The sequence below is a fragment of the Mesorhizobium sp. USDA 4775 genome, from assembly GCF_054062655.1.
Genome location: NZ_JBSSFM010000001.1, coordinates 2,161,044 through 2,217,450, shown reverse-complemented (window position 1 = coordinate 2,217,450; position 56,407 = coordinate 2,161,044). Strand labels below are relative to the sequence as shown.

At 61.7% G+C, this 56,407-nt stretch carries 51 protein-coding genes and 6 pseudogenes (2 of these 57 only partly in view); 41 read left to right on the top strand and 16 right to left on the bottom strand.

Annotated features, from left to right (window positions below; all coding sequences use genetic code 11):
• Together ACVILI_RS10680 and ACVILI_RS10675 are read left to right on the top strand one after the other, a co-directional pair.
• Positions 1-889, top strand: the 3' portion of a protein-coding gene (locus ACVILI_RS10680; protein WP_240565085.1) for a calcium-binding protein. It extends 599 nt beyond the left edge of the window; only the last 889 of its 1,488 coding nucleotides appear in the window; its start codon lies off the left edge, out of view; its stop codon occupies positions 887-889.
• A gap of 117 nt (positions 890-1,006) precedes the next feature.
• A complete protein-coding gene (locus ACVILI_RS10675) occupies positions 1,007-1,219 on the top strand; it encodes a DUF768 domain-containing protein (RefSeq protein WP_019860134.1) in 213 nt (70 codons plus the stop codon).
• Between the two features lie 130 nt (positions 1,220-1,349).
• On the opposite strand, the gene ACVILI_RS10670 is transcribed toward ACVILI_RS10675, so the two are convergent.
• Positions 1,350-2,075 carry an AAA family ATPase gene (locus ACVILI_RS10670; RefSeq protein WP_038644785.1) on the bottom strand — a complete coding sequence of 242 codons (726 nt, stop codon included), beginning with the start codon at positions 2,073-2,075 and terminating at the stop codon, positions 1,350-1,352.
• 316 nt (positions 2,076-2,391) lie between these two features.
• On the opposite strand from ACVILI_RS10670, the gene ACVILI_RS10665 reads away from it, so the two are divergent.
• The 5 genes and pseudogenes from ACVILI_RS10665 to ACVILI_RS10645 all read left to right on the top strand — a co-directional run bounded on the left by ACVILI_RS10665 (position 2,392) and on the right by ACVILI_RS10645 (position 10,028).
• Positions 2,392-5,148, top strand: coding sequence for a non-ribosomal peptide synthetase (locus tag ACVILI_RS10665; protein ID WP_038644783.1), 2,757 nt, complete (start codon positions 2,392-2,394; stop codon positions 5,146-5,148).
• Positions 5,145-6,128: an NAD(+) synthase gene (nadE, locus tag ACVILI_RS10660; protein ID WP_083246621.1), complete on the top strand. Its 984-nt coding sequence runs from the start codon at positions 5,145-5,147 to the stop codon at positions 6,126-6,128. Before ACVILI_RS10665 ends, nadE begins: the two co-directional genes overlap by 4 nt.
• Before the next feature lie 6 nt (positions 6,129-6,134).
• A complete protein-coding gene (gene asnB, locus ACVILI_RS10655; RefSeq protein WP_038644781.1) occupies positions 6,135-8,162 on the top strand; it encodes an asparagine synthase (glutamine-hydrolyzing) in 2,028 nt (675 codons plus the stop codon).
• Positions 8,152-9,706 (top strand): annotated as a pseudogene (locus ACVILI_RS10650) (class I adenylate-forming enzyme family protein). The gene asnB and the pseudogene ACVILI_RS10650 overlap by 11 nt, the downstream one beginning before the upstream one ends.
• 55 nt (positions 9,707-9,761) lie before the next feature.
• The gene (locus ACVILI_RS10645; RefSeq protein ID WP_019860142.1) at positions 9,762-10,028 is read left to right on the top strand and encodes an acyl carrier protein; all 267 of its coding nucleotides are present in this window, start codon (positions 9,762-9,764) and stop codon (positions 10,026-10,028) included.
• Positions 10,029-10,082: 54 nt separating this feature from the next.
• On the opposite strand, the gene ACVILI_RS10640 is transcribed toward ACVILI_RS10645, so the two are convergent.
• Both ACVILI_RS10640 and ACVILI_RS10635 read right to left on the bottom strand, forming a co-directional pair.
• Positions 10,083-10,775, bottom strand: a complete 693-nt coding sequence (locus ACVILI_RS10640) for a N5-glutamine methyltransferase family protein (RefSeq protein ID WP_019860143.1) — start codon at positions 10,773-10,775, stop codon at positions 10,083-10,085.
• Between the two features lie 95 nt (positions 10,776-10,870).
• A complete protein-coding gene (locus ACVILI_RS10635; protein WP_038644779.1) occupies positions 10,871-11,830 on the bottom strand; it encodes an aldo/keto reductase in 960 nt (319 codons plus the stop codon).
• 665 nt (positions 11,831-12,495) lie between these two features.
• Here ACVILI_RS10635 and ACVILI_RS10630 point away from each other — a divergent pair.
• The 3 genes from ACVILI_RS10630 to ACVILI_RS10620 all read left to right on the top strand — a co-directional run bounded on the left by ACVILI_RS10630 (position 12,496) and on the right by ACVILI_RS10620 (position 15,526).
• Positions 12,496-13,458, top strand: a complete 963-nt coding sequence (locus tag ACVILI_RS10630; RefSeq protein ID WP_038644777.1) for a GAF domain-containing protein — start codon at positions 12,496-12,498, stop codon at positions 13,456-13,458.
• A gap of 144 nt (positions 13,459-13,602) precedes the next feature.
• The gene (gene adh, locus ACVILI_RS10625) at positions 13,603-15,120 is read left to right on the top strand and encodes an aldehyde dehydrogenase (protein ID WP_019860147.1); all 1,518 of its coding nucleotides are present in this window, start codon (positions 13,603-13,605) and stop codon (positions 15,118-15,120) included.
• 67 nt (positions 15,121-15,187) lie between these two features.
• Positions 15,188-15,526, top strand: coding sequence for a DUF779 domain-containing protein (locus ACVILI_RS10620; RefSeq protein WP_010914203.1), 339 nt, complete (start codon positions 15,188-15,190; stop codon positions 15,524-15,526).
• 112 nt (positions 15,527-15,638) lie between these two features.
• Here ACVILI_RS10620 and ACVILI_RS10615 read toward each other — a convergent pair whose 3' ends face one another.
• A complete protein-coding gene (locus tag ACVILI_RS10615; RefSeq protein WP_171903263.1) occupies positions 15,639-15,785 on the bottom strand; it encodes a hypothetical protein in 147 nt (48 codons plus the stop codon).
• Here ACVILI_RS10615 and ACVILI_RS10610 point away from each other — a divergent pair, their 5' ends adjacent.
• A complete protein-coding gene (locus ACVILI_RS10610; RefSeq protein ID WP_010914202.1) occupies positions 15,786-16,217 on the top strand; it encodes a potassium channel family protein in 432 nt (143 codons plus the stop codon).
• 12 nt (positions 16,218-16,229) lie between these two features.
• On the opposite strand, the gene hemN is transcribed toward ACVILI_RS10610, so the two are convergent.
• Positions 16,230-17,579 carry an oxygen-independent coproporphyrinogen III oxidase gene (gene hemN / locus ACVILI_RS10605; RefSeq protein WP_038644774.1) on the bottom strand — a complete coding sequence of 450 codons (1,350 nt, stop codon included), beginning with the start codon at positions 17,577-17,579 and terminating at the stop codon, positions 16,230-16,232.
• A 156-nt stretch (positions 17,580-17,735) separates the two neighbouring features.
• On the opposite strand from hemN, the gene ACVILI_RS10600 reads away from it, so the two are divergent.
• On the top strand, positions 17,736-18,464 hold the full coding sequence (locus tag ACVILI_RS10600) for a Crp/Fnr family transcriptional regulator (RefSeq protein ID WP_027047203.1): 729 nt from the start codon (positions 17,736-17,738) through the stop codon (positions 18,462-18,464).
• 2 nt (positions 18,465-18,466) lie between these two features.
• On the opposite strand, the gene ACVILI_RS10595 is transcribed toward ACVILI_RS10600, so the two are convergent.
• Positions 18,467-18,877 (bottom strand): hemerythrin domain-containing protein, encoded by a 411-nt coding sequence (locus ACVILI_RS10595; RefSeq protein WP_038652171.1) that lies wholly within the window; start codon positions 18,875-18,877, stop codon positions 18,467-18,469.
• Between the two features lie 242 nt (positions 18,878-19,119).
• Here ACVILI_RS10595 and ccoN point away from each other — a divergent pair, with 242 nt between their 5' ends.
• From ccoN to ccoS, 8 genes and pseudogenes are all read left to right on the top strand, one after another.
• Entirely contained in the window at positions 19,120-20,730 is a 1,611-nt protein-coding gene (ccoN, locus tag ACVILI_RS10590) for a cytochrome-c oxidase, cbb3-type subunit I (protein WP_019860158.1), read from the top strand.
• A gap of 9 nt (positions 20,731-20,739) precedes the next feature.
• Complete coding sequence (gene ccoO / locus ACVILI_RS10585) at positions 20,740-21,471, top strand: cytochrome-c oxidase, cbb3-type subunit II (RefSeq protein ID WP_019860160.1); 732 nt, start codon at positions 20,740-20,742, stop codon at positions 21,469-21,471.
• Positions 21,472-21,482: 11 nt separating this feature from the next.
• The gene (locus ACVILI_RS10580; RefSeq protein WP_019860163.1) at positions 21,483-21,632 is read left to right on the top strand and encodes a CcoQ/FixQ family Cbb3-type cytochrome c oxidase assembly chaperone; all 150 of its coding nucleotides are present in this window, start codon (positions 21,483-21,485) and stop codon (positions 21,630-21,632) included.
• A 2-nt stretch (positions 21,633-21,634) separates the two neighbouring features.
• Positions 21,635-22,498 (top strand): cytochrome-c oxidase, cbb3-type subunit III, encoded by an 864-nt coding sequence (gene ccoP / locus ACVILI_RS10575; RefSeq protein ID WP_038644772.1) that lies wholly within the window; start codon positions 21,635-21,637, stop codon positions 22,496-22,498.
• A gap of 210 nt (positions 22,499-22,708) precedes the next feature.
• Positions 22,709-24,268, top strand: a complete 1,560-nt coding sequence (gene ccoG, locus ACVILI_RS10570; protein WP_019860165.1) for a cytochrome c oxidase accessory protein CcoG — start codon at positions 22,709-22,711, stop codon at positions 24,266-24,268.
• Entirely contained in the window at positions 24,265-24,762 is a 498-nt protein-coding gene (locus ACVILI_RS10565; protein ID WP_457102434.1) for a FixH family protein, read from the top strand. Before ccoG ends, ACVILI_RS10565 begins: the two co-directional genes overlap by 4 nt.
• A pseudogene (locus ACVILI_RS10560) lies at positions 24,759-27,051 on the top strand (cation-translocating P-type ATPase). The gene ACVILI_RS10565 and the pseudogene ACVILI_RS10560 overlap by 4 nt, the downstream one beginning before the upstream one ends.
• A pseudogene (gene ccoS / locus ACVILI_RS10555) lies at positions 27,048-27,188 on the top strand (cbb3-type cytochrome oxidase assembly protein CcoS); the annotation flags it as partial. The pseudogenes ACVILI_RS10560 and ccoS, both read left to right, overlap by 4 nt.
• Before the next feature lie 59 nt (positions 27,189-27,247).
• Here ccoS and ACVILI_RS10550 read toward each other — a convergent pair.
• The 5 genes from ACVILI_RS10550 to ACVILI_RS10530 all read right to left on the bottom strand — a co-directional run bounded on the left by ACVILI_RS10550 (position 27,248) and on the right by ACVILI_RS10530 (position 32,275).
• Positions 27,248-28,303 (bottom strand): ABC transporter ATP-binding protein, encoded by a 1,056-nt coding sequence (locus ACVILI_RS10550; protein WP_038644764.1) that lies wholly within the window; start codon positions 28,301-28,303, stop codon positions 27,248-27,250.
• 25 nt (positions 28,304-28,328) lie between these two features.
• Entirely contained in the window at positions 28,329-29,084 is a 756-nt protein-coding gene (locus ACVILI_RS10545; protein WP_027047205.1) for an RraA family protein, read from the bottom strand.
• A 109-nt stretch (positions 29,085-29,193) separates the two neighbouring features.
• Entirely contained in the window at positions 29,194-30,072 is an 879-nt protein-coding gene (locus ACVILI_RS10540; RefSeq protein ID WP_051726729.1) for a carbohydrate ABC transporter permease, read from the bottom strand.
• Positions 30,069-30,992 carry a carbohydrate ABC transporter permease gene (locus ACVILI_RS10535; protein WP_051726728.1) on the bottom strand — a complete coding sequence of 308 codons (924 nt, stop codon included), beginning with the start codon at positions 30,990-30,992 and terminating at the stop codon, positions 30,069-30,071. The genes ACVILI_RS10540 and ACVILI_RS10535 overlap by 4 nt, the downstream gene beginning before the upstream one ends.
• 2 nt (positions 30,993-30,994) lie before the next feature.
• Complete coding sequence (locus tag ACVILI_RS10530; protein ID WP_020628978.1) at positions 30,995-32,275, bottom strand: ABC transporter substrate-binding protein; 1,281 nt, start codon at positions 32,273-32,275, stop codon at positions 30,995-30,997.
• Between the two features lie 352 nt (positions 32,276-32,627).
• Here ACVILI_RS10530 and ACVILI_RS10525 point away from each other — a divergent pair, with 352 nt between their 5' ends.
• Positions 32,628-33,323, top strand: coding sequence for a FadR/GntR family transcriptional regulator (locus tag ACVILI_RS10525; RefSeq protein ID WP_210184877.1), 696 nt, complete (start codon positions 32,628-32,630; stop codon positions 33,321-33,323).
• Between the two features lie 85 nt (positions 33,324-33,408).
• Here ACVILI_RS10525 and ACVILI_RS10520 read toward each other — a convergent pair whose 3' ends face one another.
• Entirely contained in the window at positions 33,409-34,395 is a 987-nt protein-coding gene (locus tag ACVILI_RS10520; RefSeq protein ID WP_457102433.1) for an aldo/keto reductase, read from the bottom strand.
• Positions 34,396-34,683: 288 nt separating this feature from the next.
• On the opposite strand from ACVILI_RS10520, the gene ACVILI_RS10515 reads away from it, so the two are divergent.
• Complete coding sequence (locus ACVILI_RS10515; protein ID WP_038644762.1) at positions 34,684-35,841, top strand: mandelate racemase/muconate lactonizing enzyme family protein; 1,158 nt, start codon at positions 34,684-34,686, stop codon at positions 35,839-35,841.
• A gap of 62 nt (positions 35,842-35,903) precedes the next feature.
• Complete coding sequence (locus ACVILI_RS10510; RefSeq protein WP_038644760.1) at positions 35,904-36,797, top strand: NAD-dependent epimerase/dehydratase family protein; 894 nt, start codon at positions 35,904-35,906, stop codon at positions 36,795-36,797.
• On the opposite strand, the gene ACVILI_RS10505 is transcribed toward ACVILI_RS10510, so the two are convergent.
• Entirely contained in the window at positions 36,792-37,097 is a 306-nt protein-coding gene (locus tag ACVILI_RS10505) for a hypothetical protein (protein ID WP_148307345.1), read from the bottom strand. The two genes, ACVILI_RS10510 and ACVILI_RS10505, sit on opposite strands and share 6 nt — an antisense overlap.
• A 196-nt stretch (positions 37,098-37,293) precedes the next feature.
• Here ACVILI_RS10505 and ACVILI_RS10500 point away from each other — a divergent pair.
• From ACVILI_RS10500 to ACVILI_RS10465, 8 genes and pseudogenes are all read left to right on the top strand, one after another.
• Positions 37,294-38,262 (top strand): annotated as a pseudogene (locus ACVILI_RS10500) (enolase C-terminal domain-like protein); the annotation flags it as partial.
• 47 nt (positions 38,263-38,309) lie between these two features.
• Positions 38,310-38,603, top strand: a pseudogene (locus ACVILI_RS10495) (IS1634 family transposase); the annotation flags it as partial.
• A 57-nt stretch (positions 38,604-38,660) separates the two neighbouring features.
• A complete protein-coding gene (locus tag ACVILI_RS10490; RefSeq protein WP_457102432.1) occupies positions 38,661-39,047 on the top strand; it encodes an enolase C-terminal domain-like protein in 387 nt (128 codons plus the stop codon).
• A 5-nt stretch (positions 39,048-39,052) separates the two neighbouring features.
• Complete coding sequence (locus ACVILI_RS10485) at positions 39,053-39,829, top strand: SDR family oxidoreductase (protein ID WP_038644756.1); 777 nt, start codon at positions 39,053-39,055, stop codon at positions 39,827-39,829.
• 22 nt (positions 39,830-39,851) lie between these two features.
• Positions 39,852-40,835: a substrate-binding domain-containing protein gene (locus ACVILI_RS10480; RefSeq protein ID WP_019860184.1), complete on the top strand. Its 984-nt coding sequence runs from the start codon at positions 39,852-39,854 to the stop codon at positions 40,833-40,835.
• Between the two features lie 74 nt (positions 40,836-40,909).
• Complete coding sequence (locus tag ACVILI_RS10475) at positions 40,910-42,433, top strand: sugar ABC transporter ATP-binding protein (RefSeq protein ID WP_038644753.1); 1,524 nt, start codon at positions 40,910-40,912, stop codon at positions 42,431-42,433.
• Positions 42,430-43,431, top strand: a complete 1,002-nt coding sequence (locus tag ACVILI_RS10470; RefSeq protein WP_038644751.1) for an ABC transporter permease — start codon at positions 42,430-42,432, stop codon at positions 43,429-43,431. The genes ACVILI_RS10475 and ACVILI_RS10470 overlap by 4 nt, the downstream gene beginning before the upstream one ends.
• Before the next feature lie 2 nt (positions 43,432-43,433).
• Positions 43,434-44,234: a FadR/GntR family transcriptional regulator gene (locus ACVILI_RS10465; RefSeq protein WP_240565087.1), complete on the top strand. Its 801-nt coding sequence runs from the start codon at positions 43,434-43,436 to the stop codon at positions 44,232-44,234.
• On the opposite strand, the pseudogene ACVILI_RS10460 reads toward ACVILI_RS10465, so the two are convergent.
• The 3 genes and pseudogenes from ACVILI_RS10460 to ACVILI_RS10450 all read right to left on the bottom strand — a co-directional run.
• Positions 44,218-45,051, bottom strand: a pseudogene (locus ACVILI_RS10460) (aldehyde dehydrogenase family protein); the annotation flags it as partial. The gene ACVILI_RS10465 and the pseudogene ACVILI_RS10460 overlap by 17 nt on opposite strands.
• Positions 45,052-45,093: 42 nt before the next feature.
• The gene (locus ACVILI_RS10455; protein WP_038649879.1) at positions 45,094-46,317 is read right to left on the bottom strand and encodes an IS256 family transposase; all 1,224 of its coding nucleotides are present in this window, start codon (positions 46,315-46,317) and stop codon (positions 45,094-45,096) included.
• 244 nt (positions 46,318-46,561) lie between these two features.
• Positions 46,562-47,467 (bottom strand): LysR family transcriptional regulator, encoded by a 906-nt coding sequence (locus tag ACVILI_RS10450; RefSeq protein WP_019860191.1) that lies wholly within the window; start codon positions 47,465-47,467, stop codon positions 46,562-46,564.
• A 135-nt stretch (positions 47,468-47,602) separates the two neighbouring features.
• Between ACVILI_RS10450 and pxpA the strand changes: the two genes are divergently transcribed.
• From pxpA to ACVILI_RS10400, 10 genes are all read left to right on the top strand, one after another.
• Positions 47,603-48,325 carry a 5-oxoprolinase subunit PxpA gene (gene pxpA, locus ACVILI_RS10445; RefSeq protein WP_019860192.1) on the top strand — a complete coding sequence of 241 codons (723 nt, stop codon included), beginning with the start codon at positions 47,603-47,605 and terminating at the stop codon, positions 48,323-48,325.
• A gap of 64 nt (positions 48,326-48,389) precedes the next feature.
• Positions 48,390-48,623, top strand: a complete 234-nt coding sequence (locus ACVILI_RS10440; protein WP_019860193.1) for an acetyl-CoA carboxylase — start codon at positions 48,390-48,392, stop codon at positions 48,621-48,623.
• The gene (locus tag ACVILI_RS10435; protein ID WP_019860194.1) at positions 48,623-49,987 is read left to right on the top strand and encodes an acetyl-CoA carboxylase biotin carboxylase subunit; all 1,365 of its coding nucleotides are present in this window, start codon (positions 48,623-48,625) and stop codon (positions 49,985-49,987) included. Before ACVILI_RS10440 ends, ACVILI_RS10435 begins: the two co-directional genes overlap by 1 nt.
• Before the next feature lie 9 nt (positions 49,988-49,996).
• Entirely contained in the window at positions 49,997-50,872 is an 876-nt protein-coding gene (locus ACVILI_RS10430; protein WP_019860195.1) for a 5-oxoprolinase subunit B family protein, read from the top strand.
• Complete coding sequence (locus ACVILI_RS10425) at positions 50,862-51,833, top strand: 5-oxoprolinase subunit C family protein (RefSeq protein ID WP_020628981.1); 972 nt, start codon at positions 50,862-50,864, stop codon at positions 51,831-51,833. The genes ACVILI_RS10430 and ACVILI_RS10425 overlap by 11 nt, the downstream gene beginning before the upstream one ends.
• 249 nt (positions 51,834-52,082) lie before the next feature.
• Entirely contained in the window at positions 52,083-52,835 is a 753-nt protein-coding gene (locus tag ACVILI_RS10420; protein ID WP_019860197.1) for an ABC transporter ATP-binding protein, read from the top strand.
• Entirely contained in the window at positions 52,832-53,566 is a 735-nt protein-coding gene (locus ACVILI_RS10415; protein WP_019860198.1) for an ABC transporter ATP-binding protein, read from the top strand. The genes ACVILI_RS10420 and ACVILI_RS10415 overlap by 4 nt, the downstream gene beginning before the upstream one ends.
• Before the next feature lies 1 nt (position 53,567).
• Positions 53,568-54,473, top strand: coding sequence for a branched-chain amino acid ABC transporter permease (locus ACVILI_RS10410; protein WP_019860199.1), 906 nt, complete (start codon positions 53,568-53,570; stop codon positions 54,471-54,473).
• 3 nt (positions 54,474-54,476) lie between these two features.
• Entirely contained in the window at positions 54,477-55,565 is a 1,089-nt protein-coding gene (locus ACVILI_RS10405) for a branched-chain amino acid ABC transporter permease (RefSeq protein ID WP_051726724.1), read from the top strand.
• 42 nt (positions 55,566-55,607) lie between these two features.
• Positions 55,608-56,407, top strand: partial view of an ABC transporter substrate-binding protein gene (locus ACVILI_RS10400; RefSeq protein WP_038644746.1) — the 5' portion only. The gene runs 397 nt beyond the window's last position; 800 of the gene's 1,197 nt are visible here — the first part of the coding sequence; it begins with the start codon at positions 55,608-55,610; its stop codon lies off the right edge, out of view.

Below are 56,407 nucleotides of genomic sequence, written 5' to 3'. Positions count from 1 at the left end.
GCAGACCATGCTGGACCACTGGGCCAAGGTTGCGCCATCGCCCGCCTTCGACTATGCCTATGCATGGGGCTCTCAACAGGGTGACACCGCGCTTGGCGACTCGCCGGCGCTGCAGGCCCTCTTCCTTCAGCACAATCAGAGCACCACCAGCGTGCCTTCGACCGGCGAAACAACTCCGCCCACCAGCACTGTGCCCCCTCCCAGCACGGTGCCCCCAACCAGTACCGTGCCTTCGAGCAGCGATCACACTTTCTACGGCACGGGCGGCGCGGATGTGTTTCACAGCACCACCGGCGTAGATACGATGATCGGTGGCGGCTACAACGACACCTACTATGTCAACAACGTCGGCGACAAGGTGGTGGAACTGTTGGGCGGCGGCAACGATACTGTGCTGGCATCGGTGAGCTATGCGCTGTCGGCCGGCTCGGAGATCGAGCACCTCGCCATCACAAGCAAGTCCGGCACTACGACCATGAACCTCAAGGGAAACGAGTTCTCCCAAACCATAGACGGAAATGCCGGCAGCAACGTCATCAACGGCGGTGGCGGGAAAGACGTGCTGACGGGAAATGGGGGCAAGGACTTCTTTTTCTTCAATGCCGCCCTCAAGACCGGCAATGTCGACAAGATCACCGATTTTAATGTGACCCAGGACAAGATCGTGCTCGACCACAATGTGTTTACCGGCCTTCAAGCGGGCACCCTTCCCACCTCGGCGTTCCACGAAGGCAGGGGTGCGCACGACAGCGGCGATCACGTCATCTATAACAGTTCGACCGGCGCCCTGTCTTTCGACAGCGACGGCGAGGGTGGCGCACATCAGATCCAGTTTGCCACCCTGTCTCCGCATCTGTCTTTGACTGCGTCCTCGTTCATCGTAGCGTGAGCCTTGGGAAACGTCAGACCCTGATCACAAGGGTCTGACGTTTTCTTGAATATACCTCAATATACTTCGGTGAAATACTTTGATGGAACGAACCGCTCCAACGAGCATTGGTCCATCATGAGCACTCGCGGCATCGAATTCCTGCAGAAATGGGTGGAGGATAATGTGCCGCCCTATTCGAAATCCGACCCGACCCTTGCGGCCAAACTCGCCGAGCAAGTGACGGCGGACGCCATCAAGGCGGGAATTCGCCCCGAGGAAATCTCGGAAGAAGTCGGAAGCATGTTGACCACCATGCTTGAAGTGCTCGACCAACGCGATACGAAATGATTGCGCGGCCAGTTGCATTGGCAACGTCGCACAGGTCCACGGCCAACACGCCTGCTGCTCGGCCGAAGTGAGGTCCCCACCACTTCATGATCACCAGCCAAGCCAGTGTTTATGGCTTTTATCGCCTTGGTCAACCCGGGACGGTCTCGTACTCTTCCAAGACTCGCGCGATGATCTTGTCGAGGTCGTGAGGTTCAGCACCGTTGACTTGTATCAAGGGCCATCCATCCTGACGCAGGCACTTGCCGATCTCCCTTGAGATATTGGCCTGCCTCAAGCCCCTGTCCACGCCGAGTTCGAACAGGAGGACCTCCAGGAGCGGTTGCTGGGCATGCCGATCCATAAGACGGCGGCGCAGCGTTTCCTGCGGCGCATCGAGCTGGATAAGGAGGTCTGGTCGCGGCATGAACGCCAGGCAGTCACGAACCACGTCAATGCTTGGAGTTCGCGCCAGCACAACCAGCGCGCATAAAGCCTGGATTAGGCCCTCTTCGAAAATGAAATAACCTTCCGATTGCTGCGCTTGACGCCATGACTCGCACAGCAGGGCGATATCGACCTTCATGCGCCATGACCATGTGCGGCTTCGTAGTGGGATTGACGCCAGAAGCCGCGCCGCGACACCATCCTTCGGCAGGGTCGACAGCAAGACTGGGCCGGAGGTGGCAATCTTTTTGCCAATGCGCCCAATGCCATGGCGTACTTCCGGACCATCTTCCTGGGCCGACCCATATTCAATCAGGCGATACCCGTTCACTGTCTTCACGTTGATGCCGTGTTTCGCCATCCCCTGGCAGAGGCCGCGAAGAAGTGTGGTCTTGCCTGCACCAGGCGGCCCAAACAACTCGATGATCATCACGCAATGCCCAAATGTCTCCGAGCAAGCAGTCATTCGCCTGCATGTCAAAGATTAGCCGGATTACGAGCCACACCAACGTTCATTTGAATGACCTTTCATATATGCCGGAGGCACGCGGGATTGGCCCTTGGCAAGCGTCTCAAGATCGGGGACCTCCGGGCGGCCCGGCCGTTCCTGAAGGGGAATTGGAGAACTTCCTCGAGGCCGGGGGCGGGAAAGCGCTGTCTGATCAAGATTGAGGCATCATCCGAATGATTGATGAAAAGATTTCGGTGGCGAGTGATGGTCGACGTTCAGCTTGGTGGGGCCCTGAATGTCTTCAGCGTATTTGCAGTCTGAAGCGGTGAATCAAGACCTGCGGGTGGATTGTCGACCGACGACGACCCGCGGATGGTCAGATATTCCCGAATATGCTCTTGACGAAGAGGGACCCCTCTGGCGCCCCTATCAGCAGATGGGCGCCGGTTTTGCTGACATTCCCATCTTCGATCACCTTAGAAACGTCGCAAGGCAATATCCCGACAAGCTCGCGATCGGCGACGGCGTCAATCGCCTGACTTATTCCGAGCTTTTCAGGGCTGTCGAGACATTGTCGTACCGTATCGCTGCCGTCGTTCCCGAAGGACAGGCGGTCGGAATCCTTCAGGCCAACTCGGCCTGGTACGCTGTGGCGATACTGGCGAGTATGGCGGCCGGGCGGCCTTCGGTTCCGCTCAACATGAGAGATCCGGGCTCTCGGATCATCGAGATTGTGAATGCCGCACGCCTCGGCGCCATTATAGGCGCTGGAAACGTTCGCCCAATCGATTTGCCGCAGGAAGTCCTATGGATCGATATTGCGGCTGGCGTCGCGCCGAACGGTCAACAGGCATCACAGCAGCCACAGCTCCCTTCGGTTTCCGTCGATGCGCCCGCAATGGTGCTTTACACATCAGGCAGCACCGGACGCCCCAAAGGCATCGTCAACAGCCAACGCAGCCTGCTGTGGCGGGTCCGGCAATATGTCGACGCGTGCCATATCAACGCGGATGACGTTTTCCTGCCGCTGACCGGGCCTGCCACGATTGCCGGTTGCCGGGAGATTTTTACCGCACTGCTGACGGGCGCCACGTTGCACCTTCTCGAGGTGGAGGCGGTCGGCCTCCGCGCAGTCCGTGCTCGGGTTCAAGCCGAAGGTGTGACGATCGCCTATCTTGTGCCGGCGCTGCTTCGAGCACTGTTGACCGACGCCCCTCCTGACGCTTTCCAGTCGCTCAGAGTGGCCCGGATCGGTGGCGAGAAGGTATCGTGGACGGACATCGCCTTGCTGCGCAAAGCCGTTTCGGACCAGTGCCTGATCCAGATCGGCTACTCGTCAACCGAGACCACCGGCTCGCAATGGTTCCTGCCGCAGGATTGGCCGGAGCAAGACGCATCGATCCCCGTCGGCAGGCTGCTTCCCGGGATGGCATTCGCCATTGTCGACGAAGCAGGACACGATGTCGGGCCAGGCGAGAGTGGAGAGCTTCTGATCAGAAGCCCCTATGTTCTGCTTGGTTATTGGGAGAACGGCGTCGTCATTCCCGCGCGGCCGGACCCGGACGATCCCGGTGTGCGGGTTTTTGCGACGGGCGACCTCGTTCGGCTGGACGATGATGGCCTGTTGCGCATCGTCGGCCGCAAGGGGCGCCAGATCAAGATCAATGGTCGACGCGTCGAGCCCGCCGAGCTCGAACGGGTCCTGCGTTGCGCGCCTTCGGTGGCGGATGCCGTGGCAATCGTGACGCCGGCCGAGGAACTCATTGCATTCGCGGTTGCAAAGCGCTTCGCCGGGGCTGCTTTCGCGGAGGAGCTCCGTCAGCTCGTCAGAACGACGTTGCCGGCGCCGCTGCGTCCCTTGCGGTTGCACACCATCGCGGAGATCCCACGCTTGCCGGGAGGCAAGGTTGACCTGGCAACGCTCACCGAAATGGATCGTACGGAGAGAAAGACCGCGCCAGCCGTCCAGCCGCCCGCTGCCCGACCGCTCCCCACAGGAGGCCAACTGAATCCAAGGCAAATGGTGCAGCACGCGTGGATGCAGGTTCTCAACACGGGCGCTGCGGCTGGAAATTGGGATGAGGCGGGGGGAGATTCGCTGCAGCTGCTGCATTGCGTCATGGCGATCGAGAGCGCCATAGGGCAAGAGCTCGGCCTCGAGGCCTTCACCGTCGGTATGAGCTTCGACGAGATGGTTGAGGCTGTCGTATCCGCACAGGCGGGCGAACGACACGCCAAGAAGCATCACCCTCCGGTTCTTTTCCTGTTTCCAGGGTCCGTCGGTTATGGTCCGAGCCTGGCTGCGTTCGCAGCCGCCATGGGCAAAGTCGCCCGGGTGAACCCCATTCGATATCCTGGCCTCGCTGCGATATTGGACGGACGTAACAGTCTCTCTGCCATGGCTGCCGCCGCACTCGAGCAGATAGACCGCGCCCAGCCTGACGGCCCTGTGCGACTTCTCGGCCATTCGCTTGGTGGCGCGGTTGCGTTCGAGGTCGCGGCGCGGCTTCTGGCGGCCGGTCGATCGGTAAGGTTTTTGGGTATCCTCGATACGAGCCTTCTGGACGAGCCGAGCAACCATTGGGAAACACTTACCCGCACATTCCATCGCATTCGCACCAATCGCATATCCGCCCACCGGATGGCTTGCCGAGCTCTTGCCAAGATCACCGTCGCCATGGGTTGCGAGGCGTATCTCGCCAGGATTCTCGACCGCTTTGGCAAGGGAGAGTTCAGCCCGACAAGCTTCAGAACCAAACTGGAACTGCAGGAAGTCTTGCGGGCGCAGTCTTTCTTCCAGTGGCTCGCGGCACCCAAACCGGCCCTGCCCATCTCCGGCACCTTGTTCCGATGCCGTCGGGAGGGAATGCCTCGGGCCCTGGGCTGGGAAAGTGCTCTGGCACATTTGGACGTGGTTCCGATCATCGGCAACCACATCGACCTTGTCGTAGAGCCCAATCTTGCCACCAACCGCCCGCTCATCGAGACGGCCGTCGTGCAGACCTACTCCCCGGCCGAGTCTCGCAAAAGGGAGGATCTGTCATCGACGTGATCTCACATTTCAGCAAGGACATGCTGGTGCTCGATGCTCGTGCGGAGGTCGATCGAATCGTTGACACCTTGCGCAAGCAGGTTCTTGGCACGCTCCGCCGTCGCGGAGTGGTTGTCGGCCTTTCCGGCGGCATCGACAGCTCCGTCGTCGCGACCCTGTGCACACGGGCGTTCGGCAAGGACAAGGTCTTGGGCCTGTTCATGCCGGAGCGCGATTCCTCCGGCGACTCCCTGAGACTTGGCCGCCGGGTCGCGTCACAGCTTGGCATTGAGAATATCCTGGAAGACATAGGCCCGGCAGTGGAGGCCGTCGGCGCCTACCGTCGGCAGATCGAGGCGATCCGGACCGTCGTTCCCGACTACGGGGACGGCTGGAAATGCAAGCTGGTGATCGAACCGGTTCTCGAGAGCAACGGCCTCAACATCACCCGGCTCACCGTCCAGGATCCGGAGGGCAAGGTCGACACGGTGCGTCTGTCGCCTGCTGCCTATCTGCAGATCGTCGCCGCAACCAACTATAAGCAGCGTCTGCGCAAGATGACGGAATACTACCACGCCGACCGCCTCAAATATGCGGTTGCGGGGACACCAAATCGTCTTGAGTACGACCAGGGGTTCTTCGTCAAGCAGGGTGACGGAACCGCCGACGTGATGCCGATCGTCCACCTTTACAAAACCCAGGTTTACCAGCTCGCGGAATATCTCGGCGTGGACGAGGAAATCCGCCAGCGGGCACCGACCACCGACACATTCTCCATGGCGCAAAGCCAGGAGGAGTTCTACTTCGCGCTGCCCTATCATCTGATGGATCTATGCCTCTACGGCCTGAACCAAGGGATCGCCAACGACGAGGTCGCGGCGGTTGCCGGCCTCACCGAGCCCCAGCTGCAGAAGGTTTTCAAGGACATCGACGCGAAACGGCGGGCCGCCCACTATCTTCACGCACGGCCTTTGCTCTCCGTGGAAATTGGCGAGGATTGAGCGGGAATGTGCGGCATCGCTGGAATTGTGGCCCTGAACGCCGCGGCGGCTTCTCCTTCACGCGAGGCGCTGATGAGAATGGTGGGCACGCTCTCGCACAGAGGTCCGGACGAGCGCGGCCTTTACCGGGACAAACGCGCGGGGCTGGCGCATGCCCGCCTGTCCGTCGTCGATCTTTCCAGCGGCCAGCAGCCGCTTGCGGACACAGGCGATACGACCTGGATCGTGTTCAACGGCGAGATATTCAACTATGTCGAGCTGCGGGAAAAGCTGATTGCGCTCGGCCACCGCTTCCGAACCCGCAGCGACACCGAGGTCGCGCTGCATGCGTATCGCGCGTGGGGCGAAGCGGCCTTCGAGCGGATGAACGGCCAATGGGCGATCGCAATCTGGGACTCAATAGCAGGTCGTCTCGTCCTGTCGCGCGACCGGTTCGGCATTTGCCCCCTGCATTTTTGCGAGCATGCGGGCCGCCTTTATTTCGCCAGTGAAGTGAAGGCCATTTTCGCCGCCGATCCAACCATCCCCCGCGCGTTTGATCCTGCCGGCCTCGATCAGACCTTCACGCTCTGGACGGTCGTTCCACCGCAGGGGGTATTTCAGGGAATCCACGAGCTCGTGCCCGGGCATGTCCGCATCTACCAGGATGGCACTGTTCGCGAGCAGGTCTTTTGGCAGCCTTCCTACCCCGAGAATATTGGAGCGCTGCAGGGCGAGTTCACCGGGTCGTGCGATGACGCGGTGGACCGCGTGCGTGGCGCCCTCGAAGCCGCGACGGCACTTCGAATGGTGCGCGCCGACGTGCCTGTGGGGTGTTACCTCTCGGGAGGGCTGGACAGCTCGCTTGTGGCGACACTGGGAAGGCGCTTCGCCGGCCGACGCTTCCAGACCTTCTCCTTGCGTTTTGCCGACGCCGAATATGACGAGACCCGCTTCCAGCGGCTGGTTGCCGAAGCAACCGGCAGCGAACACCACGAGGTGGTGGTTTCGCGCGGCGATATCGCGGCAATCTTTCCTGAGGTGATCTACCACACCGAGCGCCCGATACTGAGGACCGCCCCGGCGCCGCTGTTCCTGCTGTCGAGGCTGGTGCGCGAGCGTGGCATCAAGGTCGTGCTGACCGGCGAGGGTGCCGACGAAATGTTCGCCGGCTACGACCTGTTCCGCGAAGCCAAGGTCCGCCGATTCTGGGGACGCCAGCCGACGTCGACACGACGCTCACGCCTCCTGGAGCGGCTTTACCCGTATCTCACCCGCTCGCCGGTGCAACAGCAAGCGATGGCGCGCCAGTTTTTCGGGCGCGGGATCGAGGCCTATGAGGCGCCCGGCTTTGCCCATGATACGCGCTGGCGCAGCACCGGCGCCATCAAGCGCCTGTTCTCCGCGGATCTGCGCGCCGAATCCCAGCGCCGCGACGCCGTGTCGGAGTTGCTTGGCCGTCTGCCCGAGGCGTTTTCGCGCTGGAGCCCTCTTGCGCAGGACCAGTATCTCGAGGTCCAGACGTTGATGTCGGGCTATCTGCTTTCCTCGCAGGGCGACAGGATGCTGATGGCTAACTCCGTCGAGGGACGCTTCCCATTCCTGGACGATGAACTTGTGAGGCTCGCCAATTCACTTCCGCCTTCCTACAAGCTGCGTGTCCTCGATGAGAAGCACGTGCTGAAACGCGTGGCGGAGCCAATCGTGCCCTCCGAGATCGTAACCCGCAAGAAGCAGCCATTCCGGGCACCCAATGCGCTTTGCTTCGCTGCCGACGCCGCACCGGAGTACATTCGCGAAGCGCTTTCGGAGACGGCTATACGCAAGGCGAATGTTTTCGATCCGGCTTCGGTCACACGCCTGCTCGACAAGTGCCAGGCCAGGACCGGTGACGGTGATCTTTCCAATGCCGACAACATGGCGCTTGTCGGCGTGCTGTCGACCCAGCTCCTTCACCAGCAGTTTGTCGCGAGCTGTCCCAGTGCAACCCACGTGCGTGGACTCAGCGTCGACGTCGACCGCGAACATCGGGAGGAGCGCTTGCATGTTGCATGATGCCGTACCCCTGCTGCATGACTACCTCGCCCACTCAGCCGGCCGGCTCGGCGACAAGGTGGCGCTGGTGTGCGGCAAGCAACGTGTCACCTATGGCGAGCTCGAGGCGCGCGCCAATGCAGTCGCCACAGATTTGGCCGCATCAGGGGTCGCGCGCGGCGACCGTGTGATGATCTTTGCCGACAACACCGTCGAGACGGTGGTGAGCTTCTGGGCGGTGCTCAAGGCGAATGCGGTGGTGTGCATCGTCAACCCGCTGACCAAGAGCGACAAGCTTGACTATCTGCTCAACGACTGCCTACCCGCGGCGCTGATCACGGACGCGCATTTGCACTCGATCTTCCGCGAACCGGCGCGCAGTTGCCCGTCACTTCTGCGGACGATCGTTTCCGGATCGATCGATGACGACGAGCTCTCCCGATTGCCGCAAGCCGTACGCTGGGACATCGCGGTCGCCGCCAGCGCCAAGCCGCCGGCGCGGCGCTGCATCGATATCGATCTTGCCGCCATCATCTACACGTCCGGCTCGACAGGGGAACCCAAGGGCGTGATGCTGACGCACAGGAACATGATGACCGCATGCACGTCGATCGCTTCCTACCTCGAGCTTGCCGAGGACGAGGTGATCCTCAATGTCCTGCCCCTCGCCTTCGATTACGGCCTGTACCAGATGATCATGGCGTTTCCGCACCGGGGCCCGGCTGGTGCTCGAACGTTCGTTCGCCTTCCCGGCGCAGGTCCTTGGGCTGATCAGGCAAGAGGGGGTTACGGGTTTTCCCGGCGTGCCGACCATCTTTGCGGCACTCTCCGAGCTCAAGTCCCTCAAGGATCAGGATTTCTCAAGCATTCGCTACGTGACGAACACCGCGGCGGCCCTGCCTCTCAAGCATATTCTCATGCTTCGGGAGCTGTTTTCGAGCGCACGCATCTATTCGATGTACGGCCTCACCGAATGCAAGCGTTGCACCTATTTGCCGCCGGAGGATCTCGCGCGAAAGCCGTTGAGCGTCGGGATTGCGATCCCGAATACGGAAATGTGGATCGTTGACGAACATGACAGGCGGGTCGCCCCCGGCGTCGTCGGCCAGCTCGTCATTCGCGGCGCGACAGTGATGAAGGGATACTGGGGCAAGCCCGAAGCGACGGCCAGGAAGCTCAAACCCGGCCCGCTGCCCGGCGAGCAGGTCCTATACACCGGCGACTACTGCCGGATGGACGCGGAGGGCTACCTCTACTTCGTCGGCCGTGGTGACGAGATCATAAAGTCGCGAGGCGAGAAGGTGGCGCCGAAGGAAGTCGAGAACGCCCTTATGGATATTCCCGGTGTCCGGGAAGCAGCGGTCATCGGTGTTCCCGACGAACTCCTTGGGCAGGCTGTGAAGGCGTTCGTCGTGATGGAGAATGGAAGAACCATCGGCGAAAAACAGCTGCAGATGGAATGCCAGAAACGACTGGAAAACTTCATGGTTCCGAAGTCCATCGTCGTTGTGGCCAGCCTGCCGATGACGGATACCGGCAAACTCAAGAAAACGGCTTTGTCATGAGGTGGGCTCGGGGACGAGGTCGCTTAATTTATGGTGTCTTACAGAGGGCGAATTCATGTTGACGATCAAGGACCGCACCGGAATCTACAGCGAGCAGATCCGCAGTTTCCTGGTTTCGAATTTCTACGTGAGCGACGTGAAGACATTGATGAACGACACGTCCTTGCTCGATCAAGGCATCGTCGACTCGACGGGAGTGCTTGAGATTATCGGCTTCATCGAGGAGACCTTTGGCATCATCGTGGAAGACAGCGAGCTCTTGCCTGAAAACCTCGATTCCATTCAAGGGATCGAGCAATACATCATCCGCAAGATGAACTGATTGCCGGCGTAAAGCCCGGACCGGTTCGCGCAATTGCTCTGGCTTTCGGCACGCTCATGCCTGCGCCTTGGCTTGCCCCAGAACCACCCGGCCCTCGCCCGCTTCGTTCGACACAGCGCGGATGTTCTCGTATGCCTTGCTGCGCTCCAGCAGTCCCATCACCTGTCGGTCCTGGCCAAGGCCGACCTCGAAGAGCAGGGTGCCGCCAGGCCGCAAGTATCGTGGCGCGTCCTTCATCACCCGCATGTGGATGCTCAGGCCGTAAGGGCCGGCCGCGAACGCTTCGCGCGGCTCGAGTTCGACCAGATGCGCCCGGTCGCCCTCTAGCCGCTTTTCCGAAATGTAGGGCGGATTGCAGACGATCACGTCGATCGTCCCGTCGAGCCCGAGGCCCGAGAGAGCGTCGAACAAGTCGCCCTGAAGCACCGAAACGCGGTCAGCCATGCCGTGATGGGCGGCGTTGCGGCGCGCCACGTCGACGCATCCATCGGTGAGGTCGCTCGCCCAGACACGTGCGGTGGGAATGTGGTGGGCGATGGCACACGCCAGATTGCCAGTGCCGCAGCACATGTCGACGATGCGCGGCGCCGGCAGGTTCATTTGATGCAAAACACCAAGGGCCGTCGTGCCCAGCAATTCCGTCTCTGGCCGGGGGACGAGCGCACCGGGCGCGACGAGCAACTCAAGTCCCATGAAGATGGCGCGGCCCGTACCATAGGCGTCGGCGACACTGAACTCTTTGCTCATGGCGACCCCACTGGCTTGATCTTCCCAGTATAGCTGTTCGGCATTCCTGCGCCAGTCAAACCTGTCGTTGGATAACCCGGCAAGCTGCCAGCCGATCAGTCTTCCACACCCATGTCGAGCGCGGCTATGGCGGCATTCAGGCGGTCGGGTGTTGGATCGTGCTTCAATCGCCGCAGATTGAAATCGAGGTGTTCCTTCTTGAACATGGAGACCAGGGTGACGCCGGCTGAATTCGTTGCGAATGCGTAATCGGCGAGAAATGCGATCGCAATTTCAGTGGGACTGCCGTGGTATCCGAGGTCACCAAGAGCGACCAGTATTTCCTTGCGCGCATTGAATTTCGCGACGATTCGATTGAGGCCCGAGAATGTCCCGTGCGTTACGAACGTTCTGTGCCGGTGAGAGCGCGCCTTCAACTTGGCGAGGTTTGACTCCAGCGGGGTATTGGCAATCTGCACGAACCGATAAGGCAGCGATTCCTGGAGAGCCGTCATTCCGGCCTCGAGATCTCCCGCGACCGAGATGGCCCGGGCTTTCCCGTCCTGAATCACGCGCTCCACGGCCCGGATGATATCCTCGCGAACAAGCTCTTCGGCGGTCGGACGATGCAGTGCGAGGACATCGACATAGTCCGTGCGAAGACGCCCCAGGCTTTCCTCGACACTTGATCTTATCAACGCCGCAGACAGCGGCACCTTGAAAGGCGTGGGGCGCACTCTTGAAGCATGCTGCTTAAGCGCCGGAACCGTCGCCACAGCTATCCGCGACAACGGCTTCAGCAGTCGCATGGTGGCGGAGGTCTTCGGTGGGCGCATGCCAACCTTGGTGCAGACACAGACGCGATCGCGTTTCCTGGACGCAAATTCACCCCAGATCGATTCAGCCATGCCGTCGCCATAAGAAGGCGCTACGTCGTACCAGGTCACCCCTGCTTCGTAGGCGCGTTCCAAGGTCTCGATGCCCTTGCGAACTCCGATGCGAGAGCCAAGCGAAGCGCAGCCAAAACCGATACTTGAAACCTTGCTGCCGATAGCTTCGACAAAGACCCGCTTCATGGCGAAGCCTCTTTTTGATATCGGCACCCCAAGCCGCCGTTTTCTCAGTCGAATGATTTTTTATCTTTCTGTCAAGAGACAAGTAAGAGAATCATGAATCCTTCCCCAATTAAAAGGCGGCGTGAAATGGCATATCTGCGGGTTTCGGATCTTAACCCCAGGTGACTTCATGCATAGTTTGGCCAGATGCTTCTCCATTGGAACTCACTCCTGAAAGATATTTTCAGGCGCGGAAGATACATTTATATTTTTGATTCTGTTGATTTTTCGTGGATTGGGATCAGAAATCTTCCTGCATTGTTCCACATCGATCAGCGACGTCTGCAGGGCAGTTATCTGTATGCCTTGGCGGTAATTTCGGCGACCAGGCCATAATGAGCAGATCTTTGCTCTCGATCAATGAATGCCCGGTTCTTTGTGCTAGATTTTGAACCACCTGATGGACGCCTAGGAGCAAAGAGTGTTCTCGGCGAGTAGGGCTATGGCTTGGCCGGATATCGCAGTTCGATGACTCCTCCTCTGGTTCTTCTGTCGAATTGACAGTGTCATGACTGAAAGCCGAATCTGGTATGGCACCAGCGCGACCTTGTCTTGAAGCAGCGATGTTCCAGGAGCTGAAGGAAAGCCTGATTTAGCTGAAGGAAAGACTGGTCTTGGGAGGAAGCATGGGCGAGGACCTATCCGGTCATCATGCCGACCGCATTCAGGCCGCGATCGCTTCGGACGCGGCGGCGAAATCCGCGCTGGTCGCGTCCTGGCGACGGTCTTCCAATTTGCACCGGCTCGATCCAGCCGACTGCAGTTCCCCACGCTACCTCACGGAGACTGAGCTGGGGCAGGCCCGACAACGCATCGAACCACTCGTCCGGGCTGCCCAATCGAGTCTGGACCGGCTCTATCTTGCGGTGGGCGGCGTCGGGTGCTGTGTCCTCCTCGCCGATCGTGACGGCGTGCCGGTCGAACGGCGCGGCGCGCCCGTGGATGACGAAACGTTTCATTCCTGGGGTTTGTGGACTGGCTCCGTCTGGAACGAACAAAGCGAGGGCACCAACGGTATCGGCACCTGTCTGGTCGAACAGCGCGCGCTGACGATCCACCGCGACCAGCATTTCCATACGCGCAATACGGGGCTCAGCTGCACCACGGCTCCGATCTACGATCACCAGGGAGATCTGGTGGCAGCGCTTGATGTGTCTTCCTGCCGTGCTGACCTGACCGAAGCTTTTGCCAACCTTATTTCGCTGGCCGTTATCGACGCGGCGCGTCGGATCGAAGCAGAAAACTTCAAAATGGCATTCCCCAAGGCGCGCATTTTGCTGGCGCCGGTGGCCGACAAAGGCTCCGGCGCTCTAATCGCTGTAGATACCGACGATTTGGTGGTCGGCGCGACCCGGTCGGCTCGCCTTGCGCTTGGAATTACCCAGCAGTGCCTCGACAAGCCGATGCCCGCGGCCGATCTGCTCGGCTGGGCTGGCCCCGAAGTCCTTGCCGAGGCGGAGCGCGGTGTTCTGCAGCGAGCGCTCGCGCGGGCAGACGGAAATATCTCGGCCGCAGCCCAGGCGCTTGGCATCAGCCGCGCGACGCTTCACCGCAAGCTCAATCGCCTGGATGTACACAGGTCGCACTGACCAGTCGAAACCTCAAAGGACTGTCGCAATTCTGCGACACATCCCGCCCGCCCGCTGTCTCCGGGGCGGTGACATTGGCAGCATAAATCGCAAGTCTCTTCCGAAGCGTCGCATCCCGCGACGTCAGCTTTGGGAGGAAGACACATGAACAAGGTTGAATTCTCACGCCCGGTCAAGGCGCCTTTCGACAAGCGTTACGGCAATTTCATCGGCGGCAAATGGACCGAGCCTCGCTCCGGCCGCTACTTCGATAACCACTCCCCGGTGAACGGCCAGCTGCTGTGCGAGGTGGCGCGCTCGGATGCCCAGGACATCGAGGCGGCCCTGGATGCGGCCCATGCCGCCAAGGACGCGTGGGGACGCACCAGCGTGGCCGAGCGGTCGCTTATCCTCAACCGCATCGCCGACCGCATGGAGGAGAATCTCGATCTCCTCGCCTGCGCCGAAACCTGGGACAACGGCAAACCGATCCGGGAAACGACCGCGGCCGATCTGCCTCTGGCCATCGACCATTTCCGCTATTTCGCCGGCGCCGTGCGCGGCCAGGAAGGCAGCCTTTCGCAGATCGACGACGACACTGTCGCCTACCATTTCCACGAGCCGCTCGGCGTGGTCGGCCAGATCATTCCCTGGAACTTCCCGCTGCTGATGGCATGCTGGAAGCTTGCGCCCGCGCTTGCGGCCGGCAACTGCGTGGTGCTGAAGCCCGCCGAGCAGACACCGGCCGCCATCCTGCTCTGGGCCGATCTTATCGGCGATCTGCTGCCGCCAGGCGTGCTCAACATCGTCAACGGCTTCGGCCTCGAGGCCGGCAAGCCACTCGCGTCGTCGCCGCGCATCGCCAAGATCGCCTTTACCGGCGAGACCACGACGGGCCGGCTGATCATGCAGTATGCCAGCCAGAACCTTATCCCCGTCACACTGGAACTGGGCGGCAAGTCGCCCAACATCTTCTTCAAGGACGTTGTCGCCGAGGACGACGATTTCTTCGACAAGGCCATCGAAGGCTTCGTCATGTTCGCGCTGAACCAGGGTGAGGTCTGCACCTGCCCGAGCCGTGCGCTCATCCATGAATCGATCTACGACAGGTTCATGGAACGTGCCCTCAAGCGCGTCGAAGCGATCGTGCAGGGCGATCCGCTCGACCCGGCGACGATGATTGGCGCCCAGGCCTCGTCCGAGCAGCTAGAAAAGATCCTGTCCTACATCGACATCGGCCGTCAGGAAGGCGCCGAGGTGCTGACCGGCGGTGCTCGCAATGTTCTGCCTGGCGACCTGGCGGGCGGCTATTACGTCAAGCCGACCGTGTTCAGGGGCCACAACAAGATGCGCATCTTCCAGGAAGAGATTTTCGGACCGGTGGTTTCGGTCACGACCTTCAAGGACGACGACGAAGCGCTCAGCATTGCCAACGACACGCTCTACGGGCTCGGCGCCGGCGTCTGGACACGTGACGGCAACCGCGCCTATCGCTTCGGCCGCGCGATCCAGGCCGGCCGCGTCTGGACCAACTGCTACCACGCCTATCCCGCGCATGCGGCCTTCGGCGGTTACAAGCAGTCCGGCATCGGCCGCGAGACGCACAAGATGATGCTCGACCATTATCAGCAGACCAAGAACATGCTGGTCAGCTATAGCCCGAAGAAGCTCGGCTTCTTCTGATCGGCTCTTTGTCGCACAGGCGCGGCTCCGCGAGGGGCCGCGCCCAAGACTGGAGATCGGAAAGACCATGCACGCAAAGGTCACGGCGACGCCGGCCGCCCTCGAACTGATCGCGGAGATCGTTGCCGAACATGGGCCGGTGCTGTTCCACCAATCCGGCGGCTGCTGCGACGGCTCGTCGCCCATGTGCTATCCGCGCGCCGGCTTCATCGTCGGCGACCACGATGTACTGCTCGGCCACATCGAAGACGCGCCCTTCTACATCGGCGCTTCGCAATTCGAGGCCTGGAAGCACACCGATCTGATCATCGACGTGGTGCCTGGTCGCGGCGGCATGTTCTCGCTCGACAATGGTCGTGAGAAGCGATTCCTGACGCGGTCGACGATCTGCGCCGTTCAGATGTGATGTCGGTGCATCGGGCTGCTTCCCCTTTGCCTCGGTGAAAGGACGCACCAGAAAACAGACGCGTGGCATCATGCCTTCGCCTGGCGGCGATCGTCCGAGATATCGATGTACCTTAGCAGATGACTGATTGTAATTCGGTAAAGTCGACCGCGAAATATTTGCGCAATGCCGGATCTTGGCCGGCGCCCCAGAAGAAGGCCGCCTCCATCGGTTTGATCTTGCACAATGCAAAGCGCCGCTGCGCCGCTACGATCAGCATATGGTCATAAATCTGTTCGCCGGCACGATCGTCATCAGCCTGACGGTCCTCATCCACACCTTCGGCCTCATCGCGATCACCCACGCCATGGCGCACCTCGTGGCTCGCTTCCGCATGCATGGCCGGCGCAGCCGAGTGATTGCGATGATCAGCGTCGTCATGGGGCTCTTTGCCGTCATCACGGCCGAGGTGTGGCTGTGGGCCGGCGTATATCTTGAACTCGGCGTCTTGCCTGACTTCGAGACCGCGCTTTATTTTTCCACCATCACCTTTTCGACGGTCGGATATGGCGACGTGGTTCCCGCCCATGGCTGGCGCGTCCTGGCGGCGCTCGAGGGCGTGAACGGATTTCTGCTCATCGGCTGGTCGACCGCTTATCTGATCGCGGCGGGAACGCGTATCGGCCCGTTCAGGGTCGGCGAGCACTTCTGACCGGACAGGCGCTCAGACCGCCACTGAATGCCTGGCCGTGCCGGCTTCGAGGTACTTGTCGAACTTCGCTGCCACCGTCCTGACAAGCGGGCGGCTGTCCTTCGGCACGACGAAGTTTTCGCCGTCGAGCCGAAGCAGCAGGTCGCCGCCGCTGATCGCAAGTCGACTTGCTAGGGCCAGGAGTCGCTGGCCGACGTCGCCGAAGCGTTCGACCAGTTCGATGGCCGAGAAGGCGAAATGGCACATCAGACGCTCGATGATCCAGCCTCTCGCCAGATCGTCGACGCTGAGCTCGATGCCGCGCGCCACTGCCAGCTGTCCGGAATCCACGGCCTTCTCGTATGCGCCGGTTGCGACGATGTTCTGGGCGTAGCCCTGGCGGTACCGGCTGATCGCGGACGGCCCGAGCCCGATCAGCGTCTCGCAATTGTCCTCTGTATAGCCCTGGAAATTGCGACGTATCTTGCCGGTGCGAGCCGAGATGGCGAGCGTATCGTTCGGCTTGGCGAAATGGTCCAGGCCCAGGGCCTCGTATCCGGCGTCCACGATCAGCCGGGCGGCGAGCTGCGATTGCGCCAACCGTCCGGCAGAATCGGGGAGCCATGCTTCGTCGATCATGGTCTGATGTTTCTTGAACCAGGGAACATGTGCATAGCCGAATAGCGCCAGCCTGTCGGGCTGCAACGTCAACGCCTGGGCGACGGTCCGGGCAACACTCTCAAGGGTCTGGTGCGGCAGTCCGTAGAGCAGGTCGAGGTTCACCGAATTCACGCCACGCGCCCGCACGGCGTCCACCACGCTCTTGGTCAGCAGGAAGCTTTGCTCGCGATTGATGGCTTGCTGCACCTTGGGATCGAAATCCTGAACGCCGAGGCTCGCTCTCGTCATGCCGATCGCGCAGAGGGCGTCGAGCCGGGCCTCATCCATGTCGCTGGGATCGATTTCGACACTGAGGCTGGCATCGTCGAGCACATCGAAACGATCCCGCAGCGCTTTTCCCAGCGACAGGATGTCCTCGGGCTTCAGCATCGTCGGCGAGCCGCCGCCGAAATGGATGGCGCGCACCCGGCCCTTGCCGCGCACGAGGCTGCCAATCGTCTCGATCTCTCTATGCAAGGAGTGTAGAAAATTTGCCACCGGCTGATAGTGCCGGGTCTGCTTGGTGTGGCATGCGCAGAACCAGCACAGCTTGTCGCAGTAGGGAATATGCAGATAGAGCGATATCTCGTCATGGCTTTCGAGCGCTTCGAGCCAAGTCCGACAGACAGTCGCATCAACCCCCGGGTGGAAATGAGGCGCCGTCGGATAGCTCGTGTAGCGCGGTACATTTTCGCCAAGCCTGGCGGCCACTTCCGGTTGCATGTCGCTTTCCCTGTGTTTGCAAGGTCAGGCAATGGCCGCAATCGCGCGCCAATGCCTTGATTTCGGTCAAAGCCTTTGCACCGGACAAACTGTCACAAGGCTTTTTCAATGGCCGACACTTATCTTGCCGATACCCAGGGCCATGGGACGATCGTGATGACAGTGCGTCAAGATGTTCATAGCGCCGGCATTCCCGTGCTTTGCCAATCATGCGAGGCGCGGCATCGCGGCGTCTGCGGTGCGCTCGACGCCGATCAATTGGTCGGGCTCGCCAAGATTTCGTCAAAGCACACCATTGAACCGGGCGTGGAACTGATTGGCGACGCCGAGACCGTCGACAGCTATTCCAACGTGCTTTCCGGCGTGGTGAAGCTGACGAAAAGCCTTTCGGACGGTCGCCAACAGATTGTCGGGCTTCAGTTTGCTCCCGATTTTCTGGGGCGGCCATTCAAGGTGGAAAGCGCTATCAACGCCGAAGCGGCAACGGCCGTCTCCCTGTGCTCGTTTCCAAGAGCGTCCATCGAGAGAATGATGAGGGAATCGCCAGAGCTCGAGCATCGCCTGCTCAAGCAGACATTGAACGAGCTTGACGAAGCACGCGACTGGATGGTGACGCTGGGACGCAAGACGGCCGCCGAAAAAGTGGCGAGCTTCCTCCTGATGATTGCCAGAAACATCGATCCCACGCTCGATCCGGCCACCAACGCGACGAGCTTCGAGCTGCCGCTCACACGCGCCGACATCGCCGATTTCCTCGGCCTGACGATCGAGACGGTGAGCCGCCAGTTGACCCGGCTGCGGACAGATGGGCTAATCCGGACCGAGAACAATCGACATGTAACGGTGACCAGCCTTACCCGCTTGGCCGGCCGCTCTGGCGCCTGACCTCAATCAGCGATCCCGATCATCGGCAGCACGTGCTCGCGTTCAAACGCGATGTGCCGGCGCAAGTTCTCGAACAGGCCGCGCAACATGAACCCGATGGCTTCGGGATTCTCGACTGTCTCGCCATGTCCGATGGCCAGCAGGATTTCAGTCACCTCACCGGCAAAGCATTCGTCTTCCACATGCTCGGCCCGCAATCGTCGGGTCGAGGCAAGGTTCGCCTCGCTGCCGACCACCGCCTCCTCGTAAGCCGGAAAAATGATCGCCTCTTCGTACTGATGGATACTGCGCAGAAGCGGCACGATCGAGTTGGCTGTGCTGAGGCATATCATCCGATCAACACCCGGCAGAGCGTCCGCGATTTTTTCCAAAGCATCGCAAAGGCGGAGTTTCTCGTCATGCGCACGCCGCATCACAGCGGTCGGGACGGCCTCCCGCCCGGCCAGCGTGGAGATGTCCCGGTAGTTTTCAAACAGCGACGATCCTCGCACTTTCTCCGAATTCAATGTCAGCCTCCGGTCTTTCACAAGGCTTACGCTGCCCAATGATAACGCGGTGGGCTTTGACATGGATCAAGGCGCCGGCAACCCGGCTGAGGAATTGGTGCTGATGCGGATTGTTTTCCGCGCACGGAATCCGAGGTCGGGGACATGTCATGAAATTCGGCACTGAAACTGTGGCTCTAAGCCTGTTTGCATTCGCGGCCCTGGTGGCCGCCGGCTTTGGCGTGGATGAGCCTTTCCGCCAGCATATGTGGGTGCTGTTCATCGTGCTGCTGGGCTTTATCGCTATTCTTCTGCGCAAGACCAGTTTCGCGCCGGCAGCGCGGATCGATCCGTCCGCCTATATGGATGGGCCGATCCGCTACGGCGCCATCGCCACCATGTTCTGGGGCGTGGTCGGCATGCTCGTCGGCGTGGTCATCGCGCTGCAGCTTGCCTACCCGGATCTCAACATCCAGCCCTGGTTCAATTTTGGGCGCTTGCGGCCGCTGCACACATCCGGCGTCGTTTTTGCCTTCGGCGGCAACGCTCTGCTTTGCACGTCAATGTATGTGGTGCAGCGCACCTGCCGCGCCCGGCTTTTCGGCGGCAATCTCGCCTGGTTCGTGTTCTGGGGCTACCAGCTTTTCATCGTCATGGCGGCCACCGGCTATCTGCTCGGCATTACCGAATCCCGCGAATACGCCGAGCCTGAATGGTATGTCGACATCTGGCTGACCATCGTCTGGGTCGCCTATCTCCTCCTGTTCCTCGGCACGATCCTGAAGCGCAAGGAACCGCATATCTACGTCGCCAACTGGTTCTACCTGTCGTTCATCGTGACCATCGCGATGCTGCATGTGGTCAACAACCTGTCGATGCCGGCCTCCTTCCTGGGCTCGAAGAGTTATTCCGCATTTTCCGGTGTCCAGGATGCGCTGACGCAATGGTGGTATGGCCACAATGCGGTCGGCTTCTTCCTGACGGCCGGCTTCCTCGGCATGATGTATTACTTCGTGCCCAAGCAGGCCAACCGGCCGGTCTACTCCTATCGCCTTTCGATCATCCACTTCTGGGCGCTGATCTTCCTCTATATCTGGGCTGGCCCGCATCATCTCCACTATACCGCCCTGCCCGATTGGGCGCAGACGCTCGGCATGGTGTTCTCGATCATGCTCTGGATGCCGTCATGGGGCGGGATGATCAACGGCCTGATGACGCTGTCCGGTGCCTGGGACAAGATCCGCACCGATCCGATCATCCGCATGATGGTGATCGCCATCGCCTTCTACGGCATGTCGACCTTCGAAGGCCCGATGATGTCGATCAAGTCGGTCAACTCGCTCAGCCACTACACCGACTGGACCATCGGCCACGTTCATTCCGGCGCACTCGGCTGGGTCGGCATGATCTCGTTCGGCGCGATCTATTACATGGTGCCGAAGCTGTGGAACCGTGAACGCCTCTACTCGCTGCGCCTCGTGACCTGGCACTTCTGGCTGGCGACACTCGGCATCGTCGTCTACGCCGCGGTCATGTGGGTTTCCGGCATCATGCAGGGCCTGATGTGGCGCGAATACGACGAGCAGGGCTTCCTGGTCTACTCCTTCGCCGAAACCGTCGCCGCCATGCATCCCTATTACGTCATGCGCGCCATCGGCGGAGCCATGTACCTGTCCGGCGCCCTGATCATGGCCTGGAACATCACCATGACGATCCTCGGCCACCAGCGCCAGGAGCAACCGTTGCCGGGCTCCGTTCCCGCTCTCCAGCCTGCACAATAGGAGCCAGAAATGGGCTTGATGGACAGACACGCGATCATCGAGAAGAACGCCACGCTTCTTCTCGTTGGTTCCCTTCTGGTGGTGACGGTCGGCGGCATCGTCGAGATCGCCCCGCTCTTCTATCTCGACAATACGATCGAGAAGGTCGAAGGCATGCGGCCTTACTCGCCGCTCGAACTCGCCGGCCGCAATATCTATGTGCGTGAGGGCTGCTACCTCTGCCACAGCCAGATGATCAGGCCATTCCGGGACGAGGTCGAGCGCTATGGTCATTACAGCCTGGCGGCCGAGTCGATGTACGATCACCCGTTCCAATGGGGATCAAAGCGAACCGGGCCGGATCTGGCCCGGGTCGGCGACCGCTACTCGAACACGTGGCATGTGCAGCATCTGTCCGATCCCCGATCGGTGGTGCCGGAATCGATCATGCCGGGCTATGCCTTTCTCAAAGACAAGCCGATCGAGGTGAAGGACTTCTCGACGCATCTGGTTGCGAACAGGCGCGTTGGCGTCCCCTACTCCGACGACATGATCGCGAACGCCAACGCCGATTTGACGGCGCAGGCCGATCCCAACGCCGACACATCCGGCCTCTTGGCCCGCTATCCGAAAGCGAAGGTCGGCGATCTCGACGGCAATCCGCAGCAGGTCACCGAGATGGACGCGCTTGTCGCCTATCTGCAGATGCTCGGCACGCTGGTCGATTTCAAACACTACGACGAAGCCGCCGGTTACCGCTGAGGAGGACGACCATGGACTACAATCTGATGCGGGAATTCGCTGACAGTTGGGGCTTGCTGGCGATGGCGCTCTTTTTTGTCGGATGCATTGCCTTCGCACTTCGACCAGGCGGCCGCAGCCAGGCCGATGAAGCCGCCCGCATTCCCCTCAAGGATGACTGATCATGAGCACAGAGCATATCGACGACGTGTCGGGCATCTCGACGACCGGCCATGAATGGGATGGCATCAGGGAACTCAACAACCCTCTTCCCAGGTGGTGGGTGATAACCTTCTACATCACCATCGCCTGGGCTATCGGCTACACCATCGCCTATCCGGCATGGCCGATGCTGTCCTCCGCGACGAGTGGGCTGCTTGGCTATTCGAGCCGAAATGACGTCAAGAACGAGCTGGCGGCGGCCGAACTTGCGAAGGGCAAGTATGTCGCGGCAATTCAATCGAAGACCGTGTCCGAGATTGCCGCCGACGATGCCCTCCGTGAATTCGCGGTCGCGGCCGGCGGAGCCACATTCAAGGTCAATTGCGTTCAGTGTCATGGCTCGGGCGCACAGGGGGCCAAGGGCTTTCCCAACCTGAATGACGACGACTGGCTGTGGGGCGGCAAGGCCGACCAGATCCAGCAGACGATCACGCACGGCATCCGCTTCGCGTCCGACCCGGACACACGCATCTCCGAGATGCCGGGCTTTGGCGACATCATCACGCCCGAGCAAATCACACAGGTCAGCGCCTACGTGGCGAGCCTCTCCGGCAAGGTCCAGGACGCAAGTCTGATCGAGCCCGGCGCCAAGGTCTTCGCGGAAAACTGCGTGGCCTGTCATGGCGCCAACGCGAAAGGCAACAGGGAGTTCGGCGCCCCCGATCTGACCGATGCCATCTGGCTCTACGGGTCCGGCGAGGCAGCCATCGCCGCCCAGGTGCGCGCGCCGAAACACGGCGTGATGCCAGCCTGGATCGACCGTCTCGGCGAGACCAAGGTCAAGGAGCTCGCAGTCTACGTACATTCGCTTGGCGGCGGAGAATAGCGACGGGGGCCTATTCTCCTGCCCTCTCCGTCCAGGCGACGAGGCCCGGCCCTGCCGGGCCTCGACTGTATTCTAGTCCCGGGATTGACCTGCATCAACGCGGCGCGATCCAACCGGAGGCAAAGTTCGGTCGACGCTGCATTTCGCGCTGCCACGCATCGATAGGGCGACCGCCTGGCGAAATCTCAAGCTGCATGACGGGAGAGACCGGTGCTGGACAATACGCAGGTAGAACGGCTCGAAGCAGAGGCGGTCAACTCCGCCAAAGTGCGCCAGCCATTGTATGCTGCGCGCAAGAAGGTTTTCCCCAAGCGTGCATCGGGCAGCTTTCGCCAGTTCAAATGGCTCGTGATGGCGATCACGCTCGGCATTTACTACCTGACGCCGTGGTTGCGATGGGATCGCGGTCCGTTCGCCCCGGACCAGGCGGTGCTGCTCGATGTCGCCAACCGGCGCTTCTACTTCTTCTTCATCGAAATATGGCCGCAGGAATTCTACTATGTGGCCGGCCTCCTGGTCATGGCCGGCGTCGGCCTCTTCCTGATCACCTCGACGGTCGGGCGCGCCTGGTGCGGCTATACGTGCCCGCAGACCGTTTGGGTCGATCTATTTCTGGTCGTCGAGCGCGCCATCGAGGGCGACCGCAACGCTCGCATGAAGCTCGATGCCGGCCCCTGGACCGCCCGCAAGCTCGTGCTGCGGGTCTCGAAACACGCCATCTGGCTGGTCATAGGCGCGGCCACCGGCGGCGCCTGGATCTTCTATTTCGCCGATGCGCCAACGCTGGCCGGCGAAATCTTCACCGGCACGGCGGCTCCCGTCGCCTACATCACCATCGCCGTACTGACGGCGACGACCTATACGTTCGGCGGGCTGATGCGCGAGCAGGTCTGCACCTATATGTGCCCGTGGCCGCGCATCCAGGCGGCCATGCTCGACGAGAACTCCCTCACCGTCACCTACAATGACTGGCGCGGGGAGCCGCGCTCGCGCCACGCCAAGAAGGTGATCGCCGCGGGGCAGCCTGTCGGCGACTGCGTCGACTGCAATGCCTGCGTCGCGGTTTGCCCGATGGGGATCGACATCCGCGACGGCCAGCAACTCGAATGCATCACCTGCGCGCTCTGCATCGACGCTTGCGACGGCGTCATGGACAAGCTCGGCAGGGAGCATGGGTTGATCTCCTACGCGACGCTCTCCGACTACAACGCCAACATGATGCTGGCGACCGCCGGGGGCTCGGGTTCAGTCAATCCGTCGCTGGTCCGAACCGCCGACGGCCTGTTCTCCGACAAGGTGGCCCATTTCCACATTCGCAAGATCTTTCGGCCGCGCACCTACGTCTACATGGGCCTGTGGTCGCTGATCGGCCTTGGGCTGCTGTATTCGCTGCTGACGCGCGACCGGCTCGAAGTGAACGTGCTGCACGACCGCAATCCGCAGTTCGTCACTCTTTCCGACGGTTCCATCCGCAATGGCTACACCGTCAAGCTGCTCAACATGATCCCCGAGCCCAGGACGATCGTCGTCACCCTTCAGGGCCTGGAAGGAGCAGAGATGAGCGTGGTCGGCATCGATCACCCGGCAGGCCGCTCCGTTCCCATCTCGGTCGAACCCGACCGGCTGAAGATGCTGAAGGTTTTCGTACGTCAGCCGGCAGGCCAGATCCAGGGCACGGCACAGACCTTCAAGTTCCGGGCCGAGGACAAGGCGAGCTTCGAGTCGGACGAATACACCGCCACCTTCAACGCACCGGAGATCGCCAGATGACCGCCAAGGCGCAAAAGTCCCGCGAATTCACCGGCAGGCACATGCTGGCCATCGTCCTTGCCTTCTTCGGCGTGGTCATCGCGGTCAATCTGACCATGGCGACGCTCGCCAGCACGAGTTGGACCGGCCTGGTGGTCGAGAACACCTATGTGGCGAGCCAGCACTTCAACAAGAAAGCCGAGGAGGGGCGCGCGCAGGCGGCCCTCGGCTGGACCGGCAAACTGACCATCGCAGCGGGCGAGGTTCGCTACAGCCTTACCGATGCCGGAGGTAAGCCGGTTGCCTTGCATGGCGTCAAGGTGCTGTTTCGCCATCCCGCCTATGAGAAGGAGGATAAGGCCATCACGCTCACCCTCGCCTCGGGTCAGGACTTCGCCGCGCAGCATACGCCGAAGGATGGTGTCTGGATCGTCGAAGTCGACGCCGATGCCGGTCTGGACAAAGCCTATCGTGACGTCCGCAGGATCATGATTTCCCATGGGGCGATGAAATGAGCTGTTGTGCACCTGGCGCTGAAATGACGCTGGATCTGGCGGGCGCCACATCGGTTCTGCCGTCCAGCCAGGAGATCAGGCTGGCAAGCCGATCGATCGGCGACAACCTTTGCCAGACCGATCTTTCGGTACCCACGGTCCACTGCGCGGCCTGCATCCAGACGATCGAGACGGCACTGGGAAAGCTCGATCGCGTCGAGAGCGCTCGCGTCAACCTGTCGACCAAACGGGTCTCGGTCCAGTGGCATGGCGACGAGGCTCCGCCATTTTTCGCAACGCTCGGGCGGCTGGGCTACCAAGCGCATCTCTTCGATCCGGAGACCGGCAACAAGGACAAGACGCTTTCGGAGCTGATCCGGGCGGTCGCGGTCGCGGGTTTTGCCGCCGGCAACATCATGCTGCTGTCGGTCTCGGTCTGGTCCGGCGCCGAAGGCGCGACCCGCGACCTGTTCCACTGGGTCTCGGCGCTGATCGCCATCCCGGCATTGGCCTTTGCCGGCGGCATCTATTTCCGCTCGGCCTGGAATGCATTGCGCCACGGGCGCATGAACATGGACGTCCCGATTGCGGTCGGCGTGTCACTTGCCTACGCCATGAGCCTCTACGAAACCGTCAACCATGGCGACCACGCCTATTTTGACGCTTCCGTTTCGCTGCTGTTCTTCCTCCTGATCGGCCGCACGCTTGACCACGTCATGCGCGAACGGGCGCGCACCGCAGTGAATGGCCTGTCGCGGCTCGCGGCGCGCGGCGCCGTCGTGCTGCGCGGTGATGGCGTGCGCGATTACCTGCCGGTCGGCGAGATCGAACCGGGCATGGCGCTGCACATCGCCGCCGGCGAGCGAATTCCGGTCGACGGCAATATCCTCAGCGGTATTTCGGATATCGATTGTTCACTGGTATCCGGGGAAAGCACGCCCCGGACCGTGGGAGCGGGAGCCCAGGTTCAGGCAGGCACGCTCAATCTCACCGGCCCGCTGACCATGCAGGCGACGGCCGCGGCGAAGGATTCTTTCCTGGCCGAAATGGTCCGGCTCATGGAAGCCGCGGAGGGCGGCCGCTCGCAGTATCGCAGGATCGCCGACCCGGGTCTCGGCGCTCTACGCTCCGGTGGTCCATCTCGCTGCCTTGCTGACGTTCCTTGGATGGATGGTCGCTTCGGGCGACTGGCATCTGGCAATGACGATCGCGATTGCCGTTCTCATCATCACTTGCCCGTGCGCGCTCGGCCTGGCCGTGCCGATCGTGCAGGTCGTCGCGGCGCGACGTCTTTTCGAGGCCGGCGTCATGGTCAAGGACGGTTCGGCCATGGAACGACTGGCGGCGATCGATACGGTGCTGTTCGACAAGACCGGGACCCTCACGCTCGGACGGCCAAGGCTGATCAATGGGCCATCCATCGACCCGGCCATGCTGGCGATCGCGGCCGACATGGCCTCGCATTCGCGCCATCCATTCTCGAAGGCCATAGCCGGTTTCGCGGGCTCTTCCAGTCAACCCGGTCTCCAGTCCGTCAGCGAGCACCCCGGCTTCGGAATGGAAGCCGTCACCGAAGGCAACACCTGGCGCCTCGGCCGGCGCGGATGGGCTGGATGGAAGGCGCGGACCGGCGGCGAAGGCAAATATGGCGGCTATGGCGGGACGGTGCTTTCGAAGAACGGGATGATCGTTGCCACCTTTGCCTTCGAAGACGCCGCGCGCGCCGACGCCAAGGCTGCGGTCGGGCAACTGCAGGATGCCGGAATGTCGGTCCAGATGTTGTCCGGCGACACCGCCAACGCCTGTCGCGACGTCGCCAAGACCTTGGGGATCGAGGACTTCGTTCCGGCCCTGCTCCCGTCCGGCAAGGTCGAGTGGATCGAGGCGCTGTCGAGGGAAGGCCACAAGGTCCTGATGGTGGGCGACGGACTCAACGATACGCCGGCGCTCGGCGCGGCGCATGTCTCGATGGCCCCGGCCACCGCGGCCGATGTCGGTCGCAATGCCGCCGATTTCGTCTTCCTGCGCGAAAGCCTACTGGCGGTGCCCTTGGCGTTGGATATCTCGCGAAAGGCAGGCCGGCTCATTCGACAGAACATCGCCATTGCCATTGTCTACAACGCGTTCGCCGTGCCGATCGCCATATCGGGGCACGTGACGCCGCTCATCGCGGCGATTGCGATGTCCGCCTCGTCGCTGCTGGTGATCGGAAACGCCATGCGGCTGCAAGGTTTCGCGAAAAGCTCATCGCCTGAAAACACTTCGCGCAACCGCCGCGAACGCCCCGGCCTGTCGGTCCAACACCCATGACGACACTCGTCTATCTCATCCCCGTGGCGCTCTTCCTCGGGGCGCTTGGACTGAGCGGCTTTCTGTGGGCCCTGAGAAGCGGCCAGTATGAGGATCTTGATGGAGCGGCGGAGCGCATTCTCATCGATGGGGATGAGCCGCCGAGCGGGCGCATCGCCTTGGCGAAGGTGGACAGTGTCGAGAGAACAAGCGCCCCCTAGTTTATCCTGGTGCCGCTCTGGGTGTCGAACAGATGCACCTTGTGCACCAAGATCTCCAGGTTCACCTCTTGATCAGGTTTGAATGGTGGCTGTTCCCGGATTTCCGCCATCAGGTCGACGCCATCAGCAGTTAGGGTGATTTCCTGGGCTTCCCCGGTTGGCTCGACCACTTGGACCCTCGCCTTTGCGTGACTGCCACCGACAGCGATGTGCTGGGGGCGAATCCCGTAAACCACGCCTTGCCTGTTCCCTATCCCTGCCTCCTTCGGCAGTGGCAGGCGCAGGCCTTGTTCGGCGATGAATGCGCCACTCTCGACGCGGCCCCTGACCAGGTTCATTTCCGGAGATCCTATGAAGCTCGCAACGAACAGATTGGCCGGGTTTTCGTAGAGTTCGGAGGGCGTTCCGATCTGTTCGATGCGGCCTTTGTTCAGCACCACGATGCGGTCGGCGAGCGTCATCGCCTCGGTCTGGTCGTGGGTCACGTAGATGCTGGTGCGGCCGAGCCGCTGGTGAAGCTTCTTGATCTCGGCCCGCATCTTCACGCGCAGCTTGGCGTCGAGATTGCTGAGCGGCTCGTCGAACAGAAAGGCGGAGGGGTCGCGCACGATGGCGCGGCCCATGGCGACGCGCTGGCGCTGGCCGCCGGACAATTGCCGCGGCATGCGGCCAAGCAAATCCTGCAGACCAAGGATTTCGGCCGCCGCCTTCACCCTCGAGACGATCTCTTGCCTGGGAACCTTGGCCAGCCGAAGCGCGAAGCTCATATTGTCGGCCACGCTCATATGCGGATAGAGCGCGTAACTCTGGAAGACCATCGCTATGTCGCGCGACTTGGCGGGCATTTCGTCGACGACGCGTCCGCCGATGCGGATCTCGCCTGTCGTCTGCTCTTCCAGCCCGGCTATCATGCGCAGCAGCGTGGACTTGCCGCAGCCCGACGGACCGACCAGCACCACAAACTCGCCGCTCGCGATTTCGATGTTCACGTCGCGCAGAACTTCCACGGCGCCGAAGCTCTTGCCGAGCTGTTCTATTTCGATTGCAGACATCTGGTTTCCTCCCGTCCGGCATCACTCATTTCTGTTGAGCATGCCGCCATGCGCGGTATTCGGCCTCGCCCTCGGGACTCAGCGGGTAGTATTTCCGCAGGTCTCCTCCTTGCGCCAGGCGCGAGCGCGAAAACTCTTCCCACTCGATATGCGCGCCGGCGAGTTCAACCAATTTTGCCGCAAGGGCGATAGGCACGACGACCACGCCGTCATCGTCGGCGACAATGATGTCGCCAGGGATGACAAGCACGTTAGAGCAGGCGATGGGAACGTTGACGGCAAAGGGGACGATATTGGTCTGGGCGTGGAAATTCGGCGTGACGTCCCTCACCCAGATGCCGATATCCAATGCCGCCGCCTGGGCCGAATCGCGGATGCAGCCATCGACCACCACGCCGGCCCCGCCGCGCCCGGCGAAATAGGTCAGCATCATCTCACCGAAGATGCCGCTGCCGAGGTCGCCGCGTGCATCGACCACCACCATGTCGCCCGGTTGCGTGGGGTAAAGCACGTGACGGTGCAACTGCCGCTCCGGCTCCTCATACTCGGTCTCGTTGTAGAGATCCTCGCGCTTCGGCATGCACTGGAGCGTGAGAGCAGGTCCCGCCGCCGTGCGGCCAGGTCTCAGAGGATGCGGGCCTCGTATTTGCGGGTCGCGAATGCCCATCTTATGGTAAAGCTCGCTGGCCAGTGTCGCCGAGCCGATCGCCGCAAGCGCGTCGACCAATTCTCTCGGCGGTCGGGAAATGTCTGATATCGCCGGTATCTGGTCAGCTGCCATGCCGTTTCCTCCATTGCACGGTGAGGTGACAACCTCATCGATCGTCATTCAGTTGCGTATCCAACCCGTGGTCGAAGCCATCGAGTTCCTTGTGGCGCATGTCCGCCGTTCAGCCGCGAACCGCGCCGGTTGTGAGGCCCTTGACCAGCAGGCCCTGGGCAAACCAGACGAACACAAGGGTCGGGATGACCATGAGGACGCCGGCAGCCGACATGGCGCCCCAGTCGATGCCGTACTGCGAGACGAAGTTGGTGAGCCCGACCGGCAGCGTCTGCGCGGCCTTGCTCGAGGTCAGCGTCAAGGCGAGCAGCAGGTCGTTCCAGGTGAAGAGGAAGGTGATGACCGCGCTGGCGCCGATGCCAGGTGCAATCAGCGGCGCCACGATCTGGACCAAAGTGCGCACCGTGCCGGCGCCGTCCGACTGGGCTGCCTCCTCGATCTCCTTCGGCACATCCTGGATGAAGCCCAGGAGCAGCCAGATGGCGACAGGCAGTTTGGCCGCCGTATGGCTCAGGATCAGCGCCCAGATGGTGTCGAGCAGGCCCAAGGCGGCAAATACGGCAAAGAGCGGTATGGCAAGCGCGATGACCGGGATCATGCGCATGATCAAAAGCAGCCCGAAAATCAGCATGGCGCCAGGCATCCTGAAGCGCGACAGCGCATAGGCGCAAGGAATGGCCAGCAGATGGACCAGGATGACCGTCGCGATCGAGACGATGACGGTGTTCCAGACATAACCCATCGTGTCGTACTCGGCGAAAACCGCCACGTATTGTGTCAGGGTCGCGGTCTCGGGGATAATGTGTACCGGGACGGAGAAGATGTCGGCCGAACTGCGGATCGAGGTCAGGAACAGCCACACAAGCGGAAAGACGGTGAAGGCGACGGTCAAGGCCAGCGCCAGGTATTGACCAGCGGTCCCTGCCGTGAACCGGCGTCGGCGGCGCTTTGGCCTGGCGCGTGCGGTGACGATGGCGGCTTCGCTCATATCGCTCTCCGTTTCGCAATCAGCCACGGCACTCCGTAGAGGAGCCCGAGTACGAACAGCGACATCCCGAGCGCGATGTAGGAGACCGCCGCCGCGTGCCCGAAATCCACCGCCTGAAACGCCAGCAGGTAGGAGTAAACGGTGAGCAGGTTGGTGGCGCCACCCGGCCCGCCCTGCGTCATCAGCCACACGACGTCGAAGGTCCGGAACGTGTCGATGATGCGCAGCATCAGCGCTATCATGATGACCGGGCGCATCAGCGGCAGCACGATGTGCCAGAAGCGCTGCCATGGCGTGGCGCCGTCCACCGTAGCGGCTTCGAGCGGCTCCTGCGGCAAGGACTGCAGGCCGGCGAGGAACAGCAGCACCATCAGCGGCGTGTTCTGCCAGACATCGGCGACAATCACCGAGACAAGAGCCCAGGTGGGGTCGTTGAGCCATGGAATGTCGGGCAGATTGAACATGCGCAACAGCGCGTCGACCAGGCCGTACTGGGTGTTGAACAGCCAGCGGAAATTCAGGCCCACCACGGCGGGCGCGATCATCGGCGGCACCAAAAGCAACGTGCGGGCGAGCCGCATGCCGCGCAATTTGCCGTTGACGAGCACGGCGATCGCCATTCCAGCCACCACCTCGATCGTGATGGAAATGATGCTGAATATGGCCTGATTTCGCAGCGCCTGGTTGAACTGGCGGCCAAAGAGTTCGTCTGTGTAGTTTCCCATCCCGATGAAAGGCGCCGAGCCGCTGAGATCCCAGCGGAAGAAACTCATGATGAACGAGTATCCAAGCGGGTAGATCAGGATGGCCAGCATGACGAGGAGCGCCGGGCTGGCCAGAAGGTATCCTCTCTGCCAGGTGTAGGGCAGCGGCGAACGTCGCCGACGCCCCGGCACCTGATGCTGCGCGACGGGCGGCATCGTCAATCGTAAGCTCCGGCCCGGCGCATGATCTCCTCGGCCTCGGTCGCCGCCTGGTTGAGCGAGTCGGCGGGAGAGGCCTGGTCGGTCAGGGCCTGTTCGATGGCCGAGAACATCAGCGTGCAGACTTTCGAGAAGCCGGCGAGCTTCGGCCATTCCTTGCCGTTGGCTATCGTCGTCTCGAGTTGCTGCAGCCACACGGCCTGAGGCCCCTTAGCCGCTGATATCACTTCCTTGGCGATCGCCTGGCTGCTGGGGAAGTTGGTGAACTGATCGAACTGCAGCCGCTGCGCTTCCGGACCGACCGTATATTTGATGAATTCGACGGCGGCTTCCTTGCGTCCGGATTGCCCATTGAGCGCCATGGCATGGGAGATGGCGCATGAGATCGCCGCCTTGTCCCTGACATAAGGTGCTGTCGACCATTTGCCGACGACGCGCGAGGTCTCCGGATTGGACAGGGTCGCGAAGGCGCCCGGCCAATCGAAATTGGCATAGACCGTGCCCGAGGAGAATTCGGTCGAATTTTCGTTCCACTGATAGCCGACCGCGTCGGGCGGCACGATTTTGTGCTTCTGGATGAGATCGCGATAGAAGGTCAGGGCCTTGATGCCGGCTTCGGAATTGAAAGCCGGTTTGTTGGCCTGGTCCACCCAATCGCCGCCGGCTTGCCAGAGCAGATCGCTGAAGGTGCGTTGCGCGGGGTCGCCCTGCCCCGGCACGACCAGCCCATAATGGCCATTGCCGGTCAGTTTCAGCCCGACATCGACGAGTTCCTCCCAGGTCTCGGCCGGCTTCAGGCCTTTCTCCTGGTAGATGTCGCTGCGGTAGTACTGGACGCGGGAATCCATGTTGCGCGGAATGGCCGCCAGATTACCTGTCTTGGGGTCGCGCAGGTACTTGACCGCAACCGGATAGAATTCCGCCAGTTCGGAATCGCTGAAATAGCTGTTCAGCGGAGCGAAATGGTTGAAGTAGGAATCGATCTGCGCCGTGTGGGTGCTGTAGACGTCGTATTGGCTTGATCGCGCCGCGCTCAGCGTGACCACCTTCGCCGTCAGCGGGGTAAATTCCAACAGGTCGTAGCGAACCTTTACGCCGGTCTTGGCGGTGAAATCCTGAACGATCTTTTCCCAGTATTTGGGATAGAGCGGGCCGCCGGTGATCAGCAGTGCGGTGATCTCGTTCGCGTCTGCCCTGGCAATCCACGGCGCGGCGAGCGAGCCGGCCGTCACTGCCGCACTTGCGGCCAGGAATTTGCGTCTCGATAGATTTGCGGACATCACAATCTCCTCCTTGGTTTGATTGGTCGGCCCATCCAGGGGTCGGCCGATAACTTTCAACCTTTCTGGCAAGTCCGCGGCGGCTTGCTCCTCCCGCAGCGATACTGCCTGGATTACGTCGCGGACGACGCTTGCGCGCCCGCCGGGCGATTAGGCACGTTTGTCCCAACGCGAAAGCGTAACGATCCTGATCTCGGACGACGGAAAGCCAGGAATGGAACTGTCGGGGACCTCCACCGTTCGATCCTCCCTTCCCGCAGACCGAGTTATGGGCTAGTGAGCATCCATGAGATAAGTTGACTGCATATCTAGCTATCAGCCTATAAGCTTATCAGACAAGTGGATGTTAATGATGGATGCCATGGAGGTCAAGCTTCAAACTTTGCCCAAGCAGGTGGCCGGCGTGCTCGCGCGTCGAATCGCCAGCAGCGGCATCACCGGTGGCCAGGGACCGTCGGAACAGCAGATCCTTCAGGAGTTCGGGGTTTCGCGCGCGGTCGCGCGGGAGGCGCTGAAGATCCTGGCGTCTCTCGACATGATCGAGATCGCGCAGGGCCGGCGCGTGGTGGTGCGTCCGGCCGAAGAGTGGGACTATCTCAGTCCATTGCTCATCGACTGGCTGCCGCCCGAGCAGAGCCGCGAGATTTTGGCCGAAGCGCATGCGACGCGGATAATCATCGAACCGGCCATCGCCGCGATCGCGGCCAAGCATATGACCAAGGAAAACCTTGAGCGTCTTGGCACCTTGCTGGCGGCGATGTCGGCCAGCGAGGACAATCCGGACGCCTATCTGAAACTCGACCTGGATTTCCACATGGAGATTTGCCGGGCGGCCCAGAACAGGATCCTCGACCGTTTCATGTATTCGTCCCGGTGGTGGCAGATGGCGAGCAGGCGCATTAGCAATCAGATGCCGCATGCGCTGCCCTCGGCGACGGAGATGCACAGGGCAATCTACGAGGCGCTCGTGGCGCGCGATGAAAAGCGAGCGGAAGAAGCCATGCGCCGGCACCTCAAGAAAACCACCGCGGTCGGCTTGCCTCGATGAAGGAGCGGCGCAGCCAGCATTTGCGCTGGCCGCACCGCAGCGTGTCGGGAGGACGGCTTGATTTGGAGCAATCCGGAAAAGTGAACTAAGCTCTCTTCGCTTGCTGTTCCTGGCGCTGGCGTGCACGGAAACCGAACATGTCGCCCTTGTCCTTGATTTCCGCCCACACCGGCGCGGTAATCCTGTCGATGGTGGCTATGTCCGCGTCGGAAATCGTCCAGCCGGCGCTCTCGACATTTTCCTCCAGCTCCTTGACGGTGCGCGCGCCGACCAGCGGCGAGCTGACGCCCGGCCTGCTGGTCAGCCACTGGATCGCAAGCTGCGGAACCGTCCTGCCATAGCGCGCCGCGATCGGCTTGAGGGCGTCGACGGCGTTCACCGCGCGCTCGTAGGTGCCCGGCTGGAAAAGAACGGTGGTACGACGCTCATCGCCCTCGACGAATTTGGTATCCGCTGACAACAGGCCGGTAAGCAGTCCCTGGGCGAGACCGCTATAAGGCATCACGCCGATATTGTGCTTGCGGCAATAGGGCAGCGTCTCAGCCTCGACCTCGCGCCACAGCATGTTGTAGGGCGGCTGGAGAACATCGATCACGCCATGCTGGCGCGCACTGTCCATGTCGGCGGTGCTGAAATTCGAAACGCCGACCGCCCTGATGCGCCCTGACGAGCGCAGCCGCTCCATCATCTCCATGGTCGGGCCGATCGGAAAATCCGAGTTCGGCCAGTGGACGAAATAGACGTCGACATAGTCCGTCTGCATGCGCTTCAACGAACCGTCGAGTGCCGCCTCAATCGCGGCGGGTTCGAGATGGTTGGGCGCGACTTTGGTCGCGATAACAGCATGGCCCCGGCGGCCGGCCAGCGCCTTGCCGACGACCTCCTCGGCATGGCCATGTCCATAGGCTTCGGCCGTATCGATCAGCGTGATGCCGAGCTCCAGGGCGCGTCTGATCACCCGGATCGATTCCTCATCGTCGGCCGCGCCCCAAAACGCGCCGGACATACCCCAAGTCCCAAGGCCGATCTCCGATACCTTGACCGGCGACGATCCGAGCTGTCGCTGTTGCATCCTGTTCCTCCTGATTGACGGCATGCGTGGACTATCGCCCTGCTGAAACCTAATTTATACGCTTATATACTCGTCTAACAAGTAGGCTCTTGCGATTTGTGATTCCTGATCGGGGAGCCATGAGTTTCTCAAATAATTCAATGGTATTAAATGGTTGATGGGCCATTCACGCAAAATCCCCCAAAGGGGGTTTACGTCTTGTCGCTTCATCTTGTATGCTTATTAGACAAGTTTGGCTTAGATAGAAATCTGCGTCTGTAAGCGCGGCGGCATCACGGGGAGGATTCGATGAAGATCGTGGACATCAAGACGGCGGTGGTCGCGTACCACGGCAAGGCGACCTTGATCCGTATCGATACGGACGCCGGCATCTCCGGCTATGGCGAAGCCAATCCCGACGCAGGTGCGGCCGCAATCGTCGGGCTGATCTCGGAGTTGAAGTCGGAACTCATCGGCCAGGATCCGCGCAATGTCGAATATTGTTGGGACAAGATTCGCCGCGATCATGTGTTTTCCGGCGCCCAGGCCGGCATCTTCCTCATCGCCCTGACCGGGCTAGAAATGGCTTTGTGGGACGTGGCGGCGAAAGCCGCCGGCCAGCCGCTCTACCGCATGTTCGGCGGCAAGTTCCGCGACCGCATAAGGCTCTATGCCGATTGCGGCGACGGCGATGATGAATCGGGATCGCCGCAGGGATGCGCGGCGCGCGCGCGCCGCATGGTGGCGGAAGGCTTCACCGCGCTGAAATTCGACATCGACAATCTGCACCACCCGGCGAAGTTCGACGCGGTGAACCACACCATCAATGGCGCGGAGCTGCGCTCCATGATCGAGCGCGTCGCGGCGGTGCGCGATGCGGTCGGCCCTGACATCGATCTGTGCATCGATCTGCACGCACGCTATGACGTGCTCAGCGCCAGCCGCATAGCGGCCGAGATGGAACGCTTCAATCTTCTGTGGCTGGAAGAGCCGATCCCGGCGGAAAATGTCGAGGCCCTGAAGCAGATCCGCATGCGGACCAAGACGCCGATCTGCGTTGGCGAAAATCTCTATCTGCGCTGGGGCTTTCGGGAACTGCTCCAGAATTACGGCGCCGACGTCATCATGCCCGACGTGCCAAAATGCGGCGGCTTGGCGGAAAGCCGCAAGATCGCGAATCTCGCCGAGATGTACTACGTGCCGTTCGCGCCGCATCTGGTGTCGACGCCGCTGGGCACGATGGCGACATGCCATGTTTGCGCCAGCGTTCCGAACTTCCTGGTGCTGGAATGGCACGCGCTCGAGGAGCGGGAAGCGTGGGACAGTTATATCCGCCTGCCGAACGGCGCCAGGTCGATCGTCGAAGACGGCCATATCGTGGTGCCCGACGTGCCCGGCATCGGCGTCGAGCTCGACATGGACGGAGTCCGCAAACACGCCGTCCCCGACTTCGGCGTCTTTGAATAGCGGATGACCGGCTTGGCTGACGGGATCCGGCGCACGATCAAATAAATCCTTCGGAGGAAACCATGGGCAAGCGGATCGTCTTCACCGGCGGCAGCGGCAAGATCGGCCGGCATGTCATACCCTATTTGCTGAGACGCGGGCATCAGGTCCTGAACCTCGACTTGACGCCGCTCGATGTTCCAGGGGTCGACACCGTCATCACCAACCTTGCCGACGCCGGCGAAACCTATAATGCGCTGACGCTGCATTTCGGGTTCAAAGAGTATTTCGGCGGAAAGGGCCGCGGCCCGGTCGACGCAGTGGTCCACTTCGCGGCGATCCCGCGGATATTCCTGCGACCGGACAACGCCATGTTCGCCGCCAATGTGCAGTCGACCTACAATGTGATCGAGGCCGCCACCAAGCTCGGCATCCGCAAGATCGTCACCGCTTCCAGCGAAACGGTCTATGGCGTGTGCTTTGCCGAGGGCGAACGCGATTTCACGTCGTTTCCGGTGGATGAGGATTACGACGTCGATCCGACCGACAGCTATGGTCTTTCCAAAGTGTTGGGCGAGAAGATTGCACGCTCTTTCGCCTCCCGTAGCGGAGCCGACATCTATGCACTCAGGATCGGCGGTGTCGTTGAACCGCAGGACTATGCACGCTTCCCGGAATTCCTGGCCGACGCGTCAAAACGGCGGAGAGACGGCTGGACCTATATGGATGCGCGCGATCTCGGCCAGATCGTGGATCTGTGCATCGAGAAGGACGGTTTGGGATTCCAGATCTTCAACGCCGTCAACGACAACATCGTTGCGGACACGCCAACGGCGGAGTTTCTCAAGAAACATGCCCCCGACACGCCAATTACGCGCTCCATGGATGTGTTCGAGGGGCCAATCTCAAATCGAAAAGTGCGCGAGGTCCTAGGGTTCAGGCAAGTACATGATTGGCGAAGCCCGGCGAATTCATGACAGTGCCTGCGCGATTGGAACGGCGATGTCGCGCGCGCATCCACGTTCGACCCAAATCTTGTGAGGAGCTTGGGGAATCATCGCGAGATGCGCAGATTTAATTTGGCTTAGAAGCCTTCGCCTGCGAGCAATGTCCTGTCCGGCTCTGATGAGCGGCAGGATCACGGAATCGACCCAGGCCTTCCGCAACGCAGGTGGCGATGCCGAGACGTTCATGATGGCATGGCGTCGGAAGATATCGCCGAGCAGAGAACTGACGGGCGGGACCGGTTTTTTCTGATCAACCTCCCCGCGTTTCATCGACGTGACCTGACCCTATGAAGGCATTGCGGGCTCAGACCCGATGAGGGCTTCGCGCCCGCTGCGGTCATTCGCTGGTGAAAAGCGATGACGGACCCTGACCATTCTGGATCCATCCAACGGTAGTCAGCCGCCAGCACGGCAGCCGAATACGACGCGAAGCCGGTGCAGCCGACGCCGCGCTTGACTTGCTCATATGATCCATAATAAATCATACATAATAACTTTTAAAAAGACGGCGCATCTGGGAGCATCTATGAAAATTACGGCCATCAAGGCGCTCGTCTGCAATGCGGAAATGCGCAATTGGGTTTTCGTTCGGGTCGAAACCGATGAGCCCGGCCTGTTTGGCTGGGGCGAGGCAACGCTGGAATGGAAGACGCGTGCCGTCGTTGGCGCGCTTCAGGATCTTGAGGCACTGCTCATCGGGCAGGATCCGCGTAATGTGGAGCAGTGCTACCAGATCCTGACGCGCCACGGTTTCTGGCGTCCCGGCGTCGAGGGAATGTCGGCCGTCAGCGGCATCGAGATCGCGCTCTGGGACATTCTGGGCAAGTCGCTGGGCGTCCCGGTCTGGCGGCTTCTCGGCGGCCAGGTCCGCGATTATCTGCGCACCTATACGCATCTCGGCCTCGGCGACATGAAGGCGGTCTATGAGAGCGGGTCGGCGGACACGATCGTCGAGCGCGGACGCATCGTCACGCAGGCCGGCTACGATGCGGTCAAGGTCGTCTGCATTCCCTACACCCACTATGTCTCGCCGGCGAAGGCGGTCGACTCCGTTGCCAACATGGTTGGCGCGCTGCGCGAGGCCGTCGGTCCCGACATCGACATCATGGTCGACTTTCACGGACGCCCGGCCTCCGTCAACGCGGCGATGGACTATCTCAAGTCGATCGAACCGGCCCGCATCATGTTCGCCGAAGAGCCGGTACCGCCGGAAGATGTCGCCGGCCTGGCGCATATCACCGCGCGATCGGCGATCCCCATCGCATCCGGCGAGCGGCTGATCGGGCGCCGCGAATTCACCCATTCGATTGCGGCGCGCGCCTTCCACATCGCCCAGCCCGATATCTGCCATACTGGCGGCCTGCTCGAGACCAAGAAGATCGCGGCTCTGGCCGAAACCGCCGGCATCGGCCTTGCGCCGCACAACCCGCTCGGCCCGATCGCCGGCGTCGCAGCGCTTCACTTCGAAACCGCCCAAGAAGATCATTCAATACCCGGCCGATCTTCCACCAATCCGATGCCGCCATCCGCGGGCATGTGTTCTGCTCGTTCCTGGCGCTCGTGCTCAGCAAGGAACTGCGCCGCCTCTGCCGGGCCAAAGGCCTGACGCCCGAATGGCAGCCGCTCCTACGCGATCTCGATCGCCTCCAGGAAGCCACCATCGAAAAGGATGGTCGCATCGTCACAACCAGAACTCACGTCACCGGCCAAGTGGGCAACGTCTTCAAGGCAGCTGGCATCGCTCTGCCACACAACCTCGACGAACAACTCGCCTGAGATCCCCCCAAAATGTAGTGGTAACACGCGCCGGCGCGCGCCTAACATGCTGACTTAATGACATATTCTCACAGGCGGTGTTTAAGTCGGGCCATACTGGCGGCCTGCTCGAGACCAAGAAGATCGCGGCTCTGGCCGAAACCGCCGGCATGCGGCCTTGCGCCGCACAACCCGCTCGGCCCGATCGCCGGCGTCGCAGCGCTTCACTTCGGCATATCGACGCCGAACGTTATCATCCAGGAGGAGATGTCGGGCGCGGTTGCCTGGTACGACGATGTCGTCACCTGGCCGATCGATCGCAAACCCGGCCGCTGGGACGTGCCCGATCTGCCGGGCCTTGGCGTCACCGTGAATGAAGAAGTCATTGCGCGCCATCCCTTCAAGCAGGAAGTGCTGCATGCCCGCAACGCCGTCATGCCCGACGGCACCGTGGTCGACTGGTGAGCGCCATGACAGGCAGGCTTCAGGAAAAGATCGCAATCATCACCGGCGCCGGCCAGGGCATCGGCGCCGCCACCGCCCGGGCCTTTGCGATGCAGGGAGCAAAGACCGTGATTGCCGAGCTCAATGCGACAACCGGCAAGGCGGTCGCCGACGAATTGCGTGCCAAGGGCGCCGACGCCATTTTCGTCGAAACCGATGTCACCGACACCGCGGCAGTGGCCGACATGGTGGCGAAGACGATCGCGGCCTATGGCGGTGTCGATGTTCTCGTCAACAATGCCGGCGCCAATGTCTTCCACGAACCTTTGCAGATGCCGGACGAGGAATGGGACCGCTGTCTCAGGCTCGATCTTGAGGCCACGTGGTTCTGTGCCAAAGCGGTGTTGCCGACGATGCTGGCAAACGGTTCGGGGTCGATCGTCAACATAGCCAGCTGCCACGCCTTCAAGATCATTCCCCACACATTTCCCTATCCGGTCGCCAAGCATGCGCTTGTCGGCCTGACCCGCTCGCTCGCCATCGAATATGCGGCGCGCGGCATCCGCGTGAATGCGATCGCCCCCGGCTACATCGAGACGCCGATCGCGCAAGCCTATTGGAACACGTTTCCCGACCCGGCCGAGGAGAAGCGGCGGGCCTACGACCTTCATCCGCCCAAGCGCATTGGCAGGCCGGACGAAGTTGCAATGACGGCGGTTTTTCTCGCTTCGGACGAAGCGCCGTTCATCAATGCCGAGACGATCACCATCGATGGTGGACGCTCGGTTCTGTACCACGACTGACAACCAAGCAGGGAGGATCCACATGAAAACGACGACAAAGGCTCTGGCAACATTGGCGATACTGGCTGCCGGACTGATGGCTGGCGCAGCAAGCGCCGACGACATCAAGATCGGCTACATCAACAAGATGGGCGAGCATCCATGGTTCGTCGCCGAAGTCGGCGGCGCCAAGAAAGCGGCCGAGGCGGCCGGCGCCACCTTCGTTTCGCAAGACGTCCAGTTCGACTCCAATCTGACGATCACCACCTTCGACACGATGGTCGGTGACGGCGTCAAGGGCATCGCCATCGTCGTTCCCGACAAGGCGCTGGGGCCGGTCATCGCCGAGAAGGCCAAGGCGGCGAAAATCCCCCTGGTGGCGGTCGATGACGATATCTACTATCAGGACGGCACCCAGGTCCCCTATGTCGGCATGAATGCCCACAATATCGGTGCGCGGGTGGGCGAAGAACTGGCCAAGCTTTACAAGGCCGATGGCTGGGCCGGCAAGGAGGTGCGTATCGCCTCGATCGAGGACCGCAAGGCCGACACTTGCATGCAACGCAACAAGGGTGCCGAGGAAGCATTCCTGAAGGCGGTGCCCGATTTCAAGCCGGCGAACATCCTTCGCGTCCCCTATGACAACACGATGGTCAACGCCATCGACGTCATGACCACCACGTTGACGGCCAATCCCGGCGTCACCAACTGGATCTTCTATTCCTGCAACGATGACGGCGTGCTGGGCGCGGCGCGAGCGCTGGAAAACGCCGGCTATGCCGCGGACCAGGGCATGGGCATCGGCATTGACGGCAGCCGCGCCTGCGAAGCCTTCGGATCAGGAAAGCCTTCGGCATTCCGTGGTACGATGTGGCTCAACTCGGCAAACCATGGCGCGCTGGCGGTGAAGATCCTGCTGGCCTCGATCAAGGACGGAACGAAGCTGCCCGTTCAGTCCTTCACCGACCCGGAATACATCACCGCCGGCAATTTTGCATCGGACTACAAGGCCAAGCTCTGCCACTGAGCCGGACCTGCGTCATGCGCCTCCAAGGCGCATGACGCTCTTCAACTGCTCGGATCGATCCTTGGGAGTGAGCTTTGACGCAATCCGACTTCTTCTCGCTCGATGGCATATCGAAACGCTTCGGCATCGTGCAGGCGCTCGACAACGTTTCGATCGCCTTCCGGCCAGGCGAGGTGCTCGCTTTGGTCGGCGAGAACGGGGCCGGCAAATCGACGATGATGCGCATTCTCGAGGGCGTCTTCGGTCCCGACAGCGGCACCGTGCGGCACGGCGCGACGCCGATTGTTTTCGGCGAACCGCGCGACAGCCACCGGGCCGGAATACGCGTCATCCATCAGGAGCCGGAGATCGTTCCGAACCTGACGGTGGCCGAGAACATTTTCGTCGGCGAATTGCCGCGCCTGGCAGGCGTCCTGCTCGACTGGCGCAAACTGGAGGAGCAGACCGACCGGGTGCTTGCGACCTTCGGCATGCAGCAGGACATGCGGCCACGCCAACTCTGCGGCACGCTCGGCCCGGCGCAACGCCAGATGATCGAGATCATGCGCGCCATCCGTGCCGGCGGCCGGCTGATCGCCTTCGATGAGCCGACCTCGTCACTGACCGATGATGAAGCGCGTCGCCTGTTTTCCGTCATCCGCCGGCTGCGCGAGGAAGGCACATCGATCATCTACATCTCGCACCGGCTGAACGAGATCATCGATCTTGCCGACCGCATTGTCGTTTTGCGCGACGGCAGGCTGGTCGACGATTCGCCGGCGGCCGGCGCCAGCGAGCAGACCATCGCCAAGCTCATGGTCGGCCGCAACATCGACGATCTGTTCACCCGCGAGACCTGGCGGTCCGGGGAACAATTGCTGGATGTGGCCGGATTGACCACAGACCGCGTCAGCGATGTCAGCCTCAGGGTTCGTCGCGGCGAAGTGCTCGGCATCGCCGGCCTTATGGGTGCGGGCCGCTCCGAATTGGCAAAGGCGATTGTCGGCTATGACCGGCGCATCGCCGGCACCATAGCCATGAACGGCGTGCCCGTTCTCCCCAACAGTCCGCATGCGGCAATCGTCGCGGGCATCGGTTTTGCTCCCGAAGACCGCAAGCACGAGGCGTTGCTCCTGTTCCGAAGCATTCTCGACAACGCAGCACTTTGCGTGCCTGACAAGACGTCGAGCTTCGGCTTCTTCAACCGCCGCAAGGCGCTGGAGATTGTCTCGCCGCTGGCAGCCAAGATGTCGATCAAGGCACCCAACCTCGACGAGCAGGTTTCGAAACTGTCGGGCGGCAATCAGCAGAAGGTCGTTCTGGCGCGCTGGCTTGCCCGGCAGCCGATGCTGCTCATCCTCGACGAACCGACGCGCGGCATCGATATCGGCGCCAAGGCGGAAATCTATCGGCTGATCGATGAACTCGCGGCAAGCGGCATCGGTATCATCCTGATTTCCTCGGAAATGCCGGAACTAATCGGTCTCGCCGACAGGGTTCTTGTCATGGCAGGCGGCCGCATCACGGCAGAACTTGCCCGCCCCGACGTCGACGAAGCGACGATCCTCAAACACGCCATGCCGCAATCCGCATCAGCGCCCGGAGACCACGTTCAATGAACAGCCTCGAGCTTCGCGCATCGAAAGCGCAGACCGACGCCAGGGGCGCTTCCGCGCGCGTCGTCGAGCGCCTCGGCGTTCACAACATCAGCCTTCTGGTGGCGCTTGCCATTCTCATCATCATCTTCGGCTCGCTGCGCGGCGACGTGTTCTTCTCCAGCCGAAACCTGCTCAACATCGGCCTTGGCGTCACCATTCTCGGCGTACTGGCGATGAGCCAGACCGTGGTCATCGTCGCCGGCGGTCTCGATATCGCCGTCGGCGCCACGGTCGGTCTGACCACAGTCTCGACGGCAATGGCCATCCAGGCGACCGGGTCGCCGGCGGCCGGCATCATTGCCGGCCTGGTGCTTGGTGGCCTTGCCGGTCTCGTCAACGGCATCATCATCACCTACGGGCGCGTCAACGCGGTCATTGCCACGCTCGGCACCATGGCGATCTTTCGCGGCATCGCCTTCATCATGTCCGACGGCCAGTCGATCGCCATCTTCAGCGACACGTTCCGGTTCATCGGCATTGGACGCATCCTCGGCCTGCCGTTGCTGGTCTGGATTCTGGTGCTGACCGCGATCGCATTCCACCTCTTCCTCGCGCGTTCGATCGTCGGCCGCAACATCTATGCACTCGGCGGCAATCCCGTTGTCGCCCGCTTCTCCGGCATCAACATCAACCGCTACCGCGTCGGCATCTACATCATGAGTGGTGTTGCCGCCGGATTGGCCGGGATCCTGCTGGCTGCCCGTACCGGTTCGGGTCAGCCCGTATCCGGATCCCAGGGCCTGGAACTCGAGGCAATCACGGCGGCCGTGCTGGGTGGCTGTGCCTTGCAGGGCGGCAAGGGCACGATTGTCGGCGCGCTGCTCGGCGTCGCCATCATTGGCGTGCTCAACAATGGAATGATACTGACGTCCGTGCCAACCTTCTATCAATTGCTTGCAAAAGGCTCACTGCTGATCCTTGCTGTGGTCATTGCCGAGTACCACTTGAACAGGACATGACGATGGACGCGGCGACCGCTGCAATCGATCAAGGCAAGCAGGACCTTCCTGTCGGGGATGGCGCCAATCTGTCCCTGAAGGATCGCATCGCGCGCGATCTCGGACAGCGCATTCTCGCCGGCACCTACGCGCAGCACGTGGTCCTGCCGACGGAAGCTGAACTGTGCGTCATATACGGCGCCAGCCGCACGGCGCTTCGCGATGCGCTGCTGACACTTTCGGCCAAGGGACTGATCGAGGCGCGCAAGCGGGCTGGCACGCGTGTGCGCGCGTCGAGCGAATGGAACAGGCTTGACGCGCAGGTTCTCGAATGGATGCGCGATATCGAGCCTGATCTCGATTTCGTCCGCGGCCTGATCGAGGCGCGGCTGGTCATCGAGCCGGCTGCCGCCCAGCTTGCGGCCAGGATGGCGACCGCGGGCGATCTCGCGGTGATCGAAGCCGCCTATGAGGCCATGCGCATTGCGCCGGAGGACGACCTCGCGGCCTGTCTCGATGCCGATGTCCGCTTTCATACCGCTATCCTGCGCGCCAGCCGCAACCCGGTTTTCGCCAATCTCGGCAATATGCTGGCAGCCGCACTCAGCTTCTCTTTCCGACTGACCACATCGGCCACGGCCAATTATCAGCAGACGCTCAGCGCCCATGGCGATGTGCTGGAAGCAATCCGCATGCGTAGGGTCGACGACGCTCACGACCAGATGAAAGCGCTGATCGGCATCGCCTCGAACGACCTTCTCGCTGTCGCTCGCAAAGGCCGCCACCAACAGCCGGTCCCTACTGCCAGTCCGCTTCGTCCTTGAAGCGAAAGACCGGAGCGATCGGACCGAAGGCTTCTTCCTGTGCGAGCCGCATCGGCGCCTGCATTCCGCTCAGCACGGTTGGTTCGAACCAGGTGCCGCCGAGCGCATGCGGCTTGCCGCCAGTCTCGATGCGCGCGCCGCGATCCACGGCGTCGCCGACAAGCTCCGCCACCTTCGCCACGGCTTTCGCGTTGATGAGCGGCCCCTGCACCACCTCCGGCGCGGCGCCGTCACCGACTTTCAGACCAGCAACCTGCTCGGTCAGCTTTGCCACGAAGGCAGCGTGGATGCCATCCTGCACATAGATGCGGTTGGTGCAGACGCAGGTCTGGCCGGAATTGCGGAATTTCGAGGCGATGGCGCCGGCGACGGCGAGATCGAGATCGGCGTCGTCGAAGACGATGAACGGCGCATTGCCGCCGAGTTCCAGCGACAGCTTCTTCAGCGTATCGGTGCACTGCCGCATCAGGAGCTTGCCGACGGCTGTGGAGCCGGTGAAGGAGAGTTTTCGGATCACCGGATGCTCGCAGAGCAGCCGCCCGATGCCGGCGGCGTCCTTCGACGGCACGATGTTGAGCACACCGGCCGGAATGCCGGCCTGCCGGGCAAGCTCGGCGATTGCGAGCGCCGTCAGCGGCGTTTCCTCCGAGGGTTTGACGACCATGGTGCAGCCCGCGGCGAGTGCCGCCGCCGCCTTGCGGGTGATCATCGCCAGCGGGAAGTTCCAGGGCGTGATGGCGGCGCAGACGCCGATCGGCTGTTTCAACACGATGAAACGCCGGTCGCGACCGGCCGACCGGATGACGTCGCCATAGACGGGGACTGTCAGGAATTCCGTGTGCGGGCGGGCTGTTGAACATTATGCAGCCATTGCCCTGATGAAGCGCTCGCCGAAGATGACAGCGAATTGGGCCTTGGCCATGGTCCACTCACGTGGCGGCATTTTCCACTCTTTCTCGGATCGGTTCAAGATCAGATAGAGCAGCTTGGTCGCCGCGTCGTCGCTGGGGAAATGGCCCCTGGCCCTGACAGCCCGTCGAAGTTTCGAGTTCAACGCCTCTATTGAGTTCGTCGTGTAAATGATCCGGCGGACGTCGTCAGGGAACGCGAAGAATGGAATGACCTCGGCCCAGGCGCGCCGCCAGCTCTGGCCGATGGCGGGATAGCGCAGGCCCCAGGGGCCGGCCTCGAACGCCGCCAGCGCCTTTTCGGCGGCATCGGCATCGACGGCGCGGTAGATTTCCTTGAGTGCGCCGGCGAGGCTCTTGCGATCTTTCCAGGACACGAAGTCCATCGAGTTGCGCAGCAGATGGACTATGCACGTCTGGACGATCGCCTCCGGGAACACAGCGGTGATCGCGTCCGGGAAGCCTTTCAGGCCATCGACGACGGCCAGAAGGATATCCTCCGTGCCGCGGTTCTTGAGCTCGTTCATCACCCGCAGCCAGAACTTGGCGCCTTCATTCTGCTCGAGCCACAGGCCCAGCACCTCCTTTGCACCATCGGCGCGCACGCCCAGTGCGATGTGGATGGCCTTGTTGCGGACCATCCCTTCATCGCGGATCTTGACCCGGATCGCATCGAAGAAGACCAGCGGGTAAATCGGATCGAGCGGCCTTTGCTGCCAGGTGGCGACTTCGTCGAGCACGGCGTCCGTCACCGTTGAGATCAGGTCCGCAGACACATCGATGCCGTACAGATCGCGCAGGTGCCCGGTGATCTCCCGGGTGCTCATGCCACGCGCGTACATCGACACGATCTTGTCATCAAAGCCGGGAAAACGGCGCTGGTACTTGGCGATCAGTTGCGGATCGAAACTCGACTGGCGGTCACGCGGAACATCGATCTCCAGCTTGCCGGTCTCGGTCGTCACCGTCTTGCGGCCATAACCGTTGCGCGTGTTGCCAGCGTCTTCGCCGCTCGCCAGATGATGGTCCATCTCCGCGTTCAGCGCGCGCTCGGTCAGAGCCTTCTTGAGCGTATCCAGCAGGCCGCCCTGTTCGAAGGCAGCACTGGCTGCCCCGCCTGCCAGAAGCTGGTCGAGAAGATCATTCGGTATCGCAGGTTCTTTGCGTCGGGTCATAGTGGGAATCCTTTTTACCCATTATGCCCGCCCGCACACGGAATTCCTGACAGTCCCCCATAGACGCGCTTGGCTTCTTCCGAGAACCAATCGACGAAGGAGTCTAGAATCCGGCACGACCACTCGCCGAGCAGTCTACATTCTGGCCGTATAAACTGCGGATGCGCAGGCGAGGTGCCTTGTGGGCTACCCGCTGCTCAACCCAGCGAGCCTGAGGTAAAGTGTCTGTCTGACGGGCTGGCGGTTAGCCGCCGCCGCCCATGGTCACGGACATAAAAGCCCGGAAGGCGGCCGCCGCCGGGCCGATTGGTCTATCACGCGACCAGGCCAGGCCGACATCCATACTGGGGATCGGTTCGACAAGCCGGCGCACTTCGATGCGCTGCCCCTCCAACGACCATGGTCGGTAGACCATGTCGGACAGAACAGTGACTCCCATGCCGGCAGCCACGAGCGAACGCACGGCCTCGACCGAACTGGTGGTAAGCACTGGGCGGAGCGTAAGCCCCGCGGCATCCCAGTAACGGGCTGCCGTCGTGCGTGCCTCGTCCACCGTCAGCATGACATAATCTTCCGCCGCCACATCGGCGAGGCTGATTTCCTGCCGCGCGAGCAGATGATGATCCGCCGAGAGCCAGAGCCGGCGGTTCGACCGCATCAAGACCTCCTGCGCCAGTTCCTCGGTGTGCGCCAGGTTGGACACCAGCATCACAGCCATGTCGATCTCCCCGCTCATCAAGCCGCTTTCGAGAGCGTCTCGAGGAAGTTCCAGCACCTCGACCTCGATCTGGGGGTAGGTCTTTCGAAACCGCGTGTAGTGGCGCGACATGTAGTAGCCGACGACCGTGTAGGTCATGCCCAGCCGCAGCTTACCCTCCAGACCCTTCCTGTCGCGCAACGGGCTTCGGACAGCGGCTGCGACTGCCCCGGTGATGACACGTGCATGTTCAAGAAACCGCGCGCCCTCCATCGTCAACCTTACGCCAGCGTGGTTACGCTCCAAAAGCCGTACGCCCAGATCAGCCTCCAGCGTCTTTATCGCCGCAGTGACCGCCGATTGTGAGATGTTGAGTTCCACCGCAGCATGACTGACCTGTCCGCTCTCGGCGGTGGCGATGAAATAATCGAGCTGTTTCAAGGTGATGGTCATGGCGCACTCCGACCCAGAACCATTATCTGTTTTTTTGATATCACAATCAATAAACTACTATTTCACAAATGCCCGCGCATGCGCAAAAAATGCTGCAACGCCGCAAAGACGGCAGCTTCGAGGGGTAACAATGCGATGGCGGTGACGCTAAACTGCGACATGGGCGAAAGCTTTGGCCTTTACAAGGTTGGCGACGATGTGGGCATGATGCCGATCATCGACGTTGCCAATGTCGCCTGTGGTTTTCACGCTTCCGATCCGGATCACATGCACGCAGCCGTCCGCGGCGCCAAGGCGAATGGCGTAAAGATCGGCGCCCATCCAGGCTTGCCGGACATTCAGGGTTTCGGCCGGCGGGAGATGCGGATGACCCGCGACGAGGTCAGGAACGCCATCATTTACCAGGTGGGAGCGCTTGCCGGCTTCCTCAAGGCAGAGGGTGTGGAACTCCACCATATCAAGCCGCATGGCAGCCTCTACTTCATGGCCATGCAGCAGGAGGCAATTGCCCATGGCGTGTGCGACGCGGCAGAGGTTTTCGGCGTCCCCCTTTTCGGCATGACGGGCACCCTGCACGAGAAGATCTATCAACAGCGCGGCATCCCATTCGTCGCCGAGTTCTATGCCGATCTCGACTACGATGCCTCCGGCAAGCTGATCCTGACACGCGTTCATGACGCCAAGGACCCCACGGAGATGGCCGAGCGTTGCGTGCGCGCCATCAGCGAGGGCGAGGGCACGGCACAGGACGGCAGTTTCTTTCCCGTGCGCTGCGAAACCATCTGCGTGCATTCCGATACGCCGAACGCCATCGAAATAGCCAGGGCGGTGCGCGCCGCAATTGCCCCTTGGCATTGAGCCAACCGAAACCGCCGCACAGGCGGTTTCAAATCAGTCTGTCTGCAGTTTTCCGGAGCTTTTCATGGCCCAGATTCTATCGCCTCTTCCCGGCACTTTCTATCGGAGCGCTTCGCCGGACCAGCCGCCCTACAAGGCGGATGGCGACGCGGTCTCCGCCGGAGACGTAATCGGTCTCATCGAAGTGATGAAGTCGTTCCACGAAGTGAGGGCCGAGACGGCCGGTAAGAACATCCGCTTCCTTGCCGACAATGAAGAGCCCATCATGGCTGGCGCGCCTATTGCGGATCTCGACTGATGCTGAAAAAGCTTCTGGTTGCCAACCGGGGCGAGATCGCGGTCAGGATCATCCGGGCCGCACAAGATCTGGGCATCGCCACTGTGGCGGTGTATTCGGCCGCGGATGCCGGGGCGCTCCACGTCGAGCTTGCGGACGAAGCGGTCAACATCGGCCCACCGGCAGCAAAGAAGTCCTATCTCAACATCGAAGCAATTTTGACGGCTGCCCGCGAAACCGGCTGCGACAGCGTTCATCCTGGCTATGGCTTCCTTGCCGAGAATGCCGCCTTTTCAGATGCGGTCACAGGCGCCGGACTGGTTTTCGTCGGCCCGTCGGGGGATGCGATCCGGATGATGGGCGACAAGGTCTCGGCGCGATCAGCCGCCGCCGCCGCGGGTGTCCCTGTGGTGCCAGGCTCGGCTGGACGGGTCGAGGGCCTCGAGGCTGGCCGCGAGGTGCTGGCCGAAACCGGCTTTCCGGTGATGATCAAGGCTGCGGCAGGCGGTGGCGGGCGGGGCATCCGCATTGCGAACTCGTTCGCCGAATTCGAGCAAGCCTTTCCTCAGGCCGAAGCAGAAGCCCTCGCCGCCTTTGGCGACGGTGGTCTCTACATGGAAAAGGTGATCGGCAAGGCCCGCCATGTCGAGGTGCAGATCCTGGCAGACGGAAGCGATGCCATCCACTGCTACGAGCGGGAATGCTCGCTGCAGCGGCGACGCCAGAAGGTCTGGGAGGAGGCTCCGTCGCGCGCACTTTCCGACGGGCTGCGCGAGGAGCTCTGCGCTTCCGCGGTCGCTTTGGCAAAGGCGGTCAAGTATTCTGGTGCCGGTACGGTAGAGTATCTTTATGACGATGAAGCAGACCGCTTTTACTTCATCGAGATGAACACCCGTATTCAGGTCGAGCACCCGGTCACCGAGGCGATTACCGGCATCGACCTCGTGGCTGAGATGCTTCGCATAGCCGGCGGCGAGAAGCTGCGGATTCGGCAGGGCGATGTCTCCGTCAAGGGGCATGCGATCGAAGTACGGCTCAATGCCGAAGATCCGGCGAAGGAGTTCGCTCCATTCCCCGGGCAGGTGGCCGAGCTTCGCGTTCCCGGCGGTCCGGGCGTACGCTTCGACTCGATGCTCTACCAAGGCTATCAGGTGCCGCCCTTCTATGACTCGCTGCTTGCCAAGCTGATCGTCCATGCAGAGACGCGCGAGGCGGCGATAGTGCGGTTGATCCGCGCGCTTAACGAGTTGAAGATCGGCGGGCTCAAGACCACCAAGCCGCTGTTTCTTGCGCTGGCCGCCGATCCGGCGGTGCGGGCGGGAGACGTGCATACCCGCTGGCTGGAAGGCTGGCTCATCGAAAACGCCGCAGCATCGGCGGGCTAAGGAGGACCGATGTCGATACGATTCAACTTCGGCGGTGACGAACATATCTTCGGCGAGGTTTCCGAGGAAATGTCGCTCACCTCGTTCTTTACCGGCCTTTCGATGACTAACGCGGTGCGTACGGCAGGCATCCGGGGCGTCACCGAGATCTGCCCAGCCAACGCCAGCTTCCAGATCCGCTTCGACCCCGACATCGTCAGGCCGCAGGATTTGCTCAGCGAACTGAAGTCGATGGAAGAGGCGGCCTCAAAGGCTGCCCCGGTGCTGAAGACCCGGATCATCGAACTGCCGGTTTTTTTCCAGGATCCATGGACGCGTGAAACCTGCTTGCGCTTCCGCGAGCGCCATCAGGACCCGTCCTCCACCGATCTTGAATATTCGGCACGCATCAACGGCTACGCCACGGTGGAAGAGTTTATCGCGGCCTATTCCGGCCAGCCTTGGTTCGTGTCCATGGTCGGCTTCGTCGCCGGACTGCCCTTCCTGTACCAGATGGTTGAGCGCAAGAAACAGATTCAGGCTCCGAAATATTTGCGTCCACGCACCGACACTCCCAAGCTCACCATTGGCCATGGCGGCTGCTTTGCAGCGATCTATTCGGTGCGCGGCGCTGGCGGCTACCAGATGTATGGCATAACCCCGGCCCCGATCTACGACCCTACCAGGAAGGTGCGCTACCTCGCCGATGATATGTGCCTGTTCAAGCCAGGCGACATCGTCAAGTTCAAGGCCATTGGTCGCGATGAGTACGACGCCACGCTGGAGGAAATCGAAGCCAATCAGTGGCAGCCGACGATTCGCGAATGCACCTTCAGCCTGACCGACTTCAACAGCGATATTTACGGCACAAATGCAAAGCTGATGGAGCTTATCAATGGCCGCTAAGGTAATCTCTCCCGGCCTCTCCACTTCCGTGCAGGACCTTGGCCGACCAGGCCACTATCATGTCGGCATCCCCGAAGGCGGCGGCATGGACCGCTTTGCCACACGCATCGCGAACCTGCTTGTCGGCAACGATCCCGGTGCGGCGGTGCTCGAAGCCACCTTCATGGGGCCTGAACTGGAATTCACCCAATCGGCAGTCATCGCCGTCACGGGGGGAGAGCTGCCACCCAAACTTAATGGCGAGGAACGGCCGACCTGGGAAAGCTTTCCGGTGAAGACAGGTGACCGGCTGTCCTTTGGCTTCCTCAAGGGCGGCGCGCGCGCTTATCTAGCCATCTCCGGCGGCATCGACGTACCCGTGGTTCTCGGCTCGCGCTCGACCTATATTCTGGGCGCACTCGGCGGCCATCAAGGCCGCACGCTGAAGGCCGGCGACGAGCTTCCCATCGGTGAAGGCTCCGGCAAAGCCGGTCTTTCGCTGCCTGCCAACCTGCGCCGTGTGTGGAATAGTCCGGCGGAACTCAGAATGCTTCCTGGCATGTACTGGCATCGGATTACTGAAGCCGCAGGCAATCGGTTCTTTGAGGAAACCTGGAAGGTCGCGCCCGAGGCTGACCGCATCGGCTATCGCTTCCGCGGCGGGACGCCGCTGGAGTTCGTTGAGCGTGAGCAGCCTTTCGGCGCAGGCTCCGACCCCTCGAACATCGTCGACGCCTGCTATCCCTACGGATCCGTCCAGGTGCCGAGTGGCACGGAGCCGATCGTTCTTCACCGGGACGCGGTTTCGGGTGGCGGCTATATGATGCTGGGTGTGGTGATCTCGGCCGACATGGACCTGATCGCCCAGCTTCAGCCGCACACCCCGGCGCGCTTCGTTGCGGTGACGCTGGAAGACGCGCTGGCCGCGCGAGCGGAACAGCGCGCCGCGCTGGCGCGTGCCGAAGGGTACCTGGCCGGCTGACGTCAGCCGGGAAATGCCGGCGGAGGAGCCGGAGGTGAGGAGATCGGCCGGCCAAAACCGACCGCGCGCGGCGGAAGACAAAATCCGGTGCGCGAAACGACAAGACGACGCCGGGCAACGGCGTGAATTTGGCCATCCGAGCAGTCCGCTAGAGACCGCCGGAACCGACAGGGGAAGACATCAGCAACGTGACTGGCCGCAAGGCCGGATGCTTCGCGCCTTTCCGTCGGTAACAAGAAGGAAAGGGACATGAGTCATCTGAGCGCGGAGAACGTCTCGGTGTCGTTTGCGGGGCTAAAGGCCCTGTCATCGGTGGACCTCCAAATTACGCCTGGGCGCATCGTTGGCCTCATCGGCCCCAATGGCGCTGGCAAGACCACGCTGGTCAACGTGCTGACGGGCTTCCAGGCTCCGACGGAAGGCACCATCAAGCTCGACGGGGCGGCACTCTCGGGTCTCAAGCCGCATCAGGTCCGCCGGCGCGGCATCGCCCGCACCTTCCAGGGTGGGCGGCTCTTCCGCGACCTGCCGGTGCTGGACAATCTGGAGGTAACCGGCGTTGGTCTGGGAATGAGCCGGCGCGCAGCCATCGCCGAAGCGGAAGCGATGCTCGACTGGATCGGCATCGGCGCGCTGGGCCCCCGCATCGCCGGAACCTTGCCTTATACGGATGAGCGCCGTGTCGCCATTGGCCGCGCCCTGATGGGACGGCCCGCATACATCCTGCTCGACGAGCCTGCGGCCGGCATGAGCACGCCGGAGGCGCAGGAGCTTTCGGCGCTGATAAGACACATCGCCGGCGATCTCGGCTGCGGTGTCCTGCTCATCGAGCACAATGTCGGGCTGGTGCTTGGCCTTTGCGAGCATATCGTCGTGCTCGATTCCGGAGCGATCATCGAGGAGGGTCCGCCCGCCGCGATCCGCGATAGCGAGAAGGTGCGCCACGCCTATATGGGCACGGCCGCGAACACCGACCTGCCCGTGCTGGAGGTGATGGAATGAGCCTGCTCGCCCTTTCCGATATCACCATCCGCTATAGCCGTCTCACGGCGGTGCGCGACGTCTCCTTCTCCATGGACGAAGGAGAAATCCTGTTCATCACCGGCCCGAACGGAGCTGGGAAGTCTTCGCTGCTGCGTGCGATCGCCGGTGTGACGCCGGTGGCGGGCGGCCGGATCGACCTGGCGGGCCATGAGATCACCGGCCAGGCACCGGAGAACATCGCCCGGCTCGGATTCTCCATGGTGCCGGAGGGGCGCGATGTCTTCGGCTCGCTGACGACCGAAGAGAACCTTCTCGTCGGCACTGGCATGCACGCTCGTGACCGCGGCTGGCGAAGCCGAACGGCGGGCGACCTCGAAGCCGTCTACGCAACCTTCCCGATGCTGAAAGAGAGGCGGCACGGGCAGGCGGGATTGCTGTCCGGCGGGCAGCAGCAAATGCTGGTCATCGGACGCGCGCTGATGACCAATCCGCGGCTCATAGCCATCGACGAGCCTTCGCTGGGCCTCGCCCCCAACATCAACGACCAGGTCTACGAGCGGCTGATCGCGCTGCGTGCGCAACGCCAACTCACGCTGCTGATCGTAGAGCAGAGTTCGGCCCGGGCGATGATGGTGGGTGGGCGCATGATCCTGATGCGTGGCGGGCAGATCGTGCTCGATGGTGACGCCCGGACACTCGGGAACGGCGAGGCGATCCAGGCTGCCTACTTCGGTTACGAGGACCATTGAGATGCTCCAGATCCTGTTTGACGCACTCTCGCTTGGTTCGCTCTACGCGCTCGGCGCACTTGGCATTGCCCTCATCTTCGGCGTCATGCGGCTTGTGAACTTCGCGCATGGCGACGTCATCGCCTTCTGCGTCTTCGCGCTGCTGTGGCCATCGACGGATGCCATGGCCATCGTCTTTGCTGGCCAATTGCCGTGGTACCTGCTGGTGCCCTTCGTGCTGCTCTGCGGAGCCGGGCTGTCGGTGCTGTGCGAAATCGTCGTCTTCAGGCGGTTCCGCAACGCCAACCCGGCAACGATGATGATTGCTTCTTTCGCGCTCGGTTTCGTCATTCGCTATTTTCTGCTGATGCTTTTCTCGAGCCGGCCGAAGTCGATCAATCTCCTCCCAGAACTCTCCCAGCCCATCGAGATCTTCGGCGCCAGGCTGCCGCTTCTCCAGCTCATCACCATCATCGCGACGATGTTGATCCTGATAGGTCTGACCCTCTTTCTGCGCCGGACCCGGTTCGGACTGGAAATGCGGGCGGCGGCGGAGAATTTCTCCATGGCGCGCATGCTCGGCGTCCGCGCCAACCGGGTCATCATGGGGGCCTTCGCGCTGTCAGGCGCGCTGGCAGGTGCCATCGCCTTGATCTTCGGGGTGCAGACCGGCACCGCCGATATCCAGATGGGGGCGGCGATCATGCTGATGGCGTTCATCGCAACGGTTATCGGCGGCTTGGGCAGCCTGGCTGGCGCCGTGCTGGCGGGCTTCCTGCTCGGTGCCGCGTCGGTGATCATGCAGGTCATGCTTCCTATCGACGCCCGGCCCTTCCGCGATGCCTTTGTCTACGGAGCGGTCATCCTCGTTTTGCTCTTCCGTCCGCAAGGCCTGATTTCGGCGCGTGGCACAAAGGAAAGGGTCTGATCCATGTCCGCAGCGTCCCCGGCCATCGAGCCGCAAATGACCACCGGCGCCATTGTCGCCAAAACCCCCCGGCCCTTCGTGCTGGCGCGTCGTACCATCATCACGCCGATCCTGCTGTCGCTGTTGATGATCGCCATCGCACTCCTGACGATGATGACCGGATCGAGACCGTTCAATCAGGTGATCATTGACGTCTTCCTCCGGGTCATCCTCGTGGTCGGCCTTTATGTATTTATTGGAAATTCGGGCGTGCTGAGCTTCGGCCATATCGGCTTCACCTGCCTCGGCGCCTATGTGGCGGCATGGCTGACGATCAATCCCATCATGAAGAAGATGGCCTTTTCCGGTCTTCCCGGCTGGCTGATAAAAGCCCAGATGCCCTATTGGGAGGCGGCCATCATTGCCGCGATCTTTGCGGGTTTGGCGGCGCTGATCTTCGGGCGGATCCTGATGCGGCTGTCGGGCATCGCCGCCTCCATCGCAACCTTCGCCATGCTGGCGATGATCAACACCATCTACTCCAACTGGGAAACCGTTACCGGCGGGACATCGTCGGTCGTCGGGATCCCGATCATCCGTTCGATCTGGCCCTATCTGATCGCCGCCATCCTCTCGGTCTTCATTGCCTGGGCACATGCGATATCGCGTTCCGGCCTGGCATTGCGTGCCGCCCGCGACGAACCGACGGCCGCGGCAGCCTCCGGCATCGATATTCCCCGGGAGCGGCTTGTCGCCTTCGTGATCTCCGGTGCCATAATGGGTCTCGGCGGCGCCTTGATGGCTCACTCCATCGGGGTCGTGACCCCGGACACCTTCTATCTCGGTCTCACCTTCATCACGATCGCCATGCTTGTCGTTGGCGGCATGGGCAGCCTTTCGGGCGGCGTGATCGGTGTCGTGTTCCTGTCGGCCCTCATTCAGACCCTGCGCTGGCTGGAAGCCGGGGTTTCCATTGGCGACGTCGCGTTCGCCATACCGAAAGGCCTTCAGGAGATCGCCCTGGGCATCATCATGATCATCATTCTGGCGCTTCGTCCGGCAGGCGTCTTCGGCAATCGCGAGATCTCTTTAACCCGCAACCGCGGTGACTGACCGGCGGATTGTAAGCCGCCGCAACCCTGAAAGGAGAAGTCTATGATAAACAAACTGAAAATAACGACAATGACGATGCTCTTCACCGCAACAGCTGCCTTTCCAGCCTTGGCGGACGACAGCAAGATCGTCGTCGGTTTCGCCACGGCGGAATCGGGCTTCATGGAGGCTTACGACAAGCCCGCCACCGATGCCGCGCTGATCCGCATCGACGAAATCAATGCCGCCGGCGGTCTTCTTGGGAAGAAAATTGAAGTCGTGAAAGCCGACACCAAGTCCGACCGTGCAGAAGGCGCAAAGGCCGGTCTTTCCGTTCTCGACCAGGGCGCTGACCTCGTCGTCGTTTCCTGCGACTACGACTTCGGTTCGCCGGCAGCACTTGCCGCCGAGGCGGCTGGCAAGGTTTCCTTCTTCCTCTGTGCTGAATCCGTAAAGGCGGGCATCCAGGGCGTAGGCCCGCACAGCTTCTCGGCGTCGGTGCTGGCGGCCGTGCAAGGAGCGACGATGGCCGAATGGGCATACAACAAGAAGGAGGCCAAGACCTTCTATCGCCTGCTCGACAGCTGGACGGAATACAACAAGGGCATCTGCGACGGCTTCGACTGGATGATGCCGAAGCTGGAGGCCAAGGGCGCCAAACTTCTGGGTCAAGACACCTTCAAGAATGACGACCCTTCAATCGCTGCCCAGATCAGCCGCATCAAGGCCCTGCCAAAAGAACCCGATGCGATCATGCTTTGCACCATGATGCCGGGCGGCGTTTCGGCGATAAAACAAATCCGTGCCGCTGGCATCAATTCGATGATCCTCAACGGCTCCGGCATGGACGGCAGCTACTGGCT

Excerpts from the sequence above, each read along its gene's own strand:
- ACVILI_RS10675 (WP_019860134.1), top strand. The coding sequence starts at position 1,007 with ATGAGCACTCGCGGCATCGAATTCCTGCAGAAATGGGTGGAGGATAAT.
- ACVILI_RS10670 (WP_038644785.1), bottom strand. The coding sequence starts at position 2,075 with ATGATCATCGAGTTGTTTGGGCCGCCTGGTGCAGGCAAGACCACACTT.
- ACVILI_RS10665 (WP_038644783.1), top strand. The coding sequence starts at position 2,392 with ATGTCTTCAGCGTATTTGCAGTCTGAAGCGGTGAATCAAGACCTGCGG.
- asnB (WP_038644781.1), top strand. The coding sequence starts at position 6,135 with ATGTGCGGCATCGCTGGAATTGTGGCCCTGAACGCCGCGGCGGCTTCT.
- ACVILI_RS10645 (WP_019860142.1), top strand. The coding sequence starts at position 9,762 with ATGTTGACGATCAAGGACCGCACCGGAATCTACAGCGAGCAGATCCGC.
- ACVILI_RS10640 (WP_019860143.1), bottom strand. The coding sequence starts at position 10,775 with ATGAGCAAAGAGTTCAGTGTCGCCGACGCCTATGGTACGGGCCGCGCC.
- ACVILI_RS10635 (WP_038644779.1), bottom strand. The coding sequence starts at position 11,830 with ATGAAGCGGGTCTTTGTCGAAGCTATCGGCAGCAAGGTTTCAAGTATC.
- ACVILI_RS10630 (WP_038644777.1), top strand. The coding sequence starts at position 12,496 with ATGGGCGAGGACCTATCCGGTCATCATGCCGACCGCATTCAGGCCGCG.
- adh (WP_019860147.1), top strand. The coding sequence starts at position 13,603 with ATGAACAAGGTTGAATTCTCACGCCCGGTCAAGGCGCCTTTCGACAAG.
- ACVILI_RS10620 (WP_010914203.1), top strand. The coding sequence starts at position 15,188 with ATGCACGCAAAGGTCACGGCGACGCCGGCCGCCCTCGAACTGATCGCG.
- ACVILI_RS10615 (WP_171903263.1), bottom strand. The coding sequence starts at position 15,785 with ATGCTGATCGTAGCGGCGCAGCGGCGCTTTGCATTGTGCAAGATCAAA.
- ACVILI_RS10610 (WP_010914202.1), top strand. The coding sequence starts at position 15,786 with ATGGTCATAAATCTGTTCGCCGGCACGATCGTCATCAGCCTGACGGTC.
- hemN (WP_038644774.1), bottom strand. The coding sequence starts at position 17,579 with ATGCAACCGGAAGTGGCCGCCAGGCTTGGCGAAAATGTACCGCGCTAC.
- ACVILI_RS10600 (WP_027047203.1), top strand. The coding sequence starts at position 17,736 with ATGACAGTGCGTCAAGATGTTCATAGCGCCGGCATTCCCGTGCTTTGC.
- ACVILI_RS10595 (WP_038652171.1), bottom strand. The coding sequence starts at position 18,877 with ATGCGGCGTGCGCATGACGAGAAACTCCGCCTTTGCGATGCTTTGGAA.
- ccoN (WP_019860158.1), top strand. The coding sequence starts at position 19,120 with ATGAAATTCGGCACTGAAACTGTGGCTCTAAGCCTGTTTGCATTCGCG.
- ccoO (WP_019860160.1), top strand. The coding sequence starts at position 20,740 with ATGGGCTTGATGGACAGACACGCGATCATCGAGAAGAACGCCACGCTT.
- ACVILI_RS10580 (WP_019860163.1), top strand. The coding sequence starts at position 21,483 with ATGGACTACAATCTGATGCGGGAATTCGCTGACAGTTGGGGCTTGCTG.
- ccoP (WP_038644772.1), top strand. The coding sequence starts at position 21,635 with ATGAGCACAGAGCATATCGACGACGTGTCGGGCATCTCGACGACCGGC.
- ACVILI_RS10565 (WP_457102434.1), top strand. The coding sequence starts at position 24,265 with ATGACCGCCAAGGCGCAAAAGTCCCGCGAATTCACCGGCAGGCACATG.
- ACVILI_RS10550 (WP_038644764.1), bottom strand. The coding sequence starts at position 28,303 with ATGTCTGCAATCGAAATAGAACAGCTCGGCAAGAGCTTCGGCGCCGTG.
- ACVILI_RS10545 (WP_027047205.1), bottom strand. The coding sequence starts at position 29,084 with ATGGCAGCTGACCAGATACCGGCGATATCAGACATTTCCCGACCGCCG.
- ACVILI_RS10540 (WP_051726729.1), bottom strand. The coding sequence starts at position 30,072 with ATGAGCGAAGCCGCCATCGTCACCGCACGCGCCAGGCCAAAGCGCCGC.
- ACVILI_RS10535 (WP_051726728.1), bottom strand. The coding sequence starts at position 30,992 with ATGCCGCCCGTCGCGCAGCATCAGGTGCCGGGGCGTCGGCGACGTTCG.
- ACVILI_RS10530 (WP_020628978.1), bottom strand. The coding sequence starts at position 32,275 with ATGTCCGCAAATCTATCGAGACGCAAATTCCTGGCCGCAAGTGCGGCA.
- ACVILI_RS10525 (WP_210184877.1), top strand. The coding sequence starts at position 32,628 with ATGGATGCCATGGAGGTCAAGCTTCAAACTTTGCCCAAGCAGGTGGCC.
- ACVILI_RS10520 (WP_457102433.1), bottom strand. The coding sequence starts at position 34,395 with ATGCAACAGCGACAGCTCGGATCGTCGCCGGTCAAGGTATCGGAGATC.
- ACVILI_RS10515 (WP_038644762.1), top strand. The coding sequence starts at position 34,684 with ATGAAGATCGTGGACATCAAGACGGCGGTGGTCGCGTACCACGGCAAG.
- ACVILI_RS10510 (WP_038644760.1), top strand. The coding sequence starts at position 35,904 with ATGGGCAAGCGGATCGTCTTCACCGGCGGCAGCGGCAAGATCGGCCGG.
- ACVILI_RS10505 (WP_148307345.1), bottom strand. The coding sequence starts at position 37,097 with ATGAAACGCGGGGAGGTTGATCAGAAAAAACCGGTCCCGCCCGTCAGT.
- ACVILI_RS10490 (WP_457102432.1), top strand. The coding sequence starts at position 38,661 with ATGACATATTCTCACAGGCGGTGTTTAAGTCGGGCCATACTGGCGGCC.
- ACVILI_RS10485 (WP_038644756.1), top strand. The coding sequence starts at position 39,053 with ATGACAGGCAGGCTTCAGGAAAAGATCGCAATCATCACCGGCGCCGGC.
- ACVILI_RS10480 (WP_019860184.1), top strand. The coding sequence starts at position 39,852 with ATGAAAACGACGACAAAGGCTCTGGCAACATTGGCGATACTGGCTGCC.
- ACVILI_RS10470 (WP_038644751.1), top strand. The coding sequence starts at position 42,430 with ATGAACAGCCTCGAGCTTCGCGCATCGAAAGCGCAGACCGACGCCAGG.
- ACVILI_RS10465 (WP_240565087.1), top strand. The coding sequence starts at position 43,434 with ATGGACGCGGCGACCGCTGCAATCGATCAAGGCAAGCAGGACCTTCCT.
- ACVILI_RS10455 (WP_038649879.1), bottom strand. The coding sequence starts at position 46,317 with ATGACCCGACGCAAAGAACCTGCGATACCGAATGATCTTCTCGACCAG.
- ACVILI_RS10450 (WP_019860191.1), bottom strand. The coding sequence starts at position 47,467 with ATGACCATCACCTTGAAACAGCTCGATTATTTCATCGCCACCGCCGAG.
- pxpA (WP_019860192.1), top strand. The coding sequence starts at position 47,603 with ATGGCGGTGACGCTAAACTGCGACATGGGCGAAAGCTTTGGCCTTTAC.
- ACVILI_RS10440 (WP_019860193.1), top strand. The coding sequence starts at position 48,390 with ATGGCCCAGATTCTATCGCCTCTTCCCGGCACTTTCTATCGGAGCGCT.
- ACVILI_RS10435 (WP_019860194.1), top strand. The coding sequence starts at position 48,623 with ATGCTGAAAAAGCTTCTGGTTGCCAACCGGGGCGAGATCGCGGTCAGG.
- ACVILI_RS10430 (WP_019860195.1), top strand. The coding sequence starts at position 49,997 with ATGTCGATACGATTCAACTTCGGCGGTGACGAACATATCTTCGGCGAG.
- ACVILI_RS10425 (WP_020628981.1), top strand. The coding sequence starts at position 50,862 with ATGGCCGCTAAGGTAATCTCTCCCGGCCTCTCCACTTCCGTGCAGGAC.
- ACVILI_RS10420 (WP_019860197.1), top strand. The coding sequence starts at position 52,083 with ATGAGTCATCTGAGCGCGGAGAACGTCTCGGTGTCGTTTGCGGGGCTA.
- ACVILI_RS10415 (WP_019860198.1), top strand. The coding sequence starts at position 52,832 with ATGAGCCTGCTCGCCCTTTCCGATATCACCATCCGCTATAGCCGTCTC.
- ACVILI_RS10410 (WP_019860199.1), top strand. The coding sequence starts at position 53,568 with ATGCTCCAGATCCTGTTTGACGCACTCTCGCTTGGTTCGCTCTACGCG.
- ACVILI_RS10405 (WP_051726724.1), top strand. The coding sequence starts at position 54,477 with ATGTCCGCAGCGTCCCCGGCCATCGAGCCGCAAATGACCACCGGCGCC.